Below are 53008 nucleotides of genomic sequence, written 5' to 3'. Positions count from 1 at the left end.
TTCGCCATCCGGAGCCGCTTCGCCGGCCACCCCAGCTGTAGCGACAAGACACGTAATGCACTAAGATTGAAACCGGACCACCCGATAGGGGCAGGCCAGAGCCAAGATGTCAAATTGCGGTTTGTTTGGGTCAGGCGATCCATGATGATCGAGACAAGGCACATACGCCCCGAAGACTATGTCGATGTCGGCAGGATCTTCTTTTGCGCAGTGCATGAGGGGACCAACCACGTCTACAGTCTTGTCCAACGAACAGCATGGAGCGGCCTGACGATAGACCTTCCCCGATGGAAGGAACGCCTGACGACACTCGCCGGCTTTGTTGCCGAAGTGGACGGTGAGCCCGTTGGGTTTATCACGGTCGATCCGACGGGGTATATCGAACTTGCTTTCGTTCTGCCTTCGGCTGCGGGCAAGAGTGTCGGCAGTGCACTTCTCGCAAGGGCCGAGCATTTGGCGTTTATCCAGGGTGCCACGGACCTGACGACGGCAGCAAGTCTGGCCGCGCTTCCCTTCTTCGAGAGGCATGGTTGGGGTGTTTTGAAAGAGGAGCAGGTTGAACGTGATGGAGTCATCTTGAAGCGCTACCAGATGCAGAAGCATCTCCCGAAGTCAGATCGCTAAGGCCTGCGGTATCCGAAGCACCTGACGGCACCTCGGATTTCGCCCAGCTCGTTGCGTTTCAGCGAATGAAACGCCCGAACAGGGTCAACGCCAGCGACCCAGCAAGCAGGGCCGAACCCGCGCCAACCCCGGCGATGACAGGCCAGATGTCCTCAAGGCCGGCATCGTAGATCCGATATATCGCGGCCCCGAGAAGAATCAGCCCCAAGTTGCGCGCAACGCTCAGCGTCGCTTGGCGGCGTAGCCGGCTGATCTCTTGGACATGTTCTTCGTTTGTCATTCTCAAACCCTGTTGCTGTTATTTCTTCATATACCGCTCGCTCGAAGGTCTGTCGGGTGGGATATGAATCACCTTCATCTACTTCCGCAGAAAACCGACTACTCTTCGCGGGCGGTCTCGGGCGATCCATTTCAACGATCGTTTACGAACGTCGTTGAATGCAGTAACTTGCCCACCAAATCAACGATCATTGATTCTTGCGGGGCGATCGACATGACCACCATCTACACTGCTGCGGATCTCGGCCGTGCCATCCGTGCCCGACGCCTGGAGCTGGGTCTGCAGCAGACCGATCTCGCGATGCAGAGCGGAGTTTCGACCCCAACCGTCAGCGCTATTGAGAACGGGAAGGAAACGGCTCGGCTCGGTCTGGTGCTGCAGCTCTGTCGTGATCTCGGTATCCACCTGACCGCAGGAACATAGGCATGGCGGTGCTTGAACTGGACGTGTTCATCGAGGGCCTGCCAGAGGCCGTAGGACGCCTCACAAGGCAGCATAGCGGTGCGATGGCTTTCCGCTACCTGACAGACGCGCTACCCCACCCCATGAGCCTCTCATTGCCTCTGCGCGAGAAGCCGTTCAGCGATGTCCCGACCCGCGGCTTCTTCTCGAATCTTCTGTTCGAAAACACACAACGTGAACAGATCATGCAACGGCATGGCCTGGACTTCGACGACGTGGTCGGCCTGCTTGAACACCTTGGCAAGGACTGTCCCGGCTCGATCTCCTGTGTGCCTGTCGGGACCGGCCCTGCGAAGACTCCGGGAAACCTGCTGACCGACTACGATCCGATCGACCAGAACGAGTTGGAGCGGATCATGACCTCTCTGCGTGACCGCAGGCGGGTGCCGGACGATACCCGTGATCCCTCACCCCTGGCGGGCGTTCAGGGGAAGATCGCATTGACCAGACTTCCGGACGGCAGCTTTGCCCTGCCGCGCCAAGGACTGAATGTGCCGACGACGCATATCCTCAAGGTGCCAAGCCGCTTCGAGATGACCAGCGTTCATCAGGAGCATCTGCTCATGCAACTGATGTCCAGTGCACAGGCACATCCCGTGGCAGCGACAGAAGTGCTTGGCGATGACGCTCTCTGCGGGCTTCTGATCACGCGCTTCGACCGGATCGTCGAGGGCACCGAAATACGACGGCTGCATCAGGAAGACTTTGCTCAGGCGCTCGGGCTTGGGCCGCAGCTGAAATACCAACGCAACGGCATCGAAAACCGCCGCTTCGACGCCCGCGCGATCAGCCAGGTCTTGGCTCAGACCGCACAGCCGGGACGGGCAAGACTGGCCTTCCTCGAGATTACCCTGATCAACCTGCTGCTTGGCAATACGGACAACCACGCCAAGAACCATGCGCTACTGCATGTTGGCTCGCGCCCCAACCTTGCGCCGGTCTATGACGTCGCGCCGATCCTGCTCGATGATCAGGTGGTCCATCAGATGTCTTTCGACATCGGGCAGGCGCGAATGACCGACGAGATCACAGCCGAGGACCTTTCCGCCTTCATCACGGCAATCGGCTTTCCAAGAGCGACTCCTGCCCTGCTGAAACGTCTCCGCGAGATCGTCGCTGACATCGTTGCACGAATTCCCGACATGAGTGGCCCTCGGCGCAAACGCGTCGGTGATGCCATTGCCGAGCAGGCAGGATCACTTGCAGAGGCCGTCGGCATGCAGATCGACATACCGGAACGGGATGCGATGGTTCTGAACCGACCCTGAAAGCGGAGGGTTGCGGCGCCCCCGACCTACGGACACCGGCTGCATCCCCATGATCGACAACCGTTTTCTCTAGGACTTCGCATCTTTCTGGTCGCGGTGAAGTCCCACCCGACACAGATGACGTCGCGCGCAATCTAGGTGTCACAACCAATGAAAGCGACAGCAAGACCATGACACTCCCCTATCAGAACAGCCCCGCAGCGATCTTCATCTCGGCACGCATCCAGGATCTCGCATATCGCAAGAGCCAAGCAGAGATCGCGGCCGAGACCGGTTTCCCGAACCCGAACATGATGACCTTCCTGAAGAACGGTCGGAACAAGGTGCCCCTTGATCGCGTGCCTTCGCTTGCGAAAGCGCTTGAGATCGACCCGGCCTATCTGATGCGCCTCGCCCTCGATCAGTCTATCGGTGAAACTGCGGCTCAAGCCATCACCGAGATCTTCGGAACGCCAGCGACGGAGAACGAACGCGGTTGGCTGGCCGAAATCCGCAACGCATCGGACAACAAGGACCCTCGTCTCACAGGAAGGTCACGCGCCGCGCTCAGGGCGATCTTTGGCAAGTAAAGCCAACGACGAAAGAGAGGGCGCCTCTCTCGCAGCGAGGCCCTTCCCGAGGACGTGGATTGGAATGATCCACGTCCTCGGGAACAGTTGATGTCCGTCGGACCAATACGGTTTCAGTTCAGGGACCGCCAAGCTTCGTCAAAGTGCGACATCGCGCAGGATGCCGGGCTAGAACGGCTTCCGTCCCATGAGAACAATACGAGGGCTGGACGTATGAGCTAAGCGTAACAACAGGACGCTGCTCCATGTCTTCCGACGTCACCTTGAACGAACTGAACCATATGCATCGCATGATCGCCGAGCTCGTTCTGGCCGATCCCGTGTATCTGCCCATTTTCGAACGCATCGAGCACGAGCTTGCGACATGGCGATCAAGGGACGATGCAATCGAGCGCGTTCGCGCCCTATTGGCGGGCTACAAAGCCGCGGCTTGAAGCATTGCCTGCTTCTGCTTCAAACTGGCTCCTTCACCATACTTCTCTCGGGTCAGGCGATGTCCGAAAAGATCGCGCCTGACCCGATCGTCGATCCCTGCGGCCAACATGCGATCCTCGAACGAGTGCCGAAGCGAATAGAGCACATGATCAGAGGTCTCCATCAGTTCGTTCTCTCGAAGATATTTGTTCACCGTCGCGGACAGCCCTGCGCTGCTGCCACGATATCTCGGAAAGCCCTCGGGGTAGGCACGTATCGCGTCGAGGGAAACACCACGGAGCGGGATCGTGCGGCGCGCATAGGCGCTCTTCATCTGCCTGCCTTCCGGCTCGATGGAGATGTAGGGCACGTCTGCTTCGAGGTGTATCGTGTTGCCAGAAAGTGCCGCCAGTTCCGACGGTCGGCATCCGGTGTTGATCATCACGAGAAGAATGGTCCGGGCCTCGGCGTTCAGACCGTTCAATGCCCCGGGAGCAAGCAGCTTGCCGGTGATCCACTCCCGCGAGAATGGTGGCCGTGTCTTGGCCTCGATATCCTTGAGGGCAAGGTCCCTCAACGGCAGCACCGTGCCTAGACGCTTCATCCTGTTCACGGTTTTCAGGACATCCCCGAGGTGGATCAAATCCTTGTTGGCGCTGTTCGGGGTCAACTTCTCGACTTCGAGCCGCTCGACCCACCAGTTTCGGAAATCCAGCATGTCTTCGCCGGTGATCTGATCAATCGGCTTGTCGCCGATCACCTAAATTAGATTTTGGATAGCCTTCTTGCGGGGGTTTTCCCATCGCCGGATCTGATCGGGCGACTTGCCAAGCGTCCTATCCTTCGCAAGTAACCAATAAAGCTCGAGACATCGATTGATGACGAGTGACGGCTCTCTGGCACCGCCAAGCAGGGCCGACGCTTCACGCAAGTCGATGGAGTTCTGCTTGTCATTCGCACGGGTCACGGCAGAAAGCCGATCACGGATCTCTTCAAGCGGCAGTTCGGCGACCTTGTCGGCACGCAGGTAGCGGAAACCCTTCGCCTCGGCCAGATCGCGTGCCGCGGCGAATGACTGCTCGGCGTCGCCATCGGCGCCCGCCAGCTTGGTCTCCCATGCAGCAATCAACTGTTCCCAGACGGCATCGCCCTTCATCTTGGCTGTAGAAGCCGAATCCGTCTTGAGGCTGACCCAGACAAAAGTTCTCGGTTCAACAGATGCATAGCGCTTGGGTACACGCTTGTAGAGATGCAGGGTGCTTTTGACCGAGTTTCCCCGGGTTCTGATCGTCATGACAACCTCGTCGAACCAAGGCTCATGTATCGCTCAATGTATAGCAGTTTGTATAGCAAAAAATGACAAGCCCACAAGCCATCCTGCGCAAGATCCAGCATTTTCTGATCTACACAGCGCGCATGGTGAAGGAAAGTGGCGGAGGCGGTGGGATTCGAACCCACGGTGGGCGTTAACCCACGTCGGTTTTCAAGACCGGTGCATTAAACCACTCTGCCACGCCTCCGACTGGGGCGGATTAGCGCGGCAGCGCGGGCGGTGCAAGGGACTTAGCGCGGCAGCTGGACGGTCTGATTGGCGCCCGAGACTTCGACGGCATAGATCTTGCCAAGCTGGAGGAAGCTGAGCGGCAGGCCGACGATGATCTGGTCGGTCGTGGGGTTCGATGCAAGCCCTGCCGCGGCGGCGTCGGCGGGGGGCGGGCTTGCGACGAAGCGCAGGCGCAGAACGCCGTCCGCATCGGGCGTCAGGCGGTCGCCGGGTTGGGGGCGAACCGAGACCAGTTCCGCCGAATGATAGCCCTTGGTGGGGGCCAGGCCGCGCACGACCAGCAGGCGTCCCTCGGACAGGGGTTCCCACTCGGCCGACAGGATCTGGGGGATGGCGGGGCGCTGGTCTTCGGGGGTGACATAGCCGCCCTCGGGGGCCAGCGAAGACGGGACCGATCGGCCGCCCCAGGACAGCGGGTTCCAACCGCTATCCCCGAACCGTCCGCATCCGGACACCAGTGCGGCGGCGATCAACAGGGGCAGGGTCAGTCTGGTCATGGCGCATCCCTTCGGCATTTGCCCTTGGTGATAGGGGAAACGGGGCGCGCGGAAAAGCCTCTTTGACCTTGGGGCGCGGTCGGGCTAGGCCTTCTTGCGCAAAACGGAGAGACCCATGCCCACCGCCGCTTTCGAGGATATCGCCGAGACATTCGAATTCCTGGATGACTGGGAGGAGCGTTATCGCCACGTGATCGAACTGGGCAAGGCCATGCCCGGCCTGGACCCGGCCTTTCAGGTGCCGGCCACCAAGGTCGATGGTTGCGCCAGCCAAGTCTGGATCCTGCCGCAGATCGAGGCCGGCAGGTTCGATTTTCAGGGCGACAGCGACGCCATCATCGTGCGCGGCCTGATTGCCGTCCTGCACGCCCTGTATTCGGGGCTGCCCGTGGCCGAGGTCGGGGACGTCGATGCCCCCGCCGCGCTGGCACGGCTGGGGCTGGACGAACATCTGTCGGCGCAGCGGTCGAACGGCCTGCGCGCCATGATCGAACGGATCAGGCTGCTGGCCGCCGACGCAAGCTGATCCAGCCGCCGCCCAGCACGCGGGTGCCTTCGGGTTCATAGAACACGCAGGCCTGACCGGGGCTGACGCCGTCTTCGGGGTCCAAGAGTTCGACCTCGGCGCGGCGGCCGGGCAGGGGGCGCAGGATCGCAGGGCGCGGGGGACGCGTGGACCGGATGCGGACAAGGCAGGGGATCTCGCCTTCGTAAGCGCCGTCGCCCAGCCAGTTCACCTCGGTCACGTTGACGGTCTTGGTGGACAGCGCCGCACGCGGACCGACGACGACGCGCCGGGTTTCGGGCTCCAGCCGGACGACATAGAGCGGATCGCCCAGGCCGCCGATCCCCAAGCCGCGACGCTGGCCGATGGTATAGTGGATCACGCCGCGATGGGTGCCCAACACGTTGCCCTCCATGTCGACGATCTCGCCGGGATCGGCCGCGCCGGGGCGCAGCTTTTCGATGACGGCGGCGTAATCGCCGTTCGGGACAAAGCAGATGTCCTGGCTGTCGGGTTTGTCGGCGACCGACAGCCCGTATTCGGCAGCCAAGGCGCGCGTTTCGTCCTTGCTGACCAGATGCCCCAAGGGGAAGCGCAGGAAGTCCAGCTGTTCCTGCGTGGTCGAGAACAGGAAATAGCTCTGATCGCGGTTCGGGTCGGCAGCCATGTGCAGTTCGGCGCGCGCCGCACCGTTCTTGCGCTGGATGTAATGGCCAGTCGCCATGCAATCGGCGTCCAGATCGCGCGCGGTTTCCAGCAGGTCGCGGAACTTGACGCGTTCGTTGCAACGGATGCAGGGCACGGGCGTCGCGCCCGCCAGATAGGCATCGGCAAATTCGTCGATCACGGATTCGCGGAACTTGTTTTCGTAATCAAGGACGTAATGCGGAAAGCCCATGCGTTCGGCCACGCGCCGAGCATCATGGATGTCCTGACCCGCGCAACAGGCGCCCTTTTTCGCCAGCGCCGCCCCGTGATCGTAAAGCTGCAAGGTGACGCCGATGACGTCATAGCCTTCGGATTTCAGCTGTGCCGCCACGACCGAACTGTCCACCCCGCCCGACATCGCCACCACGACGCGCGTCTGCGCGGGCGGTTTGGTAAAGCCGAGGCTGTTCAATTCGGTATCGCGCGCATCGGCGCGTTCGGCGGCAATCATGGTCATCGGATGATCTTTCGCCCCCGCGGGGCCTTGGGCATGCAGTGCTGGATTGCGTCAAAATATATGTAAATGCCCGCTATTCTCAACCCCGCGCGGGGCAGAAAAGCCGCTGCGACTAACCCGGACTTAAAAGCTTTGCGTCACGAAAGAAAGGACAGGAAGAAAAAGGACACCATGTATGTTCGTGAAGAAAACGACCGGACCGCGGATTGCGGCGCTTGATGACGGACGCATCATCAGCGTGGCGGACCTGCCATCGCCGCAGACGCGGTGGGTGGCCAGCCGCAAGCAGATCGTCGTGCTGGCCGTGCAGCACGACCTGATCGCGCGGGACGAGGCGCTGCGTCGTTATGGTCTTTCGGCCGAGGAGTTCGACGGGTGGTGCAAGGCGTTCGAAAGACACGGTGCCCCGGCGTTGAAGACCACATCCCTACAAAAGTATAGACAACTCTAGGTTGATGTATGATGCATGGAGTCAGGGCCGGTAAACCGCATGTTAACCAATTCATCCGAATGTCGGCCCATGACATTGCGGCGAATCGGGGGAAAGATCAGCCATGCGCATTCTTTTGGTAGAAGACGATCCCAGCACGGCACGTGCGATCGAATTGATGCTGACGGCAGCCAGCTATAACGTCTTTTTGACGGATATGGGCGAGGAAGGGATCGATCTGGCCAAGTTGTATGATTACGACCTGATCCTGCTGGACCTCGACCTGCCCGACATGCACGGGATGGAGGTGCTGCGCCATCTGCGGCTGGCGCGCATCGACACGCCCATCCTGATCCTGACCGGGTCGGATGATACCGAAAGCAAGCTGCGCGGGTTCGGATTTGGCGCCGACGATTACATGACCAAGCCCTTCAACCGCGAGGAGCTGCAGGCCCGCATCCAGGCGATCATCCGCCGTTCCAAGGGGCACAGCCAGGCCCTGATTCGGACCGGAGAGATCACCGTCAACCTGGACGCCCGTTCGGTCGAAGTGAAGGGCAAGCCGGTGAACCTGACCGGCAAGGAATACCAGATCTTGGAACTGCTGAGCCTGCGCAAGGGCACGACTCTGACCAAGGAGATGTTCCTCAACCACCTCTATGGTGGCATGGACGAACCCGAACTGAAGATCATCGATGTCTTCATCTGCAAGTTGCGCAAGAAACTCTCCGAGGCCTTGGGCGGGGAGAACCATATCGAGACCGTCTGGGGCAGGGGCTATGTCCTGCGCGACCCCTCTGCCGGGTCGGACCAACGCATCGCGGCCAGCGCCTGATCGATCACGGGTGCTGGACGACCGCGCCCCCTTGCGCGATACCCTGATCTGACAAGGACCGATGGCCGGATGCGTTCCGGCCATGCCGAGGCAGAGAGGACACGATGGCGCAGAATGTGGCAGGGCGGCCGCCCGTAGCGGATCTGGATCACGTCCAGGCCGCATCCGAGATCGCGGAACTGTCGGCGCAGGTCGACGCCGCGAACACCGCCTATCACGGTCAGGATGCGCCGGTCATCTCGGATGCCGACTATGATGCGGCCAAGGCACGGCTGGCGCAGCTGGAGGAGGCTTTCCCCGATCTGGCCCGCGTCGACAGCCCCACCGCGCAGGTGGGTGCCGCCCCTGCCGAGGGTTTCGGAAAGATCACCCATGCGCAGCGGATGATGTCGCTTGGCAATGCCTTTTCCGAGGAGGACGTGGCGGATTTTCTGGCCCGGGTGCGCAGCTTTCTGGGGCTGGCCGCCGACGCCCCCCTGCATGTCACCGCCGAGCCCAAGATCGACGGGCTGTCGCTGTCGCTGCGCTATGAGAAGGGGCGGTTGATCCAGGCGGCCACGCGGGGCGACGGGTCGGTCGGCGAAAACGTCACCGCCAATGCCGCGACCATCGACGACATTCCCCAGATGCTGTCAGGCGATGTTCCCGACATCCTTGAGGTTCGCGGCGAGGTCTATATGACCCATGCCGATTTCGAGGCCTTGAACCGGGCCGAGGGCGGTCGCGTCTTTGCCAATCCGCGCAATGCGGCTGCGGGGTCCCTGCGGCAGATCGACCCGGCCGTGACCGCCAGCCGCCCGCTGCGGTTCTTTGCCTATAGCTGGGGCGAACTGTCCGCCCCCTTGGCCGCGACCCAGATGCAGGCCGTGCAGCGTCTTGCCGAACTGGGTTTTCAGACCAATCCGCTGACGGAACTGTGTCAGGATGCGGCGGGGTTGATCGCGGTCTGGACGCGGATCGAACAGCAGCGCGCGACCTTGGGCTATGACATCGACGGCGTCGTCTACAAGGTCAACGACCTGTCCTATCAGACGCGTCTGGGGTTCCGGGCGACCACGCCGCGTTGGGCCATCGCGCATAAATTCCCCGCCGAAACCGCTTGGACGCGACTGGACCGGATCGAGATCCAGGTGGGCCGCACCGGCGCGCTGTCACCTGTGGCACGGCTGGAGCCCGTGACGGTCGGCGGCGTCGTCGTGTCGAACGCGACGCTGCACAACGAGGATTACATCGCCGGTCGCGACAACACCGGCGCGCCGATCCGCGAGGGGCGCGACATCCGCGAAGGCGATTGGGTCAAGGTCTATCGCGCCGGGGACGTGATCCCCAAGATTGCGGATGTGGATTTGTCGCGCCGGCAGAACGACACGCCCTATGTCTTCCCGACGCATTGCCCGGAATGCGGATCGGACGCGATCCGCGAACCGGACGACAGCGTCCGGCGCTGTAGCGGCGGCATGATCTGTCCCGCGCAGGCGGTTGAAAAGCTGAAGCATTTCGTCAGCCGCGGAGCCTTCGACATCGATGGCCTGGGTGCCAAACAGATCGAGATGTTCTTTGCCGATCCCGCCCTGCCCATCCGCGAACCTGCCGACATCTTCACGCTGGCCGAACGCGACGGGGCGCAGCTGGCGCGGCTGAAGAAACGCGACGGCTTTGGCGAACGCTCGGCCCGCAAGCTGTTCGACGCCATCGAGGACAAGCGCGCCATCCCCCTGTCGCGCCTGCTGTTCGCGCTTGGCATCCGCCATCTGGGTGAGGTCGCCAGCGCCACCCTGGCCCGGCATTTCGGAACCTGGGACGCGCTTGTCACCGCCATCGACGGGGCCGCTGCCGAGCCCGCCTTCAATGCCCCCGATGACAAGGCCCGCCGCGCGGCGCTGGCCGAAAGCCCCCATTGGGCCGAACTGACGGGCATCGACGGTATCGGCAGCGTTCTGGTGAATTCGCTGGTGACCACATTCGCCCAACCGGCCGAACGCCAAGGCATCGACCGCCTGCTGGCCCAATTGACCGTCCAACCCGTCGAGGCCAAGGCCAGCGCCCGGACCGAGGTGTCGGGCAAGACGCTGGTCTTTACCGGCACGCTGGAGCGCATGTCGCGCGCCGAAGCCAAGGCCCGGGCCGAGGCGATGGGCGCCAAGGTGGCCGGATCGGTCAGCGCCAAGACGGACCTGCTGATCGCGGGGCCGGGGGCGGGGTCCAAGGCCACCAAGGCCGCCGATCTGGGGGTCAAGGTGATCGACGAAGACGAATGGCTGCGCATCGCGGGGGCCGAATGACCCAGCCCAAGGGCCGTCCGCCGGCGCTGTTTCCGCTGTTCGCGGGGATCGACACCCTTCCGGGCATCGGCCCCAAGGGGCGTGCCGCGCTGGAACAGATGGGCGTCGAGAAGCCCCGCGACCTGGTGATGACCCTGCCCGCCAGCGGCATCACCCGCCGCCGCATCGCCGCCCTGTCCGAGGCCCGCCCGCCCGAGATCGTGACCATCACAGTGACCATCCTGCGCCATCACCCGCCGCAGGTCAGGGGCAGGCCATGGCGCGTGCATTGCACCGACGGCACGACGGACCTGACGCTGGTCTTCTTCCGCCCGCGCGAAAACTGGATCGAGGGTCAGTTGCCCGCAGGCCAGCGCCGCATCGTCAGCGGCAAGCTGGAACTGTTCGACGGCCACGCCCAGATGGTTCATCCCGACCATATTCTGTCCGAGGCCGATCCCCTGCCGCCCGCATTCGAGCCGGTCTATCCCTTGTCGGCGGGCCTGACCCAAGGGGTCATGACCCGGTCTGCCAAGGCGGCGCTGCAGTTGGTCCCCGAGGTGCAGGAATGGATCGACCCGCAGCTGATCCGCGAACGCGGCTGGCCGTCCTTCACGCAGGCGCTGGTGCAGGCCCATGCGCCGCAATCGCCCGCCGACATGTCGCCCGACAGTCCCGCGCGGGCGCGACTGGCCTATGACGAATTCCTGGCGCATCAGATGACCCTGGCGCTGGTGCGGCGCGAAAAGCGGCGGCTGAAGGGGCGGGCCAGCGCGGGCGACGGGCGGTTGCGGCGCGCGGTGCTGGACCATCTGCCATGGCCGCCGACAGGCGCGCAGGCCCGCGCGGCTCAGGAAATCGCCGATGACATGGCCAGCGACCGGCGCATGAACCGCCTGCTGCAGGGCGATGTCGGCGCGGGCAAGACGCTGGTCGCCATGCTGGCCGCCCTGGTGGCGGTCGAAGCCGGGGGGCAGGCCGTGCTGATGGCCCCGACCGAGATCCTGGCCCGCCAGCATGCCCGCGCGCTTGAGCCCTTGGCCCGCGCCGCAGGTATCCGGCTGGCGGCGCTGACCGGGCGCGACAAGACCGCCACCCGCCAGCAGATCCTGACCGACCTGGCCGATGGCGGCATCGACATTCTGGTCGGCACCCACGCGGTCTTTCAGAAGGACGTGCATTTCAACGACCTGCGGCTGGCCATCATCGACGAACAGCATCGCTTCGGCGTGGGACAGCGGCTGGAACTGGCCGCCAAGGGCGATGTTCCGCCCGACATGCTGATCATGACCGCCACCCCAATCCCCCGGTCGCTGGCACTGTCGCAATATGGCGATCTGGATGTCTCGGTGCTGGATGAAAAGCCGCCAGGCCGGCAGCCGATCACGACGGTGATGATCAGCGACCAGCGGCTGGACCAGGTGACGGACCGCTTGAAGTCCGCGCTGGCGCAGGGCGCGCGCGCCTATTGGGTCTGTCCGCTGGTGGACGAAAGCGAGGTCAGCGACCTGACCGCCGCCGAGGCGCGTTTCACCAGCCTGCGCGCGCAGTTCGGCGACCTGGTGCGGCTGGTCCACGGCCAGATGCCCACCGATCAGCGCGATGCGGCGATGGCCGATTTCGCCTCGGGCGTGGCGCAGATCCTTGTGGCGACGACGGTGATCGAGGTGGGGGTGGATGTCCCGCAGGCCACGATCATGGTGATCGAACGCGCCGAAAGCTTTGGCCTGTCGCAGCTGCACCAGCTGCGGGGCAGGGTGGGGCGCGGGACCGGGGCCTCGACCTGCCTGCTGATGTATCATCCGCCGCTGAACGAGACCGGTGCCCGTCGCCTGACGACCCTGCGCGATACCGAGGACGGTTTCCGCATCGCGCAGGTGGACCTGGAGATGCGCGGCGCGGGCGATGTCATCGGCACGGCGCAATCGGGTCTGCCGCGGTTTCGAATCGCGGATCTGGAACATCAGTCCGGCCTGATGGCCGTGGCGCGAAACGATGCGCGCGCCCTGCTGGAACGCGACCCGACGCTGGACAGCCCGCGCGGCGTGGCATTGCGCCATTTGATGTGGCTGATGCAGCAGGATCAGGCGATTCGATTGGTTCAGGTCGGCTGACAACCAAAATGTTCTTAAAATGTTCTTTACAGCGATCGCTGAATATGAGAACAAAGCAGCAACGGAAAAGGAGTTGCTGCCCATGACCCGCGATTTTCTCTGTGACCTTGTCGGCGTGACGGCCCTTGCGACCACGACTGTGGTGACGCTTTGGCTGCCTGCGATCCTGCAAGCCTGATCTGTTTCCTCTGCCCCGCGTTGCGATGCGGCGCCCTGCCTGTGCGCCGCCACTGTCCAGCACGCGCAACTTGACCGGCCCTGGCAGGGGCCGGTTTTTTTCATTCCAGGTGTTCGGAAATTGTCAGGCGGCGGCCTTGTCCATCGCCTCGATCGTCGCGTCCCATGCCAGCAGGATCGAGGCATGGCGGTTGGGATAGGCCCGCGCCGGCAACAGCGCCTCGAGGTCGGCAAAGGGCGCGGCGGGGGGCTGGCCATCCTGCGTCAGCATGGCGCGCAGCTGATCGCGCACGGTCGCCACGGTATCGCGGTCCAGCCCGATCACCGCCTGTCCCAGGACCGAGGCCGAGGCCTGCCCAAGCGCGCAGGCCCGCACCTCCTGCGCAAAATCCGAAATGGCGCCGTCGGTCATCGTCAGATGCACCGTCACCGACGATCCGCATTGCGGCGAGCGCTTCAGCACGCTGGCCTGTGCGTTCTCCAGCTTGCCCTGATGGGGAATCGCCGTGGTCAGCGCCAGAATCCGGCGCGAATAAAGCTGCATGAGGTCGCTGTCGGCCATCAATCTGTCCTGCGGTCTTTTCGGCACCTGCCTTGGGGATTAGATAGGGACGCGACCCGCGAAAGGAAACCCGATGTTCGACCCTCTCAGCCTGAAATATGACGCCAAGGGGCTGATCCCCGTGATCGCGCAGGATGCCGACAGCGCCGAGGTGCTGATGATGGCCTGGATGAACGCCGATGCGGTGGCCCGGACATTGGACAGCGGGCGGGTGACATACTGGTCGCGGTCGCGCCAATCCTTCTGGATCAAGGGCGAAAGCTCGGGCCATGTCCAGGAACTGGTGGAAATGCGGGTCGATTGCGACAGCGACTGCCTGCTGGTGCTGGTGCGCCAGACCGGTCCCGCCTGTCACACGAACCGCCGCAGCTGTTTTTATACCGCCATCCGCGACGGGTCCGAGGTCGAGATCCTTCAGCCGATGTCCTGAAGTCCGACCATGGCGCGGATATCGGCGGGGGTCGCGCCTTCGTCCCGGTAATGGCGGATGGCGCGGGCATCGTCGCGCTTGGCCAGCCGCTTGCCCGCGTCGTCGCGGATCAGGCGGTGATGCAGATAGCCCGGTGTCGGAAGGTCCAGCAGGCGCTGCAGCAGGACATGGATCCACGTGCTGTCGAACAGGTCCTTGCCGCGCGTGACCAGCGTGATGCCCTGCGCCGCGTCATCGACCACCACCGCCAAGTGATAGGATGTCCCCATGCCGCGCCGCGACAGGATGACGTCGCCGATCCCGTCCAGAAACTCGGCCCGCGTCAGGGTGTGGGGCTGCCCGGGCATGATGGCCCGATCGTGAAAGCCGATCCGGTCGATTCCCAGGGCATCGAAGGCGCGCCCGACATCCAGCCGGATTACGTCATCGGGTCCCGCATCGTGCCTCGGGCGGTGGCGGCAGGTGCCGGGATAGATCAACCCGTCCGGCCCGGCGGGCAGGGCCCCTTCCTGCGGAGCCGACAGCGCCGCACGGATATCGCCGCGCCGACATTGGCAGGGATAGGTCAAGGGCGCCAGACGCGCCAGCGCATCGCGATAGGCCGGCATCCGGTCCGACTGGCGCATGACGGGGCGCGGCCAGTCCAGCCCCAGCCAGGCCAGATCGTCAAGGATCGCCTGTTCGTATTCGGGCCTGCAGCGGTCGCGGTCGATATCCTCGATCCGCAGCCGGAAATCCCCCGCCCGCGCCGCCATCAGCGCCGAGAACGCATGTCCCAGGTGCAAAAGCCCCGTGGGCGAGGGCGCAAAGCGCGTTACTGGGCGGCCAGCCATGCGTTGAAATCATCCTTGGCGCGCTGCGTATAGGCGGGATAGCGGTCCTTGCGGCCACGGCGACCGCTGCGGCCTTCCTCGACCGGGGGGAACAGGCCGAAATTCACGTTCATCGGCTGGAAGGTCTTGGCCTCGGCCCCGCCGGTGATGTGGTTGACCAGCGCACCCATCGAGGTCGTATAGGCGGGCGGCGCAAGGTCCTGACCCTTGGCTTGCGCGGCAGCCATCCGGCCCGCCAGCAGACCCATCGCGGCACTTTCGACATAGCCCTCGACGCCCGTCACCTGACCGGCAAAGCGCAGGTTCGGCTGCGATTTCATGCGCATCCGGTCGTCCAGCAACGTGGGCGAATTCAAGAAGCTGTTGCGGTGGATACCGCCCAGACGCGCAAAGCTGGCATCCTGCAGACCGGGGATCATGCGGAAGACCTGGGTCTGGGCACCGTATTTCATCTTGGTCTGGAAGCCAACGATATTATAAAGCGTTCCCAATGCGTTATCACGGCGAAGTTGAACCACTGCATAAGCTTTTTCATCGGGCTTGTGGACATTGGTCAGACCCACCGGCTTCATCGGGCCAAAGCGCAATGTCTCGCGGCCGCGCTCGGCCATGACCTCGATCGGCAGGCAGCCGTCAAAATATCCGGCGGTCTCGCCCTCGTGGAACTCGGTCTTGTCGGCGGCCAGAAGGGCGTCGATGAAGGCCTCGTATTCGTCCTTGGTCATCGGGCAGTTGATATAGGCGCGCTGCTCTTCCAGCGTTTCGCCCTTGTCGTAACGGCTCTGTTCCCAGGCGATGGACATGTCGATGGTGTCGGCATGAACGATGGGCGCGATGGCGTCGAAGAAGGCCAGCGCCTCGGACCCGGTAATCCCGCGAATGGCCCCAGCCAGCGCGTCCGAGGTCAAGGGACCCGTCGCCACGATCCAGTTGCCGGTGGTGGGCAGTTCGGTGATCTCGCCGGGCTGGATGGTGATCAGCGGTTCCGCCTTCAGCGCCGCGGTGACGGATGCGGAGAACGCCTCGCGGTCGACGGCCAGCGCGCCGCCTGCTGGCAGCTTGTGTTTGTCGGCCATCGCCATGATCAAGCCGCCTGCCGCGCGCATTTCCCAGTGCAGCTGGCCCACGGCGTTCATCACGTCATCATCGGACCGGAAGCTGTTGGAACAGACCATCTCGGCGCAGTCGCCGGATTTATGGGCGAAGGTTTCGACGGTCGGGCGCATTTCGTGCAGCACGACGGGAACGCCTGCGCGTGCGATCTGCCAGGCGGCCTCGGACCCGGCAAGGCCGGCACCGATGATGTGGACGGGTTCCATGCGGATCTCCTGCAAGGGATGCGGGGCGGGGCTAGCAAAGCTTGTCCCAAAAGGAAAGGGGCGGCGCCAGTGGCACCGCCCCGAAGGTCATGCGACCCAAGCGCGCGGGATCATTCTTCCGCGGCGGCCTCGGCCTCTTCGCCTTCCGCATCATCACCTTCGGCACGCAGAGCGGACGGGGCGGCGATGTTGGCGACGACGAAGTCGCGGTCGATGGTCGGCTTGGCGCCTTCCGGCAGCTTGACGCTGCTGATGTGGATCGAGGTGCCGATATCGACGCCTTCCAGGTCGACGGTGATGTGGTCGGGGATGTCGCCCGCGGTCACGATCATTTCGACTTCGTTGCGAACCGTCACCAGCGTACCGCCCTTGCGCAGGCCGGGGCACTTGTCCTCGTTGATGAATTCAACGGGGATGAACAGGTTCACCTTCGAGGTGCGGCGCAGGCGCATGAAGTCGATGTGGATCGGCAGATCCTTGACGACGTCGCGCTGAACGCCACGGCAGATGACGCGCACGTCTTCCTGGCCTTCGACCTTCAGGTTCCACAGCGTGGACATGAAGCGGCCCTTGCGCAGCTGCGTCAGCAGCTTGTTGAAGTCAAACGCGATCGCAGCCGGCTCGACGCCGTTGCCATACACGATACCGGGCACCTTGCCTTCACGGCGAGCTTGGCGGGCGGCCCCCTTGCCTGTCCCCGCGCGTGCCTCAGCCACCAGATCCGGAATCTCTTTGGCCATGTTATCTATCCTTAACCTTATGTGATGACGCCGTCCTCCAAGGGTGCACGGCGACCAAGCGGTGCCCATAACGCAATCGGTACGGGTTGTGAAGGATGAAAATGACGTTCGCGTGTCCCCGCCCCGCGACGTGCAACCACGGTTTGACTTGACCCGGCAATCGCAGATAACGCCCCTGTTCGACATGGGGCTGTGAAACGGAGACGCAGGGTGCAGGGCAGGGTCATCTCGATCGATTATCTGCGCGTTCTTCTGGCGGGCTTCGTCGTGCTGGGCCATTCGGGCTTTGCCCGCGACGTCATCGGCGACACGGGGCTGGCGGTCGGCAACAGCATCCTGCGCGTGGCCGTGCCGGTCTTTACCATCATCGCCGGCTATTTCCTGGCCACGACCCTGCGCAGGGGGCGGCTGTCGCCCTGGGTGGGGCAGTTGCTGGCGATGTACGCGATCTGGTCGCTGGTCTATATCGTCTTCCTATGGCCCTATTTCAGCACGCGCCCCCTATCGCTGACGCTGCGCGACCTGACGCTTGGTTTCATGCATCTGTGGTTTCTGCAGGGCATCGCCATCGCGGGCATCATGCTGGGCGGGTTCCGCCGCCTTGGTCCGCGCGCGGTCATCCTGTCCGCCTTGGCCTTCGCGCTGCTGGGGCTGGGGCTGCAATATGCGCGCATGGCCGAACTGTCGCAGGTGCCGATCGAACATTACCGAAACGGCCCGTTCTATCTCTATCCCTTTCTGGCCATGGGCTGGCTGTTGGCCGAAGGGATGCGGATGCGCATGGCCGCCCTGGCCGCCATCCTCGGCCTGGCCATGACCGTGGCCGAGAACATGCTGTGGATCGCCCGTATCGGCCATGATCCCCTGCTGGAGATCCCCCTGGGGCATTTCCTGCTATGTCCCGCCATTTTCGTGCTGGTGCGGCGCATCCCGATGCCTGCGACCACCTTGCCCCTAGGGGCGGCGGCCGCGGGCATCTACGTGATGCATGTGATCGTGCTGCAGGGGCTGCCGCTGATCGGGGTGGACGACCTGCTCGTCGCCGTCATCCTGGGCATCGCGCTGCCCTTCGGGGTGGTCTGGGCAAGGCAGGCCATCGCCGTCAGGCGATCGGGTATTCGTCCGTGAAGCCCTTGGGGACCAGCAGGTTCTGCGGCCCGACATTCTTCAGATCACGTTCCCCGCACAGGGCCATGCTGATGTCCAGCTCCTTGCGGATCACCTCCAGCGCGCGGGTCACGCCGGCCTCGCCCATCGCCCCCAGCCCGTGGATATAGGCGCGTCCGATCCAGGTCGCATGGGCGCCCATCGCCAGCGCCTTCAGCACGTCCTGGCCCGACCGGATGCCGCTGTCCATATGCACCTCGACCTGGTCGCCGACCGCCTTGACGATATGCGGCAGCATCCTGATCGAGGACAGCGCGCCGTCCAGCTGACGTCCGCCATGATTGCTGACGATGATCGCATCCGCACCGAAATCGGCCGCGATGCGGGCGTCCTCGGGGTCCAGGATACCTTTCAGGATCAGCTTGCCGCCCCACATCTCGCGGATGCGGGCGACCTTGTCCCAGTCCAGCTTGGGGTCGAACTGCTCGGCCGTCCAGTCCATCAGCGAACTGGTATCGGCGACCCCCTTGGCGTGGCCCACGATATTGCCGAAAAAGCGCCGCTTGGTCTTCAGCATCCCCATGCCCCACCGCCAGCGCGTGGACAGATCCAGCATCGTCGGCAAGGTCATCTTTGGCGGCGCAGTCAGGCCGTTCTTCAGGTCCTTGTGGCGCTGGCCCAGGATCTGCAGGTCCAGCGTCAGCACCAGCGCGCTGCAGCGGGCCGCCTTGGCGCGTTCGATGATGGCGGCCAGGAAATCCTGGTCCTTCATCACGTAAAGCTGGAACATGAAGGGCTGGGTGGTATGTGCCGCCACATCCTCGATCGAACAGATGGACATGGTGGACAGCGTATAGGGGACGCCGAACTTCTCGGCGGCGCGGGCGGCGTGGATCTCGCCATCGGCATGCTGCATGCCGGTCATGCCGACGGGCGCCAGGCCCACCGGCATCGTCACGGGCATTCCGACCATGTCGCCCGCCAGCTTGCGGTCTGTCATGTCGACGGCCACCTTCTGGCGCAGCTTCAGCTTGGCGAAATCGGTCGTGTTCTCGCGGAAGGTCTGCTCGGTATAGCTGCCCGATTCCGCATAGTCGTAAAACATCTTCGGCGTTCTTGCGCGATGCAACGCCTTGAGGTCATCGATCGAGGTGATCACCGCCATCTAGCCCATCCTCCCCTGTGCAGGGGAATTGGTAACAGCGCCCATGGCCCCGTGCAATCACCGCATCGCGGCGCGGCGCAGTTCCTCGGGGACGACCGGACCTTGAAGTGCGCGGGCACGGGCACGCAACGCCTCGGCGCGGGCATCCGTCGCGGCCTCGACCGGGGCGGGATCGGCGGCGGCAGCCTGGGCATGGACCGGCACCGCCGGTTCCGCCAGCAACTGGCTGGTGGGCAGCAGGTCGGGATAATCGCCCTCGGTCCCGCAGGCGGCAAGAGCCAGGGTAAACATCAGGGCAATTGGCAGGGCAGGGCGCGACACATGGTTCATGGCCGCAGATTACGCGCAGGCCGGGCGGGCGGCAACGGCCCTCGTGACCTATCGCGATCCCTTTTCACCGCCCCCCGCGCAGGCTAGAACACCGCATGGCCCGCACCCAAGGTTCCCGCGCCGAGATCACCGGCCCCCTGCTTCGCGACCAGGCCCGCCGCCTGTTCGCGCGACAGGGCTATGCGGCGGTGTCGATGCGCCAGATCGCGGCGGCGGTGGGCGTTCAGGCGGGCGCGCTCTATGCCTATACCCCCGACAAGCAGGCGCTGCTGCACGATCTGCTGGAAAGCCACATGCAGGATCTGCTGGCCGCCTGGTCGGATGCGCCCGATGCGGAACCCCTGGCGCGGCTTGAACGCTTCGTCCGCTTCCATATCGGCTTCAGCCTGGACAATCCCGATGCGGTCTTCCTGTCCTATATGGAACTGCGCAACCTCAGCCCCGAAAATTTCGCCGCCATCGCGGAACTGCGCGGCCGCTATGAAGCCGCGCTGGAAGGCATCCTGCGGGACGGCATTGCCGCCGATGTCATGCGGATCGAAGACCCCAAGCTGACCACCCTTGCCCTGATCGCCATGCTGACCGGGGTGACCAACTGGTATCGCGAAGGGGGCCGTCTTGATCGCGTCCGCATCACCGATATCTACTGGGGCCTTGCACGCGGCGCGGTGGGGGCGCATTGATCGCGTCTTCTTCTTTGCCCAAATACCCATTCCGCCCGGCTTGCCGCAGGGCGCATCATTGCAGATAATCAGACCATGGCCCTACCTCCCGGTTTCCTTGACGAGATTCGCCATCGCGTTCCGATCAGTCGCGTGATCGGCAAGAAAGTCGTGTGGGATCTGCGCAAGTCGAACCAGGCGCGGGGCGACTGGTGGGCGCCGTGCCCCTTCCATCAGGAAAAATCCGCCAGCTTCCACTGCGACGACCAGAAGGGCTTCTATTACTGCTTCGGCTGCCAGGCCAAGGGCGATGCGCTCTCCTTCCTGCGCGAGGCGGACGGCCTGGAATTCATGGACGCGGTCAAGCTGCTGGCCGCCGAGGCGGGCCTGCAAATGCCCGAACCCGACCCGCGCGCCCGCGAACGGACCGACCTGCGCAGCAAGCTGCTGGAAGTGACCGAAGCCGCCTGCCGCTGGTTCCGGCTGCAGCTGCAGACATCATCGGCCGCCGCGGCGCGCGACTATCTGGATCGCCGGGGCCTGGATGCCGAAGCGCTGGAACGCTTCGAGATCGGCTTTGCCCCCGACAACCGACAGGCGCTGACCACGGCCCTGCGCGACAAGGGCTTCCCCGAGGCGCTGATCATCCAGGCCGGCATGTCCGCCAAGCCCGACAATGGCGGGGCGATCTATGACCGCTTCCGCGACCGGATCATCTTTCCGATCCGCGACGGGCAGGGGCGCTGCATCGGCTTTGGCGGGCGCGCCATGGACCCGAATGCACGGGCGAAATACCTCAACAGTCCGGAAACGCCGCTGTTCGACAAGGGGCGCAATCTCTACAACCTCGGGCCTGCGCGCAGCGCGGTGGCCAAGGGGCAGCGTCTGGTCGTGGCCGAAGGCTATATGGACGTGATCGCCTTGGCGCGGGCGGGGTTCGAAGGGGCCGTCGCCCCCTTGGGGACCGCCATCACCGAGGAACAGCTGCGGCTCATGTGGCGGGTGTCGCCCGAACCGATCATCGCGCTGGACGGCGATGCGGCGGGTCAGCGCGCGGCCCAGAGGCTGATCGATCTGTCCCTGCCGATGACCGGGCCCGGACAGGCGCTGCGTTTCGTCATCCTGCCGGCGGGGCAGGACCCCGACGACCTGATCAAGGCGGCGGGGCCGGGGGCGATGGGGGCGTTGCTGGACGGGGCCAAACCGCTTCTGGATCTGCTCTGGGCGCGCGAAACAGAAGGGCAGGTCTTTGACAGCCCTGAACGCAAGGCCGCGCTGGACCGTCGCCTGCAGGAGGCCGTCGCCCGCATCCCCGACGAACTGACCCGCAGCCATTACACCGAGGAAATCCGCCGCAAGCGGTGGGAAACCTTCGGCGGCGGCGCCCGCAAGCAGAGCCGCAGCAACTGGCAGCCCGGCAACGGACGCAACATGACCGGCAAGCGCGGCGCGCAGCCGACCATCCCCCGCGGCCCGCTGCCCCCCGTCAACCTGAACATGCCCGAACATGGCGAGGATCTGCTGGAGGGCGCGGCGCTGCTGATCTGCGCGCTGCGGCCGACCATGGTGACGATGGTCGAAGCCCGCCTGGAACGGCTGGTGCCCCGCAACGCCGAACGCGGCGCGCTGCTTCACGATCTGCTGACCCAGGGCGAAAGCCAGATGGGACGGCGCTGCCTTGAAACCTTGCGCCGCGACGCCCATCTGGGTCTGACCCCGAACGTGATCCAGCAGCAAGAGGACGCCGCCGCTATCGCAATCCTGCAGAACCTTCTGGACAGGCTGGAAGCGGCCCGTGCCACCAGCCACGAACTGGCCCGCGCCGAAAGCGAGATCCAGGGCGAGGCGGATGAAGGCCTGACATGGCGGATCAGCCAGACGACCCGCGCCCGGCATCTGGCCGAACGTCCCGAACTGGAAACCAGCGGCGACATGGATGAGGACCGCAGCGCGCTCTCTGCGCAGCTGTCGGGCTGGCTGGACGGGCAGATCTGGCGAAAGCCTTCGGGGCGATGATCCGGCATGGCGAATGCGAATCGCCCGCTGGAGGGATCGCGAATCATCATTGCGGACGGCCTTTGATTCGGCCGGGAACCGCGCTAGAAACGTCATAATTCCGCAGCGATTCGCCGCAACTGCCGAATCAACTGCCCAAGACCGCGCCGAGAAGGAGCCCTGGATGGCCGCCAAGGACGACGACCACGACAAGACCGACAAGGACGACAACGCCCATTCGTTGGACATGAGCCAGGCAGCGGTCAAGAAGATGATCGCCGAGGCGCGCGAACGTGGTTACATCACCTATGACCAGTTGAACGCCGTCCTGCCGCCCGAGCAGGTCAGCAGCGAACAGATCGAGGACGTGATGTCGATGCTGTCCGAAATGGGCATCAACGTCATCGAGGACGAGGACGGGGCCGAGGAATCCGAAGGCGGCGCCATCGTCACCACCGGCAGCGGAAACCGCGAAGTCGCCGTCTCGACCACCGAAACCGAAAAGCTGGACCGCACCGACGACCCCGTCCGCATGTATCTGCGCGAGATGGGCAGCGTCGAATTGCTGTCGCGCGAGGGCGAGATCGCCATCGCCAAGCGGATCGAGGCCGGCCGCAACACCATGATCGCGGGGCTGTGCGAAAGCCCGCTGACCTTCAAGGCCATCACGCTGTGGCGCGACGAGCTGTTGGACGAAGACATCCTGCTGCGCGACGTCATCGACCTGGAAACGACCTTCGGTCAGTCCATGGAAGGCGAAGAGGGCGACGAGGTCGTCGTTCCGGTCGCAGGCAGCGAAACCGCGGGCACCCCGTCGGAAGCCGGCAAACGCGAGGAATACGACGCCGACGGAAACCCGCTGCGTTCCGACGACGAGGATGACGAGGACGAAGGGGCCAACCTGTCGCTGTCGGCGATGGAGGCCAGCCTGAAGCCGCGCGTTCTGGAAACGCTGGAATCCATCGCGCTCTACTATGAGCGTCTGTCCGACATGCAGGATCTGCGCATGTCCGCGACCATGAACGAGGATGACAGCTTCTCGGCCACGGCAGAAACCGATTACCAGACCCTGCGCAGCGAAATCGTCGTGCTGGTGAATTCGCTTCACCTGAACAACGGCCGCATCGAGGCGCTGGTCGATCAGCTTTACGGCATCAACCGCCGGATCGTCACGATCGACAGCGGCATGGTCAAGCTGGCCGATGCCGCCCGCATCAACCGTCGCGAATTCATCGATGCCTATCGTGGCAGCGAACTGGACCCGACCTGGGTCGACCGCATGGCGGGCCAGGCCGGTCGCGGTTGGCAGGCCCTGTTCGACCGGTCGCGCGATCAGGTCGAAAAGCTGCGCGGCGACATGGCCGAGGTCGGCCAGTATGTCGGCGTCGACATCGAGGAATTCCGCCGCATCGTGGCCCAGGTCCAGCGCGGCGAGAAAGAGGCCCGCCAGGCCAAGAAGGAGATGGTCGAGGCCAACCTGCGCCTGGTCATCAGCATCGCCAAGAAATACACGAACCGTGGTCTGCAATTCCTTGATCTGATTCAGGAAGGCAATATTGGCCTGATGAAGGCCGTCGACAAGTTCGAGTATCGCCGCGGCTACAAGTTCTCGACCTATGCGACCTGGTGGATCCGCCAGGCGATCACCCGGTCCATCGCGGACCAGGCGCGCACGATCCGCATCCCGGTCCATATGATCGAGACGATCAACAAGCTGGTCCGCACCGGCCGCCAGATGCTGCACGAGATCGGCCGCGAGCCGACGCCCGAGGAACTGGCCGAGAAGCTGCAGATGCCGCTGGAGAAGGTCCGCAAGGTGATGAAGATCGCCAAGGAGCCGATCAGCCTTGAAACCCCGATCGGGGACGAGGAAGACAGCCAGCTTGGCGATTTCATCGAGGACAAGAACGCCGTCCTGCCGCTGGACAGCGCCATTCAGGAAAACCTCAAGGAAACCACGACCCGCGTCCTGTCCAGCCTGACCCCGCGCGAGGAGCGCGTTTTGCGGATGCGTTTCGGCATCGGGATGAACACCGACCACACCCTGGAAGAGGTCGGCCAGCAGTTCAGCGTCACCCGCGAACGGATCCGTCAGATCGAAGCCAAGGCGCTTCGCAAGCTGAAGCATCCCTCGCGCAGCAGAAAGCTGCGGTCCTTCCTTGACCAGTGATCTGAAGGATATCGACGGGCTGGGTTACTTCCTGTACCGCAGTTCGGCCACATCGGAACTGAGCGGAGGTGACACGCAGGATATTTTGCGTTCTGCGCGTCACCGCAATCAGGCCTTGGGGCTGACCGGCTGTCTGCATTTCGAAGACGGGATGTTCTTTCAATGGCTGGAAGGCCCGAAGGAAGGGCTTTTGCAAGTTGTCGACCTGATCCTTGCCGATGATCGCCACCAAGAGATCACCGTTCTGGATCAGGGCGCCTTGGACCAGCGGCGCTTTCAGGATTGGCGGATGCGCTTTTCCGACAGGGACCGGGCTTCGCTGATGGATTGGTTCGCCAGTTCCGACAAATCCACGGTGCGCCCCAAGGATTACGCCGGGGCCGTCGTCGCCTTCCTGCTGTCCATCGCGATCTGACGGCTGGCCTTGCAGGCCGGGCACGAAAAGTGAACACTGGCCGAAAGATCCGGGGGCAGTGGCAGGATGCAGGGTTTGGAAGACATGATCTGGTGGCAGGGCGGCCAGGCGCTGGCGGTTGCGGGCGTGATCGCGCTGCTGGCGGCATTCGGCTGGTTCAGGGCAGCAGGGCGCCTGCGCCGAACCACCGCCGATCTGACCGATCTGCAGGCGCAGCTGCACCAGCGTGACGTTGTCCTTGGCCAGCAGCAGGCGCGCCACGATCTGAACGCCGTTCGCCTGTCCCAGCTTGAGGAAGAGCGCGACGGCTTGACCGATGCGCTGCATCAGGCCCATCAGGCCGCGAACCGGCTGGAAACCCAATTGGCCCAGCATCGCCTTGGCGCGCAGAAGGATGCCGAAGCCGCCGCCCGTGAAATCGCCACGCTGAGGGAAATGCGGGCCGAGATGACGGCGCAGTTCAAGCTGCTGTCGGCCGAAACCCTGCGCGCCCAGCAAGGCCAGATCCAGCAGGCGCAGAACGATCAGCTGAACGCGCTGTTGAACCCGTTCCGCGACCAGGTGAACCGTTTCCAGACCGAGATGCAGACCCGCAACAAGATCCTGGACGAGGAATCCGCCCGCCTGCGCGAACAGATCCTGTCGCTGCACAACCGCTCGGAACAGATCTCGCGCGAGGCGGTGAACCTGACACGGGCACTCAAGGGTGACAAGCAGCAGCAGGGTGCCTGGGGCGAGATGGTGCTGGAACGGATCCTCGAGGAATCCGGCCTGATGGACGGCACGCATTACGATCTGCAATCCACCTGGCGCGATGACGACGGCAAGCTGTGGCGGCCCGATGTGGTGGTGAAGATGCCGCGCGGCAAGGTCATGGTGATCGACAGCAAGGTCTCGTTGAACGATTACGAAGTCTCGGTGACCCATGACGACCCCGCCGAGGCCCAGGCCGCCCTGCGTCGCCATGTCGCCGCGATCCGCACCCATATCACGACGCTGTCGGCCAAGGGCTATCACCGGATGGATGATGCTTCGGTCGATTACGTGCTGATGTTCATCCCGATCGAGGGGGCGTTCTCGGATGCGCTGCGGGCGGACCCGACGCTGGCCTCCTTCGCGATGGAGGGTCGGGTGGGCCTGACCACACCGACCACGCTGATGCTGACCCTGCGCACCATCGAACATATCTGGGCCGTGGAGCGACGCGAAAGCAATGCGATGGAAATCGCCCGTCGTGCGGGGCAGCTTTACGATAAGGTCGCAGGCTTCGTCGACGCGATGGAGGGGGTCGGCAAGGCGCTGGACCAGGCCAATCGCGCGCATGGCCAGGCCATGGACCGCCTGACGCGCGGGTCGGGCAACGTCATCCGTCAGGTCGAGATGCTGCGGGGTCTGGGCGCGCGCAATACCAAGCAGATTGCATTGGACCATGATCGGGGCGACGATGAGGCCCTGGCAGGACCGGAGGCCGCGGAATGATCACCGAATTCAGCATCGACACCCATGGCCCCGCCTGCCACGAATTCACACGCGATATCGCCGACTGGTTGATGCGCGCCAAGGTCGGTGATGGCCTTCTGACGCTGATGGTGCGGCACACATCCTGCTCGCTGCTGATCCAGGAAAACGCCGATCCGGACGTGCAGGTCGATCTGCTGGCATGGCTGGAGCGGATCGCGCCGCCGGCCGATCATCCCTCCATGGGGTGGATCACCCACCGCTACGAAGGGCCGGACGACATGCCGGCGCATCTGAAGGCCGCCGTCCTGCCCGTCAGCCTGCAGGTTCCCGTGACGCAGGGGCGGATGAGCCTAGGCCGTTGGCAGGGGATCTATCTGGTCGAACATCGCCGCGCGCCGCACAGGCGGCAGGTCGCGGCGATGTTCCAACCGCTTTAGTTCTGCGGCATCAGATAGGTTTCGCGGATGACTGCGCGGGCGGGCGCTTGGATCATGTGCATGACCGCATCGGCCACGTCCTGCGGCTGCAGCTTGTCCGGGGCGCCGTCATCGAAGAAGGCGGTGTCGACCATGCCCGGTGCGACGACCGAACAACGCCCGCCCCATTCGCGCATCTCTTCGGCCAGGTTGCCCGCGTAACCATGCACGAACCACTTGGTCGCGCCATAGATCGAGCCCTGGATATGCATGCGCCCGGCCGCCGAACCGGTCAGCACCAGCGTGCCCTTGGTCTTGCGCAGCTGGGGCAGGGTCGCGCGGGCGGTCATGATGACGCCCATGACGTTCAGATCGACCATGCCCTTGATGTCATCCAGATCGCCTGCCTCGGTGCCGGGTTTGGACAGGCCGCGCCCGGCATTGGCAAAGGCTGCGTCGATGCCGCCGAAGCGGTCGGCAGTCTGGGAAACGGCCTGGGTCAGGTCGTCGATATTCGTCGCGTCGCCGCTCGTGACCAGCGCCTTGTCGCCCAGCTCTTGGGCCAGATCGGTCAGCTTGTCTTCGGACCTCGCGAACAGCGCCACGTTCCAGCCCGCCTTGACCGCGCTTCTGGCGGTGGCTGCGCCGATGCCCGAGGAAGCACCGGTGATGAACAGGGTCTTGCCCATGGTTTTTCCAATCCTGTGAATGTTCGGGAAAATGCTGCCGTCGAACGCGGCTTTCGCGTCACAGGTTCCAGACCTGCTATCTTGTGTGCAGCCGATAGCCCTACCCAAGCTCTGCCAAGATGCCTATAGTGGATGGGGATTGCCGGATCGAAGGGACAACGGAATGCGCTGCCCATTTTGCGGGAACGTCGACACTCAGGTCAAGGATTCGCGTCCGGCCGAAGACAATGTGGCCATCCGCCGTCGCCGATTCTGCCCGTCCTGCTCGGGGCGCTTCACGACCTACGAACGTGTGCAGCTGCGCGATCTGGTCGTCGTCAAATCCAATGGCAAGCGCGAGGATTTCGACCGCGACAAGATGGCTCGGTCCATTCGCATCGCCATGCAGAAACGCCCGGTCGAGCCCGAGCGGATCGAACAGATGATCAGCGGCATCGTCCGCCGTCTGGAAAGCACGGGCGAAACCGACATCCCCTCCAAGGCCATCGGCGAGATCGTGATGGAGGCCCTGTCGCGGATCGACAATGTCGGCTATGTCCGCTTTGCCAGCGTCTACAAGAATTTCCAGGATGCGGATGATTTCGACAAATTCGTGTCCGAACTGCGCCCCGGCGCCACCAAGATTGACCTCTGATCCCGCACATGATGCCAGCCACATGGCCCATGCCCTGCGCCTTGCGCGGCGCGGGCTTGGCAATGTCTGGCCCAATCCCGCCGTCGGCTGCGTGCTGGTGCGCGACGGTCGCGTCGTGGGGCGGGGCTGGACGCAGCCCGGCGGTCGCCCCCATGCCGAACGCATGGCGCTGGACCATGCGGGCGACCTGGCGCGCGGCGCCACGGCCTATGTTACGCTGGAGCCCTGCGCCCATCACGGCCGAACGCCCCCCTGCGCCGAAGGGTTGGTTGCTGCGGGCGTGACGCGCGTCGTGACCGCACTGACCGATCCCGATCCGCGCGTGGCGGGCAAGGGGCATGCCATGCTGCGCGCAGCGGGCATCGCCCTGACCCAAGGGGTGCTGGCCGATCGCGCGGCCGAACTGCAGGCAGGGTTTCTCAGCCGCATCACGCGGCGCCGGCCTTTCGTGACGCTGAAGCTGGCCAGCAGTCTTGACGGACGCATCGCCATGGCCAGCGGGGAAAGCCGCTGGATCACCGGGCCGGACGCGCGGGCCCATGTGCATGCACTGCGCGCCCAGCATGACGCGGTGATGGTCGGGGGCATGACGGCGCGCGCCGACCTGCCGCAGCTGAACGTGCGCGGCATCCACACGCCCCAGCAGCCGGTCCGCATCGTCGTCTCCAGCCAGGCATTGCCGCCGCTTGCGCCGCAGGATGCCGATCATGGCCCACTGTGGCGCGTCGAAGGCCCCCCCGATCGGATCATGGCCGATCTGGCGGGACGCGGTATCACCCGCGTCTTCTGCGAGGGCGGTGGTCGCCTGGCCGCCAGCCTTTTGGCGACGGGGCTGGTCGATCAGGTCATCGGCTATAGCGCGGGGCTGATGCTGGGATCGGATGCGCGGCCCTTCGTCGGGCCGACCGGATGGGAACGGCTGGCCGAGGCACCCCGTTTCCGGCTGGTGGAAACCCGCCAAATCGGGCCCGACCTGTTCCACCGCTGGCGGGTGCTTTAGCGCCGCCAGATCCAGGCATGTCCGGCCAGCGCCCCTTGGGCCTTGGCCAGCAGGCGCAGCACCGGGGGCTGCCCGCCGATTCCCGACCGCAGGCGGTCCAGCGCAACCTCGGGCGGGCAGGGCAGACCGGTCAGCGGATCGCGATAGCGCGGATAGGCGATCAGGCAGGCATGGACCAGCGCGGCCAGGTCCGGTCTGGCCTGTCTGCGTGCGGGGATCGGCCCCAGATCCCGCGTCAGGCCCCAACCCGCATAGAAGGGCGCGCCGAGGGTCGTCACCGGAACCCCGCGCAGCAATGCCTCGAACCCCATGGTCGAGGTGATGGTCCAAAGCTCGTCCACGTTATCGATCAGCGTGACAGGATCGGCCTGATCGGCGACGTGATCGGCCAGATGGCAGGCATCGATCCGGCCGGGGCGCAGGCCCGCCTCGACATCGGGGTGGGGTTTGAAGACGATGAAGGCGTCCGGGTTGTCAGCGCGCACGCGTTCCAGCAGCGCAAGATTCGTGCGCTCGACCCCCGCCCCCTTCAGGATCGAGGCGTCGTTTTCCACCTGACCGGGAACCAGGATGCGACGGCGATGGTCGCGCGGCGGCAGGTCGGTGACGCCGTCCAGATTGTATTTCGACAGCCGCGCGGCGATCAGGGTCGCAATCAATCGCTGCGCCCGGTCATGACCGCCCGGCGGCAGGCCCTGGGCAATCAGGCGTTCCAGCCGCGACGGCGCGGTCGGGTCGAAATAGATGCCCAGATCGTCGGCCACGACCGACAGCGGCGGCGTCAGCGCCGCCCCAAGGCCGCGCGATCGCAGAAAGCCGTCCTCGACCCGCGTGGCCTGCGGAACGTCGCCTGCATGGCCGGCCCAGGCCAGCGTCACCTGCGCCGAGGGCTTGGCCGCGAAACGCAAGGGGGCGGCATCGCCGAATTCGCAAGCGATGAAGCGACGTTTCCACAGCCGCATGCCATAGGCCAAGTGGCCGCCGCGATCCTGTCGAAAGGCCCGCGTTTCCGCCTGCATCTGGTCCAAGGCGCCGTCGAAATCGGTCAGCCGGTCGCGGCAGGGATCGTACCATGTCGGGCCGTTCAGATGGCTGGCCGCGAAAAGCGCGCTGCGGGTCGCGGTGCCGCGATGCAGGGGCATGTCGTCCTGGGTCAGGCCCCATCCCGCATAAAAGGGCTGGCCAAAGATTCGAGGCATGTGCCCGGCCAGCAGCGCCTCGTAACCCAGCTGAGAGCTGACGGCATAGACCGCGTCCGCTGACTCGACCAGCCGCCAGGGCGAAACAGGCCCGTCGCAGATCAGATCGCCCGGTCGCAGATCGGCTGGCCCAAGATGCCCCGATCGCAGGCCCGCAGCGGTTTCGGGATGGGTGCGGATGACGATGCGGCGGCCCGGATTTTCATCCCGCGCGGCGGTCAGCATCTGCAAAAACCGGTCCCGTCCCGCCCCCTGCAGCGAAGCGTCCCCACGCGTCTGGTCGATGACCAGCACATAACCCGGCGCAGGCGGGAGCAGGTCGGGATCGTGCATGTTGTATTTCGACAGGTCCAGCGCCCGCAGCCGCGCCAGACCCTGATCGGCCTGCGCGATCTGCGCCCCGGACAGGGGCTGCGCGATCAGGCGGTCCAGAAGCGAGGGCTGCGAGGGGTCGAAATGCAGGCCGATCGGATCGATCAACAGCCCGATGGGGCCGCGTCGCGCCAGCCGTTCCCGGCTGCGCCCCGGCAGGACCGACCGCAGGAACGCGTCTTCGACCGTGACCACGGGGCTGGCATGGCGGCGCGCGACGGCCCTGCCGCGCCAGGCGGTGGGGCTGGCCCCCCAGATGCCCACCGCATCGCCGGGACGCGGCAGGCCGATGACGGGCCGCCATCCAGCCAGGGTCAGGATGCGCGCCAGCCGGGGCCGGTTCAGGAAGCCCAGGTTGAAAATGCAAAGCCGCCGGGAGATCCCGGCGGCTTTGTCGTCATCACCCCTCATCGAAGGGTCAGTTGCCGAGCGAGCTGAGGCTGTCGGCCGTGGCCGCGCTGCCGGTCACGGCGGACAGGGTCTTCTGCCACTGCACATAGGGTGCCTCGGTCACATAGACGGTGTCGCCGTCGCGGATGACGAAGTCCCGCGCCAGGAACAGGCCGTTGGGACGCGTCAGGTCCAGCACATAGGCGAAACGCTGCGACCCGATGACCGGCTTGCCCAGAACCCGGCTTGCCACCGATTCCGGTTCGTCGCGCAGAACGAAGACGCCGGTCGGATCGGCCAGGGTCGAATTCAGACCGCCGACCATGGCGATGGCTTCCGCCGCGTTGATGGTTTCATTGCCCAGGGGCACGCGGGTCTGGCCGCCAAGGGCGCCCAGGGCGGTGAAGTTGCGCTGGTCTTCCTCGACCACGATCAGGTCGCCCGGACGCAGGGCGATGTCGTTCGAGGGGCTGGCGTAAAGATCGGTCAGCCAGACGCGGCCGCTGTCATTGCCGCGCTTGACGGTGACGACGGCGACCTCGGGGGGGATGGCGACGCCGCCAGCGCGGGCCAGCATGGCCGACAGGCTGCGGGTCGGGCGTTCGATCGGATAGACGCCCTGGGCGCTGACGCTGCCGACGACAGACACCGTGGCACCGTCACCGGCCATGCGCTGCACCGTCACCTGCGGATCGGGGGTCTGGGCGGACAGACGTTCGGTGATGTTCTGGCGCAGCTGGTCGGGGGTGCTGCCGGCGGCGCGGACGCGGCCTGCATAGGGCACGAAGATGAAGCCCGCGCTGTCCACCTGGATTTCCGTCAGCTGGGTTGAGCTGCTGCCGAGCGACGCCAGAAGCCCGTCATCGACGTTCTCCCAGATCGACAGGCCCAGCACGTCGCCCGCCCGGATTTCATCCGCACCGACCTGACCGGCCGCGCGGAAGCTGTTCGAGAACCCGTAGGAGGGCGCAAAATTGGCGGCCCTGGTCACGTGGTCATTTACATAGATCACCTGGGTGTTGCCACCGCGTTCGACCGCGCCATCGAAAATCTCGCCCTTGTTGGGGCCCGAACGCGGCAGCGCACAGGCCGAGACAAGCACCATCGACGCCATCAGAAGCAGCCTTACCGGCGCCTTGAACCGAAACAAAACTGTCACCTCGCATACTCCTGTTATCCAGTTCCGGTCTTTGTCGACCGGTTCGTCATTAGTTTAGCGGTGCCATCTTTGGCAGGCTATCGAATCTTGTCGCGGCGGCATCATCCGTCGCGATCGCCCAGTTGCTGGCGGGGAAGCGTGCGTCCCGATGCCAGCGCCTGGTATGGGTCTTCGGCCGACAGCATCATGTCGGCGACCTGCCGCAGGGCATGGGCGCGCGACCTGCCGGCATAGTAGCCGCCCGGAACCTGGCTGGTCTGTAGCAGGTAGTCGCGGAAGACGCGATAGGCCTGCGGGTCGGGGGCATCGGGCGATTGCAGGAAATCCTCCAGCGATTGCTCTGATACCAGTCCCGGCTTTTCATAGACGGCACGGCCCAGGGTCTTGACCGGGATGCCGCGCCACAGGGCCTGCTGGGCGGCGGTTGAATTGACCGTGACGACCGCGCGGGCATGGGACAGGATCTCGGCCAACTTGCCGCCGCGGATATAGTGGACGCGTTCGGGGATGCCGGCGGCGGCGGCGGCGGCGCGAATGGCGGCGCGGTTGCCCGCGCGCCCGTCCTCCAGCGGGTGGGCCTTGAAGACCAGGTGATGGTGGCGCGGGGCCGATCGGGCGAAGGCCGCGATCACCACCTGGATGAACTGGGCATTTTTGGTGAAGGGTGAATGGCCCAGGAAATTCGAATCATGTTCCAGCTGCATCGGGACCAGCGCATAGGGCCATCCCGACAGTCGCAGCCGGCGCCATTGCAGCGCGCGTCCCAGGTTATAGGCCGGCGCCAGCATGAAGCGGCGCAGGTTCAGCCGGAATTCCTGCACCACGGAAATCGCCCGGTGTCCGTGATAGGCCCGATAGCGCCCATTCGCGATCAGGATCAGGAAGTGATAGAAGGCGCCATAGAATTTGTGCTGGCGCATGTCGCCCCAATGGGCGGGGGGGCGGCGCACCTCGTTGATCTGTTCGCGCAGCACGGCGCGCATTTCGTCCAGCCCGATCCCCAGCAGCGCCGAATTGCCGTTCGAACCGTGGCGTTCATAGGTGATCCAGTAGGGACGCAGATAGCCTTCCTCGAAGACGTGGAAACGGATGCCCCGGGCGGCGGCCTGCGACCGTGCGGTGTCGTGGATGGCACGGACATCGCCGTAAAGCACGATATCGGTCACGCCCTTGCCGCGGATCAGCTCGGCCAGATGGTCGGGCCATTCCAGCACGCTGCCCTCGTGCCGGATGAAATGCGGCTTGTCGCTCCAGAAGAATTCGTCGCCCGCGTTGAAGCCGCAGCGCCAGACCTGCGCCCCGGCGGCCCGCAACAGCCGCGCAAGCCGGTCGAAGAACGGCCCGTGCGGTCCCTGCAGCATCAGGAAGACGCGGCCATCGGCGGGCAGGTCGGTCATGTCCACATCATCTGCCGCTGATCCGGTCGTGACGGCCGGATCGGTCCTGACGGGGCTGGCGGTGTCCAGATCATACATGGGCAACTTGCGAAAATTCCGTATCCTCACCGACACGTTACCACATGGGATGCCATGAACGCCGTCCCCGATCCAGCAATTTGTCCCGATGATGCAAATGGTAACGGTTCTGCCACACCGGGGTTGGTCCTTGATCGGACAGGGGGTATGGCCTAGGTCAATCGCAAAGACGGAAAGGGATGGCTATGTTCACCGGGATCATCACGGATATCGGCATCGTCCGCGCGGTCGAGATGCGCGGCGACATGCGGGCGCGCATCGGTTGCGGATACGACATGTCGGGGGTCGATCTGGGGGCATCCATCGCGTCGGACGGCGTCTGCCTGACGGTCGTGGCCAAGGGCGACGACTGGTACGATGTCGACATCTCGGCCGAGACCCTTTCTAAGACCAATATCGGCAGCGAAGGCTGGCAGGTCGGCCAGCGCCTGAACCTGGAGCGCGCGCTGCGCGTGGGCGACGAGCTGGGCGGCCATATCGTCAGTGGCCATGTCGACGGCGTGGCGCGGATCGTGTCTGCGGTCAATGACGGCGACAGCCTGCGCCTGACTTTTGAGGCACCGCGCGAACTGGCCCGCTTTGTCGCGCCCAAGGGATCGGTCGCGCTGAACGGCACCTCGCTGACCGTGAACGAGGTTGACGGCAACCGTTTCGGCATCAACCTGATCCCGCATACCCAGCAGGTCACGACATGGGGCGATGCCCGCGAAGGTGACGCCGTGAACCTGGAAATCGACACGCTGGCCCGCTATGTCGCGCGGCTTGCCGAAGCCGGATAAACCGCCCCGCCGACAGGGCCATCAAAGGACAGCCAGATGAAATTCGAAGAACCCGGCCCCGTCGAAAGCGACCTGTCGGCCGTGATCGCCCCCATCGAGGAGATCATCGAGGAGGCCCGCAACGGCCGCATGTTCATCCTGGTCGACCATGAGGACCGCGAGAACGAGGGCGACCTGGTGATCCCCGCGCAGATGGCCACGCCCGACGCGATCAACTTCATGGCCACCCACGGGCGCGGCCTGATCTGCCTGTCGCTGACCGCCGAACGGATCGAGGCCCTGGGCCTGACCCTGATGAGCCCCAAGAACTCCAGCCGTCACGAAACCGCCTTCACCGCCTCCATCGAGGCGCGCGAAGGCGTGACCACGGGCATCAGCGCCCATGACCGTGCCCGCACCGTCAGTGTGGCGATCGACCCCGCGAGGGGGGCGGCCGACATCGCGACCCCCGGCCACGTCTTTCCGCTGCGTGCCCGCGACGGCGGCGTGCTGGTCCGCGCGGGCCATACCGAAGCCGCGGTCGACATCTCGCGCCTGGCGGGGCTGAACCCCGCTGGCGTCATTTGCGAGATCATGAACGACGACGGCAGCATGGCGCGTCTGCCCGACCTGGTGGATTTCGCGCAACGCCACAGGCTGAAGATCGGCACGATCAGCGACCTGATCCGTTATCGCCGCCGCCACGACAACCTGATCGTGGAACGCAGCCAGCGTCAGGTCCATTCGGCCTTCGGCGGCGACTGGACGATGCGGGTCTTTGCCGATCAGACGCAGGGCACCGAACATATCGTGCTGACCAAGGGCGACGTGACGGGCGATCAGCCGGTTCTGGTGCGCATGCATGCGCTGGACCCGCTGCACGATGTGCTGGGCGTCGGGCGCGAGGCTTCGGGCAGCGTCGGCGCCGCGATGAAGGCCATCGCCGAGGAAGGCCGCGGTGCGGTCGTGCTGATCCGCGACCTGACCCATGCCATCGTCGATGCGACCGAGGCGGGCCCCCACACCCTGCGTCAATACGGGCTTGGGGCGCAGATCCTGTCGGCGCTGGGCCTCTCGCAGCTGATCCTTCTGACCAATTCCGCGCCGGTGAAGGTGGTTGGGCTTGACGCCTACGGTCTTTCCATCCATTCCACCCGGCCTATCCCCAAGGATTGAGACATGGCCTCGAACACGCAACATCACGAATTGGCATTGCCGCATTTCGACGCGCCGGTGCGCTTGCTGGCCGTCGTGTCGCCCTATTACAAGGACGTCGCCGACGGGATGCTGGCGGGCGCGCGGGCCGTTGCACAGCAGGCGGGCGCGGTGTTCGACGTGATCGAGGTGCCGGGCGCGCTGGAGATCCCGACCGCCGTGGGCATGGCTGCGCGCAGCGGTCGCTATGACGGGTTCGTAGCGCTGGGCTGCGTCATCCGCGGGGAGACGACGCATTACGACACGGTCTGCAACGACAGCTCTGGCGGGTTGACGCTGCTGGGGCTGCAGGGCGTCTGCGTCGGCAACGGCATCCTGACGGTGGAAAACCTGGGCCAGGCCCAGGTCCGCGCCGATCCTGATGGACAGAACAAGGGGGGCGGGGCGGCCGCAGCGGCGCTGCATCTGGTCGCGCTGTCCCGCAGGTGGGCAGGCACGCGCAAGGACGCCGCCGCCCCATATGATGTGATCCGCCTGGCAGGCGAGTTGGAAGGGCAAGGCAAAGCATGAGCGACAACGAACAAGAGGGCGCCAAGCGTCCCGACCGCCGGACGCTCAGCAGCGCGGCGCGGCTTTACGCCGTCCAGGCGCTGTTCCAGATGGAGGCGATGGGCCAGGCCTCGGACCGCGTCACCAATGAATTCCGCAACTATCGCATCGATTTCGAAGACCGCGACGGCCCCACCGCCCAAGCGGATGAAGAATTGTTCGAACGCATCGTCGATCACGCCGTGATGTGGCAGTCGCGCATCGACCAGGCCACCGACAAGGGGCTGGTCGAAAAATGGCCGATCGACCGTCTGGATCCGGTCCTGCGCGCCGTCTTTCGCGCCGCCGGTGCCGAACTGGTGCTGAACCGAGCGCCGTTCCGGGTGATCATCACCGAATATGTGCGCCTGACCCAGGCATTCTTCGCCGAAGGCAAGGAATCGAAATTCGTGAATGCGGTTCTGGACCACATGGCGCGGACGCTTCAGCCCGACTCATTCGATTGACGGCGCTGAAAATGTGATATGCAGAGGCCCGGAACCAACATGGTCCGGGCCTTTTTCATGGGCTTCTGCCGGTTCAGAACCGGAAATGGGGGCGATGCGACTGTGACCCCGCCGCAAGATGACGTCGCGATCGTTGTATCTGTGCAACAATCACGGTGCCGTCACCACTTTTCAAAACTGCCTAAGAATTAAACAATCACGCGGATGTTTCAAAGCTGTCATGCTGTCGCCCCGGTGCCTTGACCGTCATCGAACCGCAATTTAGACAGTGTGGGCGTGACATGTGAAAGTCACGTTTTGGTTGCATCATTTTATGTTTCACCCCGATTTCGGCAAGTTTTTGCCATTTCCCGTCAAGGGCGGGTTCGCTCACATTTCCGCTAGCGGTTGTTCTGGAGGCCGGCTCTGTGAACCCGAAGGCGCTTTCATTAATTAACCCTCCAGCAGAGATGCTTCGGACCCATGACGGGATCGGAACTCTCCCAACTCAGCTCGTGAGGACATGAAATGAAAAAAGTTACGCTGCTGACCGGCACCGCCGCCATCCTTGCCGCCCTGTCGGCACCTGCCTTCGCGCAGACCCAGATCGCCTCGGGCGCTGATGCGTCGGGTGTTTCGGCCATCGACGACCGTATCACCGACATCGAAGACAGCGTCACCGACAGCTTCGACCGCGCCGTCGACGAAGACCGCTTCGGTCCCGCAGACCGTCGTCAGGGTCTGTTCGGCACCATGTCGCTGAGCTACTCGGGCCGCACCGGCAACAACGAGAACCAGGATCTGGCCCTGGCCGGCCGCATCAACAACAATCAGGGCCAGTTCGCCCAGAGCGTTGGTCTGTCGATCGAATTCGGCGAAGATGACAACGGCAACAAGGACCAGGAAGAAGTCAACGCGATCTATGACGCGCAGTACTACTTCAACGACCAGTTCTATGCCTTCGCACTGGGCCGCATCAGCCAGAACGGTCTGGTCGATGGCGAGCGCAACAGCGAAGCGCAGTCGGCTGAAGACTTCCAAGCCGAGTTCAGCGACCTGCGCCGTGATGCCTTCCTGGGCTTTGGTCCGGGTTACCGCATCATCAACAACCCCACCACCACCTGGCGCGTTCAGGCCGGTGTCGGCGTTCGCTACACCCAGACCGGCGCCCAGTATGCCGGCCGCGACTTCTTCGGCAACACGGTTGACGACAGTTCAGATACCGATGTCGGCTACATCGCGTCCTCGCGTCTGTACCACCGCATCAACGAGAACGTCTTCCTGACCAACGACACCGATTACCTGGGGTCGAGCGATGCGGATGACGTCATCACCAACGAATTCGGCGTGAACTTCCGCCTGTCGGAACAGCTGGCCACCCGTGCAAGCTACACCACCGAATACCAGGAAAACCGCAAGATCCGCACCGACAACTCGCTGGGTCTGGCAGTCGTCTACGGCTTCTGATCTTCGGGTCACTTGTCTCTCTGATGGAAGGGCGGTCCGCAAGGGCCGCCCTTTTTCGTTTTCCGGTCAGGAATAGGCGCCCGCCGAATAGGTCAGCTCATAGCTGTGGCTGTAGATTTCGAAGACGATGCCGAAGGGGTCTTCGACATAGACCATGCGATAGGGCTTTTCGTCGGGGAAATATTCGCGCACCGGCATCCGCTGCTTGCCGCCCGCGGCGACGATGCGGGCCAGCAGGCCTTCCAGGTCGGGGTCCTGGATGGCGAAATGGAAGGTTCCGTGGCGGCGGAAGGGCAGGTTGTCCTCGGGGGCTTCGTTGCCGTCGAACTCGAACAGCTCGAATCCGATGCGGTCGGCCGATGCCAGATGGGCGATGCGCAGGCTGTTCCAGCCGGGGCCGAAGACGTCCGTGCACATCTGGCCGATATCGCTGTCATCTTCCGTCACCTGCGTGGGCTGCATGATGGTGTAAAAGCCCATCACCTCGGAATAGAATCTGACGGCGGCGTCCAGATCGGGGACCGAAAGGCCGATATGGGAGAAGGCGCGGGGGGTCGGGGTCATGTCTTGTCCTTTCGTTGATTGCTGACCCTCAGCTAGACAGCGCGGACCCACATGTGAAATTATCATTCGGCATGGTTTTCATAACGGAACGGAATGATGCTGAATGCGGGTTGGCTTCGCACCTTCGCGGCCCTGTGTCAGACGGGCCATTTCACCAAGACGGCCCAACGCCTTGGCATGACGCAACCGGGCGTGTCGCAGCATCTGCGCAAGCTGGAGGCGCAGGTCGGCCAGCCGCTGATCGTCCAGCAGGGCAAGGGTTTTTCCCTGACCCAGGCCGGCGAGGCGGTGCTGCAACTGGCCCTGTCCCGACAAGAGGAAGAGCGTCGGCTGATGCAGGCGCTGCAATCCGACGACCCCGATCAGGGCGAGGTGCGCATCGCCTGTTCGGGCAGCTTTGCCCTGCCCTTGGCGCCCGCGCTTTTCCCGTTGATGCAGCAGGCGCCGGGGCTGACCGTCCGGCTGGAGGCCGCCCCCCAGGCCAGCGTCCTGCAGGGCCTGCAGGACGGGCGCGTGGATCTGGGCATCCTTGACCACGACCCCGCCCATCCCCGGTTGCAGGCCCGCCATCTGGGGCAGGAACAGCTGTGCCTGGTGGTTCCCGCCGCCTGGTCGGGGACCCCCGGCTTCGATGATCTGCAGCGGGCGGGTTTCATCGCGCATCCGGACGGGTTCGGTTATGCCGACGATCTGTTCGCCCTGAACTTCCCCGATGATTTCACCGGTTCAGCGGGGTTGCATCTGCGCGGTTTTCTGAACCAGATCGGGCAGATCCCGTCCCCGGTTGCGCGGGGCGTCGGCTATACCCTGCTGCCGCGCAGCGGGTTTCAGACCCATCCGGACCGTGACGGACTGCGCATCGCCGACCTGCCGCACAAGCGCCATCATCAGCTGTGGCTGGTCAGCCGCCGGGACCGCCCGATGACGGCCCGCCTGCGCAAGGTCGCGGGGCTGGTATCCGATGTGGCCGCGCAGCTGGCCGCCCCCGAACAGGATGGCGCCGGGTGATCGGCGCGCCGATGCTCAGCCAAAGACCTCGGGGCGATCCAGGCGCAGGCGGTCCAGAATGTCGTTGATATGGCCCAGATGATCGCGCACCGCCAAGGCGGCGGCGTCCGGGTCGCGGGCGCGCAGGGCCGCGATGATGGTGCGGTGTTCGGAAAACGCCGCCTCGGCCCCGAATGACAGGCTGAGATAGCGCACCCGGTCCATGTGCCCCTTGTTGTCCCGCACCAGCGCCCAGACGAAACCCAGCCCCGCCGCCTTGCAGATATCCTGATGGAACTGGTCGTCCAGGGCGTGGAATTCGGAAAAGCTGTCGGTCTTGATCGCAGCCTCCTGCCGGTCCAGCAGCGCGTCCAGATCGGCCAGGTTCTGGGCGGTCAGGCTGGTCGCGGCATGGCGGATGGTCTGTTCCTCCAGCGCGCTGCGGATGAAATAGGCCTGCAACACGGCCTCCTGGGAAATCGGCGTCACGGTGGTGGCGCGCTGCGGGCGGATCTGGATGAAGCCCAGCTGCGACAAACGATAAAACGCGTCCCGCACCGGCTGACGCGACACGTCCATCTGGGCCGCGACCTCTGATTCGGACAGCTTGCTGCCAGGGGGCAGGGTCAGGTTGACCACGCGGTCGTAAAGCACGTCGAAGATCTGGTCGGTGACCGTGCGGGGGCGCAGTTCATCCATGCTTGGCAAGGCCTTGAGGCTGGCAGAGGGCATATGCGGCTCCTGTTGACGCGATTTGTAAACTAGCATATTAGTTGACCACATCCAAGGCAAGCAGGGCAGGGGATCAACTGGTGACGCTTTTGCATGAAGACAGGCTTTTTCCAACGGACCCGGCATTGCGCGATCTGGCGCGCGCCCTTTATGACGATGTGAAGGCGCTGCCGATCGTGTCACCGCATGGCCATACCGACCCGCGCTGGTTCGCCGAGGATCAGCCTTTCCCGGACCCTGCCCAGCTGTTCGTGACGCCCGACCACTATGTCTTTCGCATGCTGTGTTCGCAGGGCGTCGCGCTGAGCGATCTGGGCGTGCCGCGGGTCGATGGCGGCCCGACCGAAACCGACGGGCGCAAGATCTGGCGCCTGTTCGCGCAGCATTACCACCTGCTGCGCGGGACACCGTCGCGGCTGTGGCTGGACCACAGCTTTCAGCATGTCTTCGGCATCGACCGCCGGCTGTCGGCGGAGACGGCGGATTGGTACTACGACCACATCGCCGATTGCCTGGCGCGCCCCGAATTCCGCCCCCGAGCGTTGTTCGAGCGGTTCGACATCGAGGCCATCGCCACGACCGAAGCCGCGACCGACGATCTGCGCTGGCACGCGATGATCAAGGGCAGCGGCTGGCGGGGCCGGGTCATCACCGCCTATCGCCCCGATGGCGTCATCGACCCCGAAATGGCGGGTTTCGCCGAGAATGTCGCGCTGATGGGACAGCAGACCGGCTTTGACACGACGACCTGGGCCGGATACCTGGACGCGCATCGCGCGCGGCGGGCGTTCTTCATCGAACATGGTGCGACCTCCAGCGATCACGGCCATGCCAGCGCCCGCACCGAGGACCTGCCCCAGGCCGATGCGGCGGCGCTGTTCGCCAAGGTCTTGCGCGGCACCTGCACCCCCGAGGAGGCCGACGCCTTCCGCGGCCACATGCTGACCGAGATGGCGCGGATGAGCCTGGAAGACGGGCTGGTCATGCAGATCCATCCCGGGTCGCGCCGCAACCATTCCGATCAGGTGCTGGCGATGTTCGGGCGCGACAAGGGCTTCGACATTCCCGGCCGCACCGATTACGTGACCGCCTTGCGCCCGTTGCTGAACGCGGTGGGCATGGACCCGCGCCTGACGGTGATCCTGTTCACGCTGGACGAGACCGCCTATGCCCGCGAACTGGCGCCCCTGGCCGGCGTCTGGCCCTGCCTGCGGCTTGGCCCCGCCTGGTGGTTCCACGACAGCGCCGAGGGGATGCGGCGCTTTCGCGAGATGACTACCGAAACGGCCGGTTTCTACAACACCGTGGGGTTCAACGACGACACCCGCGCCTTCTGTTCTATCCCCGCGCGCCACGACGTCGCGCGCCGGGTGGATTGTTCCTATCTGGCCACGCTGGTCGCCACGGGTCGTCTTGCGGAAGACGAGGCACCCGAGGTGGCGCGTGACCTGACCTATGGTCTGGCAAAACGGGCCTACAAACTCTGAACTGCTTATTTTGGGAGGATAAGATGAAGTTCCTGATGACGACGATTGCCGGGCTGCTCTGCTCGGTCAGCATTGCCGGCGCGTGCGAGATCACGCTGCGGTCCTCGGACACCCATCCCGACGGGTATCCGACGGTCGAGGGCGTCAAGGCGATGGCCGCCGAGGTCGAGGAAAAGACGGGTGGCCGCATCTGCATCGAGGTGTTCCCGTCGTCCCAGCTGGGCGAGGAGAAGGACACGATCGAACAGACCCAGTTCGGCGTCATCGACATGGTCCGCGCCAGCTTCGGGTCGTTCAACGACATCGTGCCGGTCACGCAGCTGATGTCGCTGCCCTATCTGTTCCGGTCGGTCGATCACATGCACACCGTGATGGACGGCCCCATCGGCGAGGAGATCGGCGCGGGCTTCGAGGAGAACGACCTGATAGCGCTGGCCTATTACGACGGCGGTTCGCGCAGCTTCTACAACTCGCAAAAGCCGATCCAGTCGATCGCCGACTTGGAAGGAATGAAGTTCCGCGTCATGCAGAACGACGTCTTCGTCGACATGATGAGCGCGCTTGGCGCCAATGCCACGCCGATGCCCTATGGCGAGGTCTATTCCTCGATCCAGACCGGCGTCATCGACGGGGCGGAAAACAACTTCCCCAGCTATGACAGCTCGGGCCATGCCGAGGTTGCCAAATATTTCACGCTGGACGAACACCTGATGGTGCCCGAACTGGTCGCCATGTCCAAGGCCAGCTGGGACAAGCTGAGCCCCGAGGACCAGGAGATCATCCGCGAGGCCGCCCGCAATTCCGCCACGGTCCAGCGCGAGCTGTGGGCCGAACAGGAAAAGGCGTCGCAGGAAAAGGTCGAGGCCGCCGGCGCCGAGATCATCACCGACATCGACAAGACACCGTTCATCGAGGCCATGGCTCCGGTCTATGAGAAATACGTCACCACCCCCGAGGCGCAGGACCTGGTCAAGCGCATCCAGGACACGCAGTGACATCAGGCCGCCCGCGTGACCCGCGGGCGGCTTTCTTGGAACGGGAAGGGAACGCGCCATGCGCGATGGATTGATCCGGCTTGCCCGGATGACGGGGGCTGTCGCCACTGCGGGCCTGTGGCTGGCGGGTATCGGGCTGGTGCTGATGACCGCCTTCGTCTTTGCCCAGGTGGTCTTTCGCTACGTGATCGGCAGCAGCCTGTTCTGGGCCGAACCCGCCAGCGTCATGCTGATGGGCTGGTTCATCTTCCTGGGGGCCGCGATCGGCGTCAAGGAAGGCTATCACCTGTCCTTCGACGTGGGCCTGATGGTCGTGCCGGCCAGCTGGCGCCCGTGGTTTCACAGCCTGTCGGACCTTGTCGTCACCGCCTTCGGGTTCGGCATGGCGTGGTATGGCTGGCAGCTGGCCGAACGGGTGGCATCCGGTGTCGTGCCGGGTCTGGGCATCTCGCGCCTGTGGGATTTCGCGCCGCTGGTGGCGGGCGGCATCCTGCTGATGCTGTTTTCCATCGAGCGCATCCTGCGTCGTGCCGCCGGTCTGAAGACCGCCCGCTTTGGCGAGATGGACGACGCCGCGGACGGGCAGGTGGACGGCGTGGCGGATGGACCCGCCGCGCGGGACGTCCTGAAACCGGGCCCCGCATCGGGCAGCAAGGAATAACGCGATGGAACTTTGGATTCTCTTCGGCAGCTTCACCGCGCTTTTGCTGATCGGCACGCCGGTGGCGTTTTGCCTGGGTGCGGCCAGCTTTGCGACCATTCTCTATCTGGGGCTGCCGCCGGTGGTGGTCTTTCAGCGGCTGAACAGCGGAATTTCCGTCTTTGCGCTGATGGCCATCCCCTTCTTCATCTTCGCGGGCGACCTGATGGTGCGCGGCGATATCGCGCGACGGCTGGTGGCCCTTGCGGGGGCGATGGTCGGGCATATGCGCGGCGGGCTGGGCCAGGTCAACATCATGGCCAGCCTGATGTTCGGTGGCGTGTCGGGATCGGCCGCGGCCGATGCCAGCGCGGTGGGGGGCCTGATGGTCCCCCAGATGAAGGAGCGTGGCTATGACGTCGACTATGCCGTCAACATCACCGTGGTCAGTTCCATCATCGCGCTGATGATCCCGCCCAGCCACAACATGATCATCTACTCCATCGCCGCAGGCGGTCGTTTGTCCATCGCCGACCTGTTCACGGCGGGCATCCTGCCGGGGATGCTGCTGGCCGTGATGCTGATGGGGGCCGCGTGGTACGTGGCGCGCAAGAAGGGCTATCCGACCGAGCCCTTCCCCGGCCTGCGGATGCTGGGCACGCTGTTCGTGTCGGCGCTGCCGGGCCTGATCCTGATCGCGATCATCTTCGGCGGTGTTCGGTCGGGGGTCTTCACGGCATCCGAATCCTCGAACATCGCGGTGGTCTATGCGCTGCTGATCACGGCGCTGGTCTATCGCAGCCTGCCCTGGTCGGAATTCGTCGAGGCGACCAAGGGTGCCGTCCGAACCACCGCCATGGTGCTGCTGGTCATCGGTTGTGCGGCCTGTTTCGGCTGGCTGCTGGCCTATCTGCGCGTGCCGACCCAATTGGTGGCGATCCTGGAAAGCGTGTCGGACAATCCGCTGGTCATCCTGCTGTTGATGAACGTGATCCTGCTGATCCTGGGCACCTTCATGGACATGTCGCCGCTGATCGTGATCACCACGCCGATCTTCCTGCCGGTGGCGCAGGCCTTCGGTGTCGATCCGGTGCATTTCGGCGTCATCCTGATCCTGAACCTGGGCATCGGGCTTTGCACGCCACCCGTGGGGGCGGTGCTGTTCGTCGGCTGCGCGGTCGGGCGCATCAGCATCTGGCAGGCGATGCGCACGATCTGGCCCTTCTATGGCGCGGCATTCCTGACGCTGATGCTGGTCACCTATGTGCCCGCGCTGTCCCTCTGGCTGCCTTCGGTGTTCAAATGAGCGATCCCATCCGCACTGTTCTTGCCCATTCGCCCGAATTGATGGTCGTCCGCTTTGCCTTTGCGGCGGGCGACCGGGGCGCGCTGCACAGCCATCCGCATGTGCAATCCACCTATGTCCGGACGGGGCGCTATCGCTTCACCCAGGACGGCCGCGACTTCGAGGTCGGGCCGGGCGATGCCTTCGTGATCCCATCAGGCGCCGAACATGGCTGCCTGTGCCTGGAGGCGGGCGAGTTGATCGACAGCTTTACCCCCCGCCGCGACGATTTTCTGTGAAAGGACCCTCCATGACCCATGTCGAAACCCGCCACGCCATTCACCCGGACCACGCGAAGGGCATGGACACCGCCCAGCTGCGCCAGCATTTCCTGGTCGAGGGGCTGTTCGCCCAAGGAGAGATCCGCCTGACCTATACCCACTACGACCGCTTCGTCGTGGGCGGCGCGGTGCCGAACGGCGCCCCCCTGACCCTGGACCAGATCGCCGAGACCAAGACCCCCAGCTTCCTGGACCGCCGCGAGATGGGCATCGTCAACATCGGCGGCGACGGCCGGGTCGAGGCGGCGGGCGAGGCCTGGGACATGGCCGCGGGCGACGTGCTCTATCTGGGCATGGGGGCGGGGGCCGTGACGTTTTCGGGGCAGGGGCGGTTCTACATCACCTCGGCGCCCGCCCATCGCGCGCTGCCGCATCGGCTGGTCACCGTGGCCGAGGCCAAGCATGTCCACATGGGCGCCGTCGAGACCAGCAACAAGCGCACGATCAAGCAGTTCATCCACCCGCTGGTCATGGAAAGCTGCCAGTTGGTCCTGGGCTATACCACGCTGGAGGACGGGTCGGTCTGGAACACCATTCCCGCCCATGTCCACGACCGCCGGATGGAGGCGTATCTGTATCACGGCATGGCGCCGGAATCGCGCGTCCTGCACCTGATGGGCGAACCGCAGGAAACGCGCCACCTGTTCGTCGCCAATGAACAGGCCGTCCTGTCGCCGACCTGGTCGATCCATTCGGGCGCGGGCATCGGCGGATATACCTTCATCTGGGCCATGGCGGGCGACAATGTCGATTACACCGACATGGACTTCATCCAGCCGGAGGACATGCGTTGAACCCCTTTTCCCTGCAAGGTCGCACCGCGCTGGTGACGGGTGCCAATACGGGCATCGGTCAGGCCATCGCCGTCGCCATGGCGCAGGCGGGGGCCGATGTCATCGCCGCCGGACGTCGCGACTGCGATGAGACCCTGGCCCTGATGGGGTCGGGGCGCGCGATGCGCCTGGATTTCGCCGATCCGATGGCCGCCCGCGACGTCTTTGCCGATCAGCGCATCGACATCCTGGTGAACAATGCGGGCATCATCCGTCGCGACGACGCCGTCGATTTCACCGAGGCCGATTGGGACGACGTCATGGACGTCAATGCCAAGGCGCTGTTCTTTACCTGTCAGGCCTTCGCGCGTGCGGCCCTGCCGCGCGGGGCCGGGAAAATCATCAACATCGCCAGCCTGCTGTCGTTCCAAGGGGGCATCCGCGTGCCCTCCTATACCGCCAGCAAGCATGGCGTGGCGGGGCTGACCAAGCTGATGGCGAATGAATGGGCCGCCAAGGGCCTGAACGTCAACGCCATCGCGCCCGGCTATATCGAGACGAACAACACCGAGGCGCTGCGCGCCGATCCCGACCGGTCGCGGGCCATCCTGGACCGCATTCCCGCGGGCCGATGGGGCAAGGCCCAGGATATCGGCCAGACCGCCGTCTTCCTGGCCGCCCCGGCATCCGATTACATCAACGGCGCGATCCTGAACGTCGATGGAGGCTGGCTTGCACGATAGGCTGCATCACACACCGTCCGATGCCCCGGCAGGCATCGTCCATCTGGGCCTTGGGGCCTTTTTCCGCGCCCATGGGGCGATCTATGTCGATCAGGCCATGCAGGCCGGTGGCGGCGATTGGGGCATCATCGGGGTGTCGCTGAAATCGCCGGGCACGCGCGACAGGCTGCGCCCGCAGGGCTGGGCCTATACGGCGGTCGAACTGGCCCCGGACGGCGAACGCCCGCAGGTCGTCACCATCCTGCGCGACGTCCTGGTCGCCCCCGAGGACCCGCAGGCCGTGCTGGACGCGATGGCCGATCCCGCCATCCGCATCGTCAGCCTGACGGTGACGGAAAAGGGCTATTGCCACGAACCCTCCAGCGGTCGGTTGAACCGCGATCACCCCGATATCCGGCACGATCTGGACAACCCGCTGCCGCGATCGGCGCCGGGTTTCCTGGTCCGCGCTCTTGCGCTGCGCCGCGCTGCGGGTACCGCGCCCTTCACGGTGTTGTGCTGCGACAACCTGCCGGAAAACGGGCATGTCCTGCGCGGCGTCGTGCTGGAACTGGCGGGTCTGATCGACCCCGATCTGGCCGATTGGATCGGGGCCGAAGGGCGCTTCCCCTCGACCATGGTGGACCGCATCGTGCCCGCGACCAGCCCCGAGGATCTGGATCTGGTCGCCCGCCTGACCGGCCTGCGCGACGAGGCCCCGGTCATGCACGAACCCTTCCGCCAGTGGGTGGTCGAGGATGATTTCGTGGGCGGCGACCGCCCCGATCTGGGCGCCGTCGGCGTGCAGCTGGTCGCCGATGTGACGCCCTATGAACACATGAAGCTGCGGATGCTGAACGGCACGCATTCCTCGCTGGCCTATCTGGGCTATCTGGCGGGCCATCAGACGATTGCCGAAACCGTGGGTGATCCGGTCTTTTCCGCCTTCGTGCGCAAGCTGTGGCGCGATGAGATCATCCCCGCGCTGACCCCGCCGCCGGGCGAGGATCTGGCCGCCTATGCCGATGCGCTGCACGACCGCTATGCCAACCCTGCCATCCGGCACCGCACCTGGCAGATCGCCATGGATGGCAGCCAGAAGCTGCCGCAGCGCATCCTGGGCACCATTGCCGAAAACCGCGCCGCGGGCCGTGCGGTTCCGGGGCTGACCTTGGCGGTGGCCGCCTGGATGCGCTATGTCTCGGGGGTCGATCTGGCGGGCAAGGCGATCGAGGTCAAGGACCCGATGGCCGACCGGTTGGCCGCCCTGTGGCGCGATGATGCCGCCGAAACGGTCGCGGGCTTCCTGGCGCTGGAACAGGTGTTCCCGGCGGCGCTGCGGGCGGATGCGGGCTTTGCACGCGATCTGACGGCGGCGCTGACGGCGCTTTGCGACAAGGGGGCAGCACAGGCCGCGGCCGATGCGTGATCCTCTGATCCTGAACCCGGCCGACAACGTGGCGATCCTGACCGAAAAGGGCACAGCCCCCGCCGGTCACAAGATCGCCCGCGCGGGTATCGCCCAAGGGCAGGCGGTGGTCAAATACGGCCAGACCATCGGCTATGCCACCGCCGATATCGCCGCGGGCGATCACGTCCACGGCCATAACTGCGCCTTCGGCGAGCATGACCGCGACTATCGCCCCGGTGCGGGACTGGCCAATGCCCAGGCCGCGCTGGCCGCGCATCAGGGCACGCGACTGGTCTTTCAGGGTTATCACCGCGACGGAGGGCAGGTCGGCACGCGCAACTTCATCGCGCTGGTCGCGACCGTGAACTGTTCGGCCACCGTCATCCGGCGCGCAGCCGAGGAGTTGCGGATCGAAGGGGCGCTGGACCCTTACCCCCATGTCGATGGCGTGGTGGCCTTCGCGCATGGCACGGGATGCGGCATGGCCGACAGCGGGCCGGGTTGGCAGGCGCTGCAACGGGTGCTGACCGGTCATGCGGGGCATCCCAATGTCGGCGCGGCGCTGTTCGTGGGCCTGGGCTGCGAAGTCATGCAGATCGCCCGCATGAAGCGGGATCTGGGACAGGCCGCGCGGTTCCACGGGCTGACCATCCAGGAAAACGGCGGCACCCGGCGCACCATCGATGCCATCAAGGACCGCGTGCGACAGATGCTGCCGCAGGTCGATCAGGCGCGCCGCGCGACCGCGCCCGCATCTACGTTGCGGATCGGGCTGCAATGCGGCGGCTCGGACGGGTTTTCGGGGATCACGGCGAACCCGGCGCTTGGGGTGGCCTGCGACATGCTGGCGGCGCAGGGGGCATCCGTCGTGCTGTCAGAAACGCCCGAAATCTTCGGTGCCGAACGCCTGCTGCTGGACCGCGTGTCCCGTCCCGAACTGGCAGACCAGCTGCTGGCCCGCCTGCGCTGGTGGGAGGACTACGCCGCCCGGAACGGCGCGTCGCTGGACAACAATCCCAGCCCCGGCAACAAGGCCGGCGGGCTGACCACAATCCTGGAAAAATCCCTGGGGGCGGTCGCCAAGGCCGGTGCCACGCCGCTGAACGCCGTTCTGGAATATGGCGAACCCATCACCGCGCCGGGGCTGAATTTCATGGACACGCCCGGCTATGATCCGGTGTCGGCCACGGGGCAGATCGCGGGTGGGGCGCAGCTGATCGTGTTCACCACCGGGCGCGGTTCGGCCTTTGGCTCCAAGCCCGCGCCGACCATCAAGCTGGCCACGAATGACGCGCTTTATGCCGCGATGCGCGACGACATGGATCTGAATTGCGGCGATATCCTGTCGGGTGTCAGCTTGCAGGACAAGGCCCGCCAGATCGTCGCGCTGATCCTGGACGTGGCCTCGGGGCAGGAAACGAAAAGCGAGGCCCTGGGGCTGGGCGACAACGAATTCCTGCCCTGGCAGATCGGGGCCGTGGTCTAGACCACGGCCTGCGGCACCAGCGCGCCGCGATGCCGGATCACCTTCCGGCTGAGGTCATGTCCCGCCATGATGGCCGCATGGCAACCGGCCCCCTGCAGCCATGCCGCCAGATAGCCCGCGTTGAAGCTGTCGCCGGCGGCCGTCGTGTCGATTGCCGCCTCGGGGCGCAGGTCGGGCAGCCGCCCCTGACCCTGCGTGCCGTCAAAGGCCATCGGCCCGCCGCCATTCTTGACCACGACATGGCCGCTGCCCACGGCCAGATAGCGGGCGATGGTCGCCTGCGGATCGGCATCGCCGAAATGGGTGGCCTCGTCGTCAAAGCTGGGCAGGATCAGGTCGGCATGGGACGCCGCCTGCTGGATGGTCGCGCGCATCGTCGCCGCATCCGCCCACAGCCGCGGCCGCAGGTTCGGATCAAAGACGACGGTGGTGCCCGCCTTGCGCGCCTGGATCAGCGCCTGCATCAAGGTCTGTCGGCCTTCGGCGGGCAGGATCGCCAGCGTGATCCCCGACAGATAGGCCATGCGCGCGCCCTGCAAGGCCCGGGTCAGCGCGCCTGGGTCATCGGCCAGCCTGCGCGCGGCCGAGCTGTCGCGCCAATAGGAAAAGCTGCGTTCACCATCCTTCAGGCTGATCGCGTAAAGGCCGATCTCTCGCTCCGGGTCGCGGGCGACATGGTCGGTGCCGATACCCTCGGCCGTCAGGAAATCGACCAGCTTTTGCGAAAATTCTCCGGAGCCTATGCGGGTCAGGTAATCGATCTGCCAGTCGCGCGGCATCAGGCGGCGCAGATACCAAGCGGTGTTCAGCGTATCGCCCGCAACGCCAAGGCGCCACAGGTCGGGCTGGTCGCTGGCCGACAGTTCCACCATCGCCTCGCCCATGGAAATGATGCGTGTCATGTCAGGTCCTTTCGCGATGGGTCGATGGAAACGGGATCGTTCGGGCCAAGGCCGCGCCGGGTCTGTCGCATCGGGTGTCTTTCAGTCGGTGAAATAATCGGGATGGGCCGCGGCCATCTCGGGCAGTTCGGTCAGCATCTGGCGCAGATGGGTGCGGATCGCGGTTTCCGCCGCATCGGCATCGCCCGCCGTCAGCGCGTCCAGAACCGCGCGGTGCTGGGCGATGGTCCGGCTGCGGTCGAAGACGCGCATCGACATGTGGCGCAGGCGGTTCATCTGCGATTTCAGCCGTTCCAGATCCTGCCAGACGGCGGGCTGCCCGGCGGCCAGCGCCATTGCCTGATGGAACCGGTCGTCCGATGCGATGAATTCGGCCACGTCGCCCGCCTTGTCGGCCTGGTCCTGGATCGCCAGTTCGGACTGCATGGCGCCCAGATCGGGGCGGGCATCGGCCACCATGCGGGCCAGATCGCTTTCCACGGCCTCGCGGATCAGGCGGGCCGAAAGTACCGCACGGACCGAGATCTTGCCGATATAGGTGCCGCGCTGTGGCTTGATTTCGGCCAGACCCTCGCCTGCCAGGCGGATGAACGCCTCGCGGACGGGCTGGCGGGACAGGCCGATGCTGTCGGCGATCTCGGTTTCGGACAGGCGCGCACCGGGGGGCAGGTCGCCGCGGATGATGCGTTGATACAGCCAGTCGTGGACCTGCTGGGCGGTGGATGCGGGGCGCGCAAGAATGGTGTGTTCGGGCATCGGCTTCTCCTGCCTTCAGGATTATTCCATACTTCCATACAAGTAAAGTCCACGGAAGCTGGATTGCCGGACTCGACTTGCGGAAAGATGTTCCGTAGTTAGAACGTAAGGTGAACATAACGGATGGATGGGAAAGGATCATGGGACGGCGGCTGCTTGGCATCTGGTTTCCAAGGCTGGCAAGCGAAGCCAGCCTGCGGCGCCGCCCCGTCGAGGGGCCCTTTGCCTTGGTCCTGCGGGTCGGCAATGCCGATCAGCTGCATTGCCTGAACCCCGACGCCCTGGCGCAGGGCCTGCATCCCGGCATGGCCTTGGCCAATGCCCGCGCGATCTGCCCCGACCTTTCCACGCGCCCCGCCGATCCGGCGGCGGACGGGGCGGCGCTGGCCAGCCTGCGCCGTTGGGCGATGCGCTATTCGCCGCTGGTGGCGCGCGATGGGGGGGACGGGCTGTTGGCGGACATCACCGGCGTCGCCCATCTGTTCGGGGGCGAGGCCGAACTGCTGGCCGACCTGCAGGACGGTCTGTCGCGGGCCGGGCTGTCGGCGGTGGCCGCCATTGCAGGCACGCGGGCGGCGGCCCATGCGCTGGCCCGTCATGGCGGGGGGATCGTGCCCGACGGGCGGCTGGCGCAGGGGGTCATGCATCTGCCGGTCCATGCCCTGCGGATCGACGGGGCGACGGCGGCCGCGCTGGGGCGGGCGGGCCTGACGCATGTGGCCGATCTGGCGGCCCTGCCGCGGGCGCCCCTGGCCCGCCGTTTCGGCGCCGACCTGATGATGCGCCTGGACCAGTTGCTGGGCCATCAGCCCGAACCCGTCGCTGCCGAACCTGATGCACCGCATTTCGGGGTCCGCATGACCCTGCCCGAACCCATCGGGTTGCGGGACGACGTGATGGCGGGTCTGGAACGCCTGCTGGGGCGGCTTTGCGATCACCTGTCCCACCATCAGCACGGCGCGCGGCGGCTGCGGCTGGAACTGTCGCGCGTCGACCGGGAAACCGTGACCGTCGAGATCGGCCTGGCGCGGGCCATGCGCGATCCCGACCGGATGGCCGCGCTGTTCGCACATGGCCTGGACGACATCGATGCCGGCTTCGGGATCGAGGCGATGCGCCTGACCGCCCCCCGGACCGAACCCCTTGCGCCCGGGCAGATGGCCATGGACCAGGCCGGGCAGGGGGGCGATGCGCTGGCCGACCTGCTGTCGCGGCTGGGCAACCGGCTGGGCTTCGATGCGGTCCTGCGGTTCCTGCCGGTGGAGAGCCTGATCCCCGAACGCAGCTTTCATCTGGCCGCGGCGGCCTATTCCTGCGGGGCGCGGGGGTTCGCATGGTCCGGTCCCGCACGCCCCCTGCGCCTGTTCCCGCCCCAGCCCGTCACGCCCACCAGCGAACCGCGCCCCGGCACCCCGCCTGCCGGGTTCATCTGGCAGGGGCAGGTGCTGACCACCCTGCGCGCGGGGGGACCCGAACGGATCGCGCCCGAATGGTGGCTGGACGATCCCGACTGGCGTACGGGGCTGCGCGATTATTGGCGCATCCAGACGCATCAGGGGCCGCGGCTGTGGCTGTTCCACACGCCCCAGGATCCCGGCTGGCAGGTGGCGGGGGAATTCGCATGACCGCCCCCCATACCCGCTATGCCGAACTGTGCGTGACGACGAATTTCACCTTTCTGACCGGGGCCTCCCACCCCGAGGAAATGGTCACCCGCGCCGCCGAGCTGGGCCTCGAGGCCATCGCCATCACCGACCGCAATTCCGTCGCGGGCGTGGTGCGGGCCTTTTCCGCCTTGAAGGAACTGCGCCGGCTGCAGGCCGAG

The 53008-nt window shown here is 65.1% G+C and carries 57 protein-coding genes and 1 tRNA gene (1 of these 58 only partly in view); 38 read left to right on the top strand and 20 right to left on the bottom strand.

Translation table 11 applies throughout. The annotated features are described in order from the left end of the window. The coding region (locus tag IE00_RS06880) for a GNAT family N-acetyltransferase (protein WP_205949657.1) at positions 1-624 on the top strand (624 nt) is incomplete at its 5' end. 58 nt (positions 625-682) lie between these two features. Here IE00_RS06880 and IE00_RS06875 read toward each other — a convergent pair. Continuing rightward, a complete protein-coding gene (locus IE00_RS06875; RefSeq protein ID WP_072296324.1) occupies positions 683-904 on the bottom strand; it encodes a hypothetical protein in 222 nt (73 codons plus the stop codon). Positions 905-1117: 213 nt separating this feature from the next. Here IE00_RS06875 and IE00_RS06870 point away from each other — a divergent pair, with 213 nt between their 5' ends. The 4 genes from IE00_RS06870 (at position 1118) to IE00_RS06855 (ending at position 3637) form a co-directional block, all read left to right on the top strand. Next, positions 1118-1327 carry a helix-turn-helix domain-containing protein gene (locus IE00_RS06870; protein ID WP_072296364.1) on the top strand — a complete coding sequence of 70 codons (210 nt, stop codon included), beginning with the start codon at positions 1118-1120 and terminating at the stop codon, positions 1325-1327. A gap of 2 nt (positions 1328-1329) precedes the next feature. After that, positions 1330-2634: a HipA domain-containing protein gene (locus IE00_RS06865; RefSeq protein WP_072296323.1), complete on the top strand. Its 1305-nt coding sequence runs from the start codon at positions 1330-1332 to the stop codon at positions 2632-2634. A 170-nt stretch (positions 2635-2804) separates the two neighbouring features. Continuing rightward, entirely contained in the window at positions 2805-3203 is a 399-nt protein-coding gene (locus IE00_RS06860; protein ID WP_072296322.1) for a transcriptional regulator, read from the top strand. Between the two features lie 245 nt (positions 3204-3448). Next, on the top strand, positions 3449-3637 hold the full coding sequence (locus tag IE00_RS06855) for a hypothetical protein (RefSeq protein ID WP_072296321.1): 189 nt from the start codon (positions 3449-3451) through the stop codon (positions 3635-3637). Here IE00_RS06855 and IE00_RS20845 read toward each other — a convergent pair. The 4 genes from IE00_RS20845 to IE00_RS06840 form a co-directional block, all read right to left on the bottom strand. Next, positions 3619-4377 carry a tyrosine-type recombinase/integrase gene (locus IE00_RS20845; RefSeq protein WP_371328430.1) on the bottom strand — a complete coding sequence of 253 codons (759 nt, stop codon included), beginning with the start codon at positions 4375-4377 and terminating at the stop codon, positions 3619-3621. The genes IE00_RS06855 and IE00_RS20845 overlap by 19 nt on opposite strands. Then, complete coding sequence (locus tag IE00_RS20840) at positions 4378-4911, bottom strand: hypothetical protein (RefSeq protein ID WP_371328429.1); 534 nt, start codon at positions 4909-4911, stop codon at positions 4378-4380. A 136-nt stretch (positions 4912-5047) separates the two neighbouring features. Further along, positions 5048-5137: transfer RNA gene (locus IE00_RS06845), tRNA-Ser, on the bottom strand. A 43-nt stretch (positions 5138-5180) separates the two neighbouring features. After that, positions 5181-5678: a hypothetical protein gene (locus tag IE00_RS06840; RefSeq protein ID WP_083554133.1), complete on the bottom strand. Its 498-nt coding sequence runs from the start codon at positions 5676-5678 to the stop codon at positions 5181-5183. Positions 5679-5793: 115 nt separating this feature from the next. Between IE00_RS06840 and IE00_RS06835 the strand changes: the two genes are divergently transcribed. Further along, positions 5794-6204 (top strand): SufE family protein, encoded by a 411-nt coding sequence (locus IE00_RS06835; protein WP_072296320.1) that lies wholly within the window; start codon positions 5794-5796, stop codon positions 6202-6204. Here IE00_RS06835 and mnmA read toward each other — a convergent pair. Beyond that, positions 6176-7342, bottom strand: a complete 1167-nt coding sequence (gene mnmA, locus IE00_RS06830; protein ID WP_072296362.1) for a tRNA 2-thiouridine(34) synthase MnmA — start codon at positions 7340-7342, stop codon at positions 6176-6178. The two genes, IE00_RS06835 and mnmA, sit on opposite strands and share 29 nt — an antisense overlap. Before the next feature lie 181 nt (positions 7343-7523). On the opposite strand from mnmA, the gene IE00_RS06825 reads away from it, so the two are divergent. From IE00_RS06825 to IE00_RS20085, 5 genes are all read left to right on the top strand, one after another. Beyond that, entirely contained in the window at positions 7524-7799 is a 276-nt protein-coding gene (locus IE00_RS06825) for a DUF1153 domain-containing protein (protein WP_072296319.1), read from the top strand. Positions 7800-7902: 103 nt separating this feature from the next. Next, positions 7903-8613, top strand: a complete 711-nt coding sequence (ctrA, locus tag IE00_RS06820) for a response regulator transcription factor CtrA (protein WP_072296318.1) — start codon at positions 7903-7905, stop codon at positions 8611-8613. A 104-nt stretch (positions 8614-8717) separates the two neighbouring features. Further along, complete coding sequence (gene ligA, locus IE00_RS06815) at positions 8718-10895, top strand: NAD-dependent DNA ligase LigA (RefSeq protein WP_072296317.1); 2178 nt, start codon at positions 8718-8720, stop codon at positions 10893-10895. After that, positions 10892-12988, top strand: coding sequence for an ATP-dependent DNA helicase RecG (recG, locus tag IE00_RS06810; protein ID WP_072296316.1), 2097 nt, complete (start codon positions 10892-10894; stop codon positions 12986-12988). The genes ligA and recG overlap by 4 nt, the downstream gene beginning before the upstream one ends. Before the next feature lie 19 nt (positions 12989-13007). Then, positions 13008-13166, top strand: a complete 159-nt coding sequence (locus IE00_RS20085) for a hypothetical protein (RefSeq protein WP_170864096.1) — start codon at positions 13008-13010, stop codon at positions 13164-13166. Positions 13167-13289: 123 nt separating this feature from the next. On the opposite strand, the gene IE00_RS06805 is transcribed toward IE00_RS20085, so the two are convergent. Beyond that, the gene (locus tag IE00_RS06805; protein ID WP_170864095.1) at positions 13290-13727 is read right to left on the bottom strand and encodes an iron-sulfur cluster assembly scaffold protein; all 438 of its coding nucleotides are present in this window, start codon (positions 13725-13727) and stop codon (positions 13290-13292) included. A gap of 73 nt (positions 13728-13800) precedes the next feature. Here IE00_RS06805 and hisI point away from each other — a divergent pair, with 73 nt between their 5' ends. After that, positions 13801-14157 (top strand): phosphoribosyl-AMP cyclohydrolase, encoded by a 357-nt coding sequence (hisI, locus tag IE00_RS06800; protein ID WP_072296314.1) that lies wholly within the window; start codon positions 13801-13803, stop codon positions 14155-14157. On the opposite strand, the gene gluQRS is transcribed toward hisI, so the two are convergent. The 3 genes from gluQRS to IE00_RS06785 all read right to left on the bottom strand — a co-directional run bounded on the left by gluQRS (position 14142) and on the right by IE00_RS06785 (position 17049). Further along, positions 14142-14990: a tRNA glutamyl-Q(34) synthetase GluQRS gene (gene gluQRS / locus IE00_RS06795; protein WP_072296313.1), complete on the bottom strand. Its 849-nt coding sequence runs from the start codon at positions 14988-14990 to the stop codon at positions 14142-14144. The genes hisI and gluQRS overlap by 16 nt on opposite strands. After that, complete coding sequence (gene trmFO / locus IE00_RS06790; protein WP_072296312.1) at positions 14972-16309, bottom strand: methylenetetrahydrofolate--tRNA-(uracil(54)-C(5))-methyltransferase (FADH(2)-oxidizing) TrmFO; 1338 nt, start codon at positions 16307-16309, stop codon at positions 14972-14974. Before trmFO ends, gluQRS begins: the two co-directional genes overlap by 19 nt. A gap of 110 nt (positions 16310-16419) precedes the next feature. Further along, complete coding sequence (locus IE00_RS06785) at positions 16420-17049, bottom strand: 50S ribosomal protein L25/general stress protein Ctc (RefSeq protein ID WP_072296311.1); 630 nt, start codon at positions 17047-17049, stop codon at positions 16420-16422. Positions 17050-17259: 210 nt separating this feature from the next. Between IE00_RS06785 and IE00_RS06780 the strand changes: the two genes are divergently transcribed. Beyond that, complete coding sequence (locus tag IE00_RS06780; protein WP_072296310.1) at positions 17260-18177, top strand: acyltransferase family protein; 918 nt, start codon at positions 17260-17262, stop codon at positions 18175-18177. Here IE00_RS06780 and IE00_RS06775 read toward each other — a convergent pair. Continuing rightward, on the bottom strand, positions 18152-19321 hold the full coding sequence (locus tag IE00_RS06775) for an alpha-hydroxy acid oxidase (protein WP_072296309.1): 1170 nt from the start codon (positions 19319-19321) through the stop codon (positions 18152-18154). The genes IE00_RS06780 and IE00_RS06775 overlap by 26 nt on opposite strands. Positions 19322-19378: 57 nt before the next feature. After that, positions 19379-19612 carry a hypothetical protein gene (locus IE00_RS06770; RefSeq protein WP_139291351.1) on the bottom strand — a complete coding sequence of 78 codons (234 nt, stop codon included), beginning with the start codon at positions 19610-19612 and terminating at the stop codon, positions 19379-19381. A gap of 134 nt (positions 19613-19746) precedes the next feature. On the opposite strand from IE00_RS06770, the gene IE00_RS06765 reads away from it, so the two are divergent. The 6 genes from IE00_RS06765 (at position 19747) to IE00_RS06740 (ending at position 26791) form a co-directional block, all read left to right on the top strand. Next, on the top strand, positions 19747-20334 hold the full coding sequence (locus tag IE00_RS06765; RefSeq protein ID WP_072296307.1) for a TetR/AcrR family transcriptional regulator: 588 nt from the start codon (positions 19747-19749) through the stop codon (positions 20332-20334). 75 nt (positions 20335-20409) lie between these two features. Further along, positions 20410-22329 (top strand): DNA primase, encoded by a 1920-nt coding sequence (gene dnaG / locus IE00_RS06760; protein WP_072296306.1) that lies wholly within the window; start codon positions 20410-20412, stop codon positions 22327-22329. Between the two features lie 163 nt (positions 22330-22492). Beyond that, the gene (gene rpoD, locus IE00_RS06755; RefSeq protein WP_072296305.1) at positions 22493-24478 is read left to right on the top strand and encodes an RNA polymerase sigma factor RpoD; all 1986 of its coding nucleotides are present in this window, start codon (positions 22493-22495) and stop codon (positions 24476-24478) included. Beyond that, positions 24468-24893: a BLUF domain-containing protein gene (locus IE00_RS06750; protein WP_072296304.1), complete on the top strand. Its 426-nt coding sequence runs from the start codon at positions 24468-24470 to the stop codon at positions 24891-24893. The genes rpoD and IE00_RS06750 overlap by 11 nt, the downstream gene beginning before the upstream one ends. 66 nt (positions 24894-24959) lie before the next feature. Then, positions 24960-26372 carry a DNA recombination protein RmuC gene (gene rmuC, locus IE00_RS06745; RefSeq protein WP_072296303.1) on the top strand — a complete coding sequence of 471 codons (1413 nt, stop codon included), beginning with the start codon at positions 24960-24962 and terminating at the stop codon, positions 26370-26372. Further along, positions 26369-26791: a secondary thiamine-phosphate synthase enzyme YjbQ gene (locus IE00_RS06740; protein ID WP_072296302.1), complete on the top strand. Its 423-nt coding sequence runs from the start codon at positions 26369-26371 to the stop codon at positions 26789-26791. The genes rmuC and IE00_RS06740 overlap by 4 nt, the downstream gene beginning before the upstream one ends. Here IE00_RS06740 and IE00_RS06735 read toward each other — a convergent pair. Continuing rightward, positions 26788-27459 (bottom strand): SDR family oxidoreductase, encoded by a 672-nt coding sequence (locus tag IE00_RS06735; protein ID WP_072296301.1) that lies wholly within the window; start codon positions 27457-27459, stop codon positions 26788-26790. The two genes, IE00_RS06740 and IE00_RS06735, sit on opposite strands and share 4 nt — an antisense overlap. A gap of 163 nt (positions 27460-27622) precedes the next feature. On the opposite strand from IE00_RS06735, the gene nrdR reads away from it, so the two are divergent. Both nrdR and ribD read left to right on the top strand, forming a co-directional pair. Further along, positions 27623-28093 (top strand): transcriptional regulator NrdR, encoded by a 471-nt coding sequence (nrdR, locus tag IE00_RS06730; RefSeq protein WP_072296300.1) that lies wholly within the window; start codon positions 27623-27625, stop codon positions 28091-28093. Positions 28094-28115: 22 nt separating this feature from the next. Next, entirely contained in the window at positions 28116-29093 is a 978-nt protein-coding gene (ribD, locus tag IE00_RS06725) for a bifunctional diaminohydroxyphosphoribosylaminopyrimidine deaminase/5-amino-6-(5-phosphoribosylamino)uracil reductase RibD (protein ID WP_072296299.1), read from the top strand. On the opposite strand, the gene IE00_RS06720 is transcribed toward ribD, so the two are convergent. From IE00_RS06720 to IE00_RS06710, 3 genes are all read right to left on the bottom strand, one after another. Continuing rightward, complete coding sequence (locus IE00_RS06720) at positions 29090-31075, bottom strand: capsular polysaccharide biosynthesis protein (protein ID WP_072296298.1); 1986 nt, start codon at positions 31073-31075, stop codon at positions 29090-29092. The genes ribD and IE00_RS06720 overlap by 4 nt on opposite strands. Positions 31076-31082: 7 nt before the next feature. Continuing rightward, positions 31083-32159 carry a polysaccharide biosynthesis/export family protein gene (locus IE00_RS06715; RefSeq protein ID WP_072296361.1) on the bottom strand — a complete coding sequence of 359 codons (1077 nt, stop codon included), beginning with the start codon at positions 32157-32159 and terminating at the stop codon, positions 31083-31085. 155 nt (positions 32160-32314) lie between these two features. Then, the gene (locus IE00_RS06710; protein WP_072296360.1) at positions 32315-33610 is read right to left on the bottom strand and encodes a capsule biosynthesis protein; all 1296 of its coding nucleotides are present in this window, start codon (positions 33608-33610) and stop codon (positions 32315-32317) included. Between the two features lie 263 nt (positions 33611-33873). On the opposite strand from IE00_RS06710, the gene IE00_RS06705 reads away from it, so the two are divergent. The 5 genes from IE00_RS06705 to IE00_RS06685 all read left to right on the top strand — a co-directional run bounded on the left by IE00_RS06705 (position 33874) and on the right by IE00_RS06685 (position 38102). Next, positions 33874-34467: a riboflavin synthase gene (locus IE00_RS06705; protein WP_072296297.1), complete on the top strand. Its 594-nt coding sequence runs from the start codon at positions 33874-33876 to the stop codon at positions 34465-34467. A gap of 36 nt (positions 34468-34503) precedes the next feature. Next, positions 34504-35622, top strand: coding sequence for a 3,4-dihydroxy-2-butanone-4-phosphate synthase (gene ribB, locus IE00_RS06700; RefSeq protein WP_072296296.1), 1119 nt, complete (start codon positions 34504-34506; stop codon positions 35620-35622). A 3-nt stretch (positions 35623-35625) separates the two neighbouring features. Beyond that, complete coding sequence (locus tag IE00_RS06695; RefSeq protein WP_072296295.1) at positions 35626-36171, top strand: 6,7-dimethyl-8-ribityllumazine synthase; 546 nt, start codon at positions 35626-35628, stop codon at positions 36169-36171. Further along, on the top strand, positions 36168-36656 hold the full coding sequence (nusB, locus tag IE00_RS06690) for a transcription antitermination factor NusB (protein WP_072296294.1): 489 nt from the start codon (positions 36168-36170) through the stop codon (positions 36654-36656). Before IE00_RS06695 ends, nusB begins: the two co-directional genes overlap by 4 nt. 507 nt (positions 36657-37163) lie before the next feature. Then, positions 37164-38102, top strand: a complete 939-nt coding sequence (locus IE00_RS06685) for a YdiY family protein (protein ID WP_072296293.1) — start codon at positions 37164-37166, stop codon at positions 38100-38102. A gap of 66 nt (positions 38103-38168) precedes the next feature. Here the strand turns inward: IE00_RS06685 and IE00_RS06680 are convergent, their stop codons facing one another. Beyond that, positions 38169-38666, bottom strand: a complete 498-nt coding sequence (locus tag IE00_RS06680) for a lactoylglutathione lyase family protein (protein WP_072296292.1) — start codon at positions 38664-38666, stop codon at positions 38169-38171. Positions 38667-38762: 96 nt separating this feature from the next. Between IE00_RS06680 and IE00_RS06675 the strand changes: the two genes are divergently transcribed. Continuing rightward, positions 38763-39674 (top strand): LysR family transcriptional regulator, encoded by a 912-nt coding sequence (locus IE00_RS06675; protein ID WP_072296359.1) that lies wholly within the window; start codon positions 38763-38765, stop codon positions 39672-39674. A gap of 15 nt (positions 39675-39689) precedes the next feature. On the opposite strand, the gene IE00_RS06670 is transcribed toward IE00_RS06675, so the two are convergent. Next, the gene (locus IE00_RS06670; RefSeq protein WP_072296291.1) at positions 39690-40385 is read right to left on the bottom strand and encodes a GntR family transcriptional regulator; all 696 of its coding nucleotides are present in this window, start codon (positions 40383-40385) and stop codon (positions 39690-39692) included. Positions 40386-40465: 80 nt separating this feature from the next. Between IE00_RS06670 and uxaC the strand changes: the two genes are divergently transcribed. Genes uxaC through IE00_RS06625 form a run of 9 tightly spaced genes read left to right on the top strand, consistent with a single transcriptional unit; the run spans position 40466 to position 49525 of the window. Continuing rightward, positions 40466-41872 (top strand): glucuronate isomerase, encoded by a 1407-nt coding sequence (gene uxaC, locus IE00_RS06665; RefSeq protein ID WP_072296290.1) that lies wholly within the window; start codon positions 40466-40468, stop codon positions 41870-41872. A gap of 23 nt (positions 41873-41895) precedes the next feature. Further along, complete coding sequence (locus tag IE00_RS06660; protein WP_072296289.1) at positions 41896-42867, top strand: TRAP transporter substrate-binding protein; 972 nt, start codon at positions 41896-41898, stop codon at positions 42865-42867. A 58-nt stretch (positions 42868-42925) separates the two neighbouring features. Next, positions 42926-43528 carry a TRAP transporter small permease gene (locus IE00_RS06655; protein WP_072296288.1) on the top strand — a complete coding sequence of 201 codons (603 nt, stop codon included), beginning with the start codon at positions 42926-42928 and terminating at the stop codon, positions 43526-43528. A 4-nt stretch (positions 43529-43532) separates the two neighbouring features. Continuing rightward, the gene (locus tag IE00_RS06650) at positions 43533-44813 is read left to right on the top strand and encodes a TRAP transporter large permease (RefSeq protein WP_072296287.1); all 1281 of its coding nucleotides are present in this window, start codon (positions 43533-43535) and stop codon (positions 44811-44813) included. Beyond that, positions 44810-45091, top strand: coding sequence for a cupin domain-containing protein (locus IE00_RS06645; RefSeq protein ID WP_072296286.1), 282 nt, complete (start codon positions 44810-44812; stop codon positions 45089-45091). Before IE00_RS06650 ends, IE00_RS06645 begins: the two co-directional genes overlap by 4 nt. An 11-nt stretch (positions 45092-45102) precedes the next feature. Further along, a complete protein-coding gene (kduI, locus tag IE00_RS06640) occupies positions 45103-45927 on the top strand; it encodes a 5-dehydro-4-deoxy-D-glucuronate isomerase (RefSeq protein WP_072296285.1) in 825 nt (274 codons plus the stop codon). Then, positions 45924-46649 carry a 2-dehydro-3-deoxy-D-gluconate 5-dehydrogenase KduD gene (gene kduD, locus IE00_RS06635; protein ID WP_072296284.1) on the top strand — a complete coding sequence of 242 codons (726 nt, stop codon included), beginning with the start codon at positions 45924-45926 and terminating at the stop codon, positions 46647-46649. The genes kduI and kduD overlap by 4 nt, the downstream gene beginning before the upstream one ends. Then, the gene (locus tag IE00_RS06630) at positions 46627-48057 is read left to right on the top strand and encodes a mannitol dehydrogenase family protein (RefSeq protein ID WP_072296283.1); all 1431 of its coding nucleotides are present in this window, start codon (positions 46627-46629) and stop codon (positions 48055-48057) included. Before kduD ends, IE00_RS06630 begins: the two co-directional genes overlap by 23 nt. Next, complete coding sequence (locus IE00_RS06625) at positions 48050-49525, top strand: UxaA family hydrolase (RefSeq protein WP_072296282.1); 1476 nt, start codon at positions 48050-48052, stop codon at positions 49523-49525. The genes IE00_RS06630 and IE00_RS06625 overlap by 8 nt, the downstream gene beginning before the upstream one ends. On the opposite strand, the gene IE00_RS06620 is transcribed toward IE00_RS06625, so the two are convergent. Together IE00_RS06620 and IE00_RS06615 are read right to left on the bottom strand one after the other, a co-directional pair. Continuing rightward, positions 49522-50427, bottom strand: coding sequence for a sugar kinase (locus IE00_RS06620; RefSeq protein ID WP_072296281.1), 906 nt, complete (start codon positions 50425-50427; stop codon positions 49522-49524). The genes IE00_RS06625 and IE00_RS06620 overlap by 4 nt on opposite strands. Before the next feature lie 81 nt (positions 50428-50508). Beyond that, positions 50509-51183, bottom strand: a complete 675-nt coding sequence (locus IE00_RS06615; protein WP_072296280.1) for a GntR family transcriptional regulator — start codon at positions 51181-51183, stop codon at positions 50509-50511. 140 nt (positions 51184-51323) lie between these two features. Between IE00_RS06615 and IE00_RS06610 the strand changes: the two genes are divergently transcribed. Continuing rightward, on the top strand, positions 51324-52808 hold the full coding sequence (locus IE00_RS06610; RefSeq protein ID WP_072296279.1) for a DNA polymerase Y family protein: 1485 nt from the start codon (positions 51324-51326) through the stop codon (positions 52806-52808). Beyond that, positions 52805-53008, top strand: partial view of an error-prone DNA polymerase gene (locus tag IE00_RS06605; RefSeq protein ID WP_072296278.1) — the beginning only. 3174 nt of this gene lie beyond the right edge of the window; only the first 204 of its 3378 coding nucleotides appear in the window; it begins with the start codon at positions 52805-52807; its stop codon lies beyond the right edge, outside the window. Before IE00_RS06610 ends, IE00_RS06605 begins: the two co-directional genes overlap by 4 nt.

Source organism: Paracoccus sp. SM22M-07, from assembly GCF_001887735.1.
In the GTDB taxonomy this organism is placed as follows: Bacteria; Pseudomonadota; Alphaproteobacteria; order Rhodobacterales; family Rhodobacteraceae; genus Paracoccus.
This window is presented reverse-complemented; position numbering and strand designations above follow the sequence as displayed.

Bases quoted from the DNA above. Each gene is read 5' to 3' on its own strand.
- IE00_RS06685 (WP_072296293.1), top strand. From the start codon at position 37,164: ATGAAAAAAGTTACGCTGCTGACCGGCACCGCCGCCATCCTTGCCGCC.
- IE00_RS06785 (WP_072296311.1), bottom strand. From the start codon at position 17,049: ATGGCCAAAGAGATTCCGGATCTGGTGGCTGAGGCACGCGCGGGGACA.
- IE00_RS06645 (WP_072296286.1), top strand. From the start codon at position 44,810: ATGAGCGATCCCATCCGCACTGTTCTTGCCCATTCGCCCGAATTGATG.
- IE00_RS06765 (WP_072296307.1), top strand. From the start codon at position 19,747: ATGGCCCGCACCCAAGGTTCCCGCGCCGAGATCACCGGCCCCCTGCTT.
- IE00_RS06695 (WP_072296295.1), top strand. From the start codon at position 35,626: ATGGCCTCGAACACGCAACATCACGAATTGGCATTGCCGCATTTCGAC.
- hisI (WP_072296314.1), top strand. From the start codon at position 13,801: ATGTTCGACCCTCTCAGCCTGAAATATGACGCCAAGGGGCTGATCCCC.
- IE00_RS06610 (WP_072296279.1), top strand. From the start codon at position 51,324: ATGGGACGGCGGCTGCTTGGCATCTGGTTTCCAAGGCTGGCAAGCGAA.
- IE00_RS06865 (WP_072296323.1), top strand. From the start codon at position 1,330: ATGGCGGTGCTTGAACTGGACGTGTTCATCGAGGGCCTGCCAGAGGCC.
- IE00_RS06825 (WP_072296319.1), top strand. From the start codon at position 7,524: ATGTTCGTGAAGAAAACGACCGGACCGCGGATTGCGGCGCTTGATGAC.
- IE00_RS06655 (WP_072296288.1), top strand. From the start codon at position 42,926: ATGCGCGATGGATTGATCCGGCTTGCCCGGATGACGGGGGCTGTCGCC.
- kduI (WP_072296285.1), top strand. From the start codon at position 45,103: ATGACCCATGTCGAAACCCGCCACGCCATTCACCCGGACCACGCGAAG.
- IE00_RS06650 (WP_072296287.1), top strand. From the start codon at position 43,533: ATGGAACTTTGGATTCTCTTCGGCAGCTTCACCGCGCTTTTGCTGATC.
- nrdR (WP_072296300.1), top strand. From the start codon at position 27,623: ATGCGCTGCCCATTTTGCGGGAACGTCGACACTCAGGTCAAGGATTCG.
- IE00_RS06835 (WP_072296320.1), top strand. From the start codon at position 5,794: ATGCCCACCGCCGCTTTCGAGGATATCGCCGAGACATTCGAATTCCTG.
- ribB (WP_072296296.1), top strand. From the start codon at position 34,504: ATGAAATTCGAAGAACCCGGCCCCGTCGAAAGCGACCTGTCGGCCGTG.
- IE00_RS06805 (WP_170864095.1), bottom strand. From the start codon at position 13,727: ATGGCCGACAGCGACCTCATGCAGCTTTATTCGCGCCGGATTCTGGCG.
- rpoD (WP_072296305.1), top strand. From the start codon at position 22,493: ATGGCCGCCAAGGACGACGACCACGACAAGACCGACAAGGACGACAAC.
- IE00_RS06680 (WP_072296292.1), bottom strand. From the start codon at position 38,666: ATGACCCCGACCCCCCGCGCCTTCTCCCATATCGGCCTTTCGGTCCCC.
- recG (WP_072296316.1), top strand. From the start codon at position 10,892: ATGACCCAGCCCAAGGGCCGTCCGCCGGCGCTGTTTCCGCTGTTCGCG.
- IE00_RS06705 (WP_072296297.1), top strand. From the start codon at position 33,874: ATGTTCACCGGGATCATCACGGATATCGGCATCGTCCGCGCGGTCGAG.
- IE00_RS06775 (WP_072296309.1), bottom strand. From the start codon at position 19,321: ATGGCGGTGATCACCTCGATCGATGACCTCAAGGCGTTGCATCGCGCA.
- IE00_RS06840 (WP_083554133.1), bottom strand. From the start codon at position 5,678: ATGACCAGACTGACCCTGCCCCTGTTGATCGCCGCCGCACTGGTGTCC.
- IE00_RS06675 (WP_072296359.1), top strand. From the start codon at position 38,763: ATGCTGAATGCGGGTTGGCTTCGCACCTTCGCGGCCCTGTGTCAGACG.
- IE00_RS06670 (WP_072296291.1), bottom strand. From the start codon at position 40,385: ATGCCCTCTGCCAGCCTCAAGGCCTTGCCAAGCATGGATGAACTGCGC.
- IE00_RS06860 (WP_072296322.1), top strand. From the start codon at position 2,805: ATGACACTCCCCTATCAGAACAGCCCCGCAGCGATCTTCATCTCGGCA.
- IE00_RS06710 (WP_072296360.1), bottom strand. From the start codon at position 33,610: ATGACCGACCTGCCCGCCGATGGCCGCGTCTTCCTGATGCTGCAGGGA.
- IE00_RS06855 (WP_072296321.1), top strand. From the start codon at position 3,449: ATGTCTTCCGACGTCACCTTGAACGAACTGAACCATATGCATCGCATG.
- IE00_RS06715 (WP_072296361.1), bottom strand. From the start codon at position 32,159: ATGGTGCTTGTCTCGGCCTGTGCGCTGCCGCGTTCGGGCCCCAACAAG.
- IE00_RS06625 (WP_072296282.1), top strand. From the start codon at position 48,050: ATGCGTGATCCTCTGATCCTGAACCCGGCCGACAACGTGGCGATCCTG.
- ribD (WP_072296299.1), top strand. From the start codon at position 28,116: ATGGCCCATGCCCTGCGCCTTGCGCGGCGCGGGCTTGGCAATGTCTGG.
- ctrA (WP_072296318.1), top strand. From the start codon at position 7,903: ATGCGCATTCTTTTGGTAGAAGACGATCCCAGCACGGCACGTGCGATC.
- ligA (WP_072296317.1), top strand. From the start codon at position 8,718: ATGGCGCAGAATGTGGCAGGGCGGCCGCCCGTAGCGGATCTGGATCAC.
- IE00_RS20085 (WP_170864096.1), top strand. From the start codon at position 13,008: ATGTTCTTTACAGCGATCGCTGAATATGAGAACAAAGCAGCAACGGAA.
- IE00_RS06660 (WP_072296289.1), top strand. From the start codon at position 41,896: ATGAAGTTCCTGATGACGACGATTGCCGGGCTGCTCTGCTCGGTCAGC.
- IE00_RS06870 (WP_072296364.1), top strand. From the start codon at position 1,118: ATGACCACCATCTACACTGCTGCGGATCTCGGCCGTGCCATCCGTGCC.
- IE00_RS20840 (WP_371328429.1), bottom strand. From the start codon at position 4,911: ATGACGATCAGAACCCGGGGAAACTCGGTCAAAAGCACCCTGCATCTC.
- IE00_RS06740 (WP_072296302.1), top strand. From the start codon at position 26,369: ATGATCACCGAATTCAGCATCGACACCCATGGCCCCGCCTGCCACGAA.
- IE00_RS06735 (WP_072296301.1), bottom strand. From the start codon at position 27,459: ATGGGCAAGACCCTGTTCATCACCGGTGCTTCCTCGGGCATCGGCGCA.
- gluQRS (WP_072296313.1), bottom strand. From the start codon at position 14,990: ATGGCTGGCCGCCCAGTAACGCGCTTTGCGCCCTCGCCCACGGGGCTT.
- rmuC (WP_072296303.1), top strand. From the start codon at position 24,960: ATGCAGGGTTTGGAAGACATGATCTGGTGGCAGGGCGGCCAGGCGCTG.
- IE00_RS06770 (WP_139291351.1), bottom strand. From the start codon at position 19,612: ATGTTTACCCTGGCTCTTGCCGCCTGCGGGACCGAGGGCGATTATCCC.
- IE00_RS06615 (WP_072296280.1), bottom strand. From the start codon at position 51,183: ATGCCCGAACACACCATTCTTGCGCGCCCCGCATCCACCGCCCAGCAG.
- IE00_RS06875 (WP_072296324.1), bottom strand. From the start codon at position 904: ATGACAAACGAAGAACATGTCCAAGAGATCAGCCGGCTACGCCGCCAA.
- nusB (WP_072296294.1), top strand. From the start codon at position 36,168: ATGAGCGACAACGAACAAGAGGGCGCCAAGCGTCCCGACCGCCGGACG.
- dnaG (WP_072296306.1), top strand. From the start codon at position 20,410: ATGGCCCTACCTCCCGGTTTCCTTGACGAGATTCGCCATCGCGTTCCG.
- mnmA (WP_072296362.1), bottom strand. From the start codon at position 7,342: ATGATTGCCGCCGAACGCGCCGATGCGCGCGATACCGAATTGAACAGC.
- IE00_RS06720 (WP_072296298.1), bottom strand. From the start codon at position 31,075: ATGAGGGGTGATGACGACAAAGCCGCCGGGATCTCCCGGCGGCTTTGC.
- trmFO (WP_072296312.1), bottom strand. From the start codon at position 16,309: ATGGAACCCGTCCACATCATCGGTGCCGGCCTTGCCGGGTCCGAGGCC.
- IE00_RS06630 (WP_072296283.1), top strand. From the start codon at position 46,627: ATGGAGGCTGGCTTGCACGATAGGCTGCATCACACACCGTCCGATGCC.
- IE00_RS06620 (WP_072296281.1), bottom strand. From the start codon at position 50,427: ATGACACGCATCATTTCCATGGGCGAGGCGATGGTGGAACTGTCGGCC.